36 protein-coding genes and 1 pseudogene (1 of these 37 running past the window's edge) are annotated in these 57,671 nt (G+C 70.8%); 15 read left to right on the top strand and 22 right to left on the bottom strand.

Annotated features, from left to right (window positions below; genetic code table 11):
* Together ACIRPX_RS21815 and ACIRPX_RS21810 are read right to left on the bottom strand one after the other, a co-directional pair.
* Nucleotides 1-105, bottom strand: partial view of a hypothetical protein gene (locus ACIRPX_RS21815; RefSeq protein WP_404196966.1) — the 5' portion only. 1,020 nt of this gene lie to the left of the window's left edge; only the first 105 of its 1,125 coding nucleotides appear in the window; the start codon lies at nt 103-105; the stop codon falls past the left edge of the window.
* A gap of 306 nt (nt 106-411) precedes the next feature.
* Complete coding sequence (locus ACIRPX_RS21810; protein ID WP_404196963.1) at nt 412-1,428, bottom strand: hypothetical protein; 1,017 nt, start codon at nt 1,426-1,428, stop codon at nt 412-414.
* A 163-nt stretch (nt 1,429-1,591) separates the two neighbouring features.
* Here ACIRPX_RS21810 and ACIRPX_RS21805 point away from each other — a divergent pair, with 163 nt between their 5' ends.
* Nucleotides 1,592-2,494, top strand: a complete 903-nt coding sequence (locus tag ACIRPX_RS21805; protein ID WP_404196961.1) for an NAD(P)-dependent oxidoreductase — start codon at nt 1,592-1,594, stop codon at nt 2,492-2,494.
* Between the two features lie 3 nt (nt 2,495-2,497).
* Nucleotides 2,498-2,881 carry an NTP pyrophosphohydrolase gene (locus ACIRPX_RS21800; RefSeq protein ID WP_404196959.1) on the top strand — a complete coding sequence of 128 codons (384 nt, stop codon included), beginning with the start codon at nt 2,498-2,500 and terminating at the stop codon, nt 2,879-2,881.
* A 73-nt stretch (nt 2,882-2,954) separates the two neighbouring features.
* On the opposite strand, the gene ACIRPX_RS21795 is transcribed toward ACIRPX_RS21800, so the two are convergent.
* The 9 genes from ACIRPX_RS21795 to ngcE form a co-directional block, all read right to left on the bottom strand.
* Entirely contained in the window at nt 2,955-4,454 is a 1,500-nt protein-coding gene (locus ACIRPX_RS21795; protein WP_404196956.1) for an amino acid permease, read from the bottom strand.
* 150 nt (nt 4,455-4,604) lie between these two features.
* Nucleotides 4,605-6,533 carry a 1-deoxy-D-xylulose-5-phosphate synthase gene (gene dxs, locus ACIRPX_RS21790; RefSeq protein WP_404197273.1) on the bottom strand — a complete coding sequence of 643 codons (1,929 nt, stop codon included), beginning with the start codon at nt 6,531-6,533 and terminating at the stop codon, nt 4,605-4,607.
* A 207-nt stretch (nt 6,534-6,740) separates the two neighbouring features.
* Nucleotides 6,741-8,042, bottom strand: a complete 1,302-nt coding sequence (locus tag ACIRPX_RS21785) for a sugar ABC transporter permease (RefSeq protein WP_404196953.1) — start codon at nt 8,040-8,042, stop codon at nt 6,741-6,743.
* A complete protein-coding gene (locus ACIRPX_RS21780) occupies nt 8,039-8,830 on the bottom strand; it encodes an ATP-binding cassette domain-containing protein (protein WP_404196951.1) in 792 nt (263 codons plus the stop codon). Before ACIRPX_RS21780 ends, ACIRPX_RS21785 begins: the two co-directional genes overlap by 4 nt.
* Nucleotides 8,831-9,013: 183 nt before the next feature.
* A complete protein-coding gene (locus ACIRPX_RS21775) occupies nt 9,014-10,111 on the bottom strand; it encodes a sugar ABC transporter substrate-binding protein (RefSeq protein ID WP_404197271.1) in 1,098 nt (365 codons plus the stop codon).
* Nucleotides 10,112-10,244: 133 nt separating this feature from the next.
* Nucleotides 10,245-11,444: an ROK family transcriptional regulator gene (locus ACIRPX_RS21770; protein WP_404196948.1), complete on the bottom strand. Its 1,200-nt coding sequence runs from the start codon at nt 11,442-11,444 to the stop codon at nt 10,245-10,247.
* A 209-nt stretch (nt 11,445-11,653) separates the two neighbouring features.
* Nucleotides 11,654-12,580: a carbohydrate ABC transporter permease gene (locus ACIRPX_RS21765; RefSeq protein ID WP_404196946.1), complete on the bottom strand. Its 927-nt coding sequence runs from the start codon at nt 12,578-12,580 to the stop codon at nt 11,654-11,656.
* Nucleotides 12,581-12,595: 15 nt separating this feature from the next.
* Nucleotides 12,596-13,531, bottom strand: coding sequence for a carbohydrate ABC transporter permease (locus ACIRPX_RS21760; protein ID WP_404196943.1), 936 nt, complete (start codon nt 13,529-13,531; stop codon nt 12,596-12,598).
* 65 nt (nt 13,532-13,596) lie between these two features.
* Nucleotides 13,597-15,057, bottom strand: coding sequence for an N-acetylglucosamine/diacetylchitobiose ABC transporter substrate-binding protein (gene ngcE, locus ACIRPX_RS21755; RefSeq protein WP_404196940.1), 1,461 nt, complete (start codon nt 15,055-15,057; stop codon nt 13,597-13,599).
* Between the two features lie 365 nt (nt 15,058-15,422).
* Between ngcE and ACIRPX_RS21750 the strand changes: the two genes are divergently transcribed.
* Complete coding sequence (locus ACIRPX_RS21750; RefSeq protein ID WP_404196938.1) at nt 15,423-19,226, top strand: GH92 family glycosyl hydrolase; 3,804 nt, start codon at nt 15,423-15,425, stop codon at nt 19,224-19,226.
* Between the two features lie 440 nt (nt 19,227-19,666).
* Here ACIRPX_RS21750 and ACIRPX_RS21745 read toward each other — a convergent pair whose 3' ends face one another.
* The 3 genes from ACIRPX_RS21745 to acnA form a co-directional block, all read right to left on the bottom strand.
* On the bottom strand, nt 19,667-22,942 hold the full coding sequence (locus tag ACIRPX_RS21745) for a GH92 family glycosyl hydrolase (protein WP_404196935.1): 3,276 nt from the start codon (nt 22,940-22,942) through the stop codon (nt 19,667-19,669).
* Between the two features lie 390 nt (nt 22,943-23,332).
* Nucleotides 23,333-24,886, bottom strand: a complete 1,554-nt coding sequence (locus ACIRPX_RS21740; protein ID WP_404196932.1) for an ATP-binding protein — start codon at nt 24,884-24,886, stop codon at nt 23,333-23,335.
* Nucleotides 24,887-25,087: 201 nt separating this feature from the next.
* A complete protein-coding gene (gene acnA / locus ACIRPX_RS21735; protein WP_404196929.1) occupies nt 25,088-27,802 on the bottom strand; it encodes an aconitate hydratase AcnA in 2,715 nt (904 codons plus the stop codon).
* 300 nt (nt 27,803-28,102) lie between these two features.
* On the opposite strand from acnA, the gene ACIRPX_RS21730 reads away from it, so the two are divergent.
* The 5 genes from ACIRPX_RS21730 (at nt 28,103) to ACIRPX_RS21710 (ending at nt 36,784) form a co-directional block, all read left to right on the top strand.
* Nucleotides 28,103-28,300 (top strand): DUF4236 domain-containing protein, encoded by a 198-nt coding sequence (locus tag ACIRPX_RS21730; protein ID WP_404196926.1) that lies wholly within the window; start codon nt 28,103-28,105, stop codon nt 28,298-28,300.
* A gap of 64 nt (nt 28,301-28,364) precedes the next feature.
* Nucleotides 28,365-29,894: a helix-turn-helix domain-containing protein gene (locus tag ACIRPX_RS21725; protein WP_404196923.1), complete on the top strand. Its 1,530-nt coding sequence runs from the start codon at nt 28,365-28,367 to the stop codon at nt 29,892-29,894.
* Between the two features lie 907 nt (nt 29,895-30,801).
* On the top strand, nt 30,802-31,650 hold the full coding sequence (locus ACIRPX_RS21720; protein ID WP_404196920.1) for a hypothetical protein: 849 nt from the start codon (nt 30,802-30,804) through the stop codon (nt 31,648-31,650).
* Nucleotides 31,651-31,745: 95 nt separating this feature from the next.
* The gene (locus tag ACIRPX_RS21715) at nt 31,746-32,828 is read left to right on the top strand and encodes a hypothetical protein (protein ID WP_404196918.1); all 1,083 of its coding nucleotides are present in this window, start codon (nt 31,746-31,748) and stop codon (nt 32,826-32,828) included.
* Entirely contained in the window at nt 32,825-36,784 is a 3,960-nt protein-coding gene (locus ACIRPX_RS21710; protein WP_404196915.1) for a CHAT domain-containing protein, read from the top strand. Before ACIRPX_RS21715 ends, ACIRPX_RS21710 begins: the two co-directional genes overlap by 4 nt.
* An 810-nt stretch (nt 36,785-37,594) precedes the next feature.
* Here ACIRPX_RS21710 and ACIRPX_RS21705 read toward each other — a convergent pair.
* Nucleotides 37,595-38,230, bottom strand: a complete 636-nt coding sequence (locus ACIRPX_RS21705) for a TerD family protein (protein ID WP_404196913.1) — start codon at nt 38,228-38,230, stop codon at nt 37,595-37,597.
* Between the two features lie 188 nt (nt 38,231-38,418).
* Between ACIRPX_RS21705 and ACIRPX_RS21700 the strand changes: the two genes are divergently transcribed.
* Nucleotides 38,419-38,901: a CBS domain-containing protein gene (locus tag ACIRPX_RS21700; protein WP_404196911.1), complete on the top strand. Its 483-nt coding sequence runs from the start codon at nt 38,419-38,421 to the stop codon at nt 38,899-38,901.
* A gap of 22 nt (nt 38,902-38,923) precedes the next feature.
* Here ACIRPX_RS21700 and ACIRPX_RS21695 read toward each other — a convergent pair whose 3' ends face one another.
* From ACIRPX_RS21695 to ACIRPX_RS21675, 5 genes are all read right to left on the bottom strand, one after another.
* A complete protein-coding gene (locus ACIRPX_RS21695) occupies nt 38,924-40,228 on the bottom strand; it encodes an SLC13 family permease (RefSeq protein WP_404196908.1) in 1,305 nt (434 codons plus the stop codon).
* A gap of 18 nt (nt 40,229-40,246) precedes the next feature.
* Nucleotides 40,247-41,467: a cation:proton antiporter gene (locus tag ACIRPX_RS21690; RefSeq protein WP_404197268.1), complete on the bottom strand. Its 1,221-nt coding sequence runs from the start codon at nt 41,465-41,467 to the stop codon at nt 40,247-40,249.
* A gap of 215 nt (nt 41,468-41,682) precedes the next feature.
* Complete coding sequence (locus tag ACIRPX_RS21685; RefSeq protein ID WP_404196905.1) at nt 41,683-46,563, bottom strand: DNA repair ATPase; 4,881 nt, start codon at nt 46,561-46,563, stop codon at nt 41,683-41,685.
* Between the two features lie 80 nt (nt 46,564-46,643).
* The gene (locus ACIRPX_RS21680) at nt 46,644-48,710 is read right to left on the bottom strand and encodes a flotillin family protein (RefSeq protein ID WP_404196902.1); all 2,067 of its coding nucleotides are present in this window, start codon (nt 48,708-48,710) and stop codon (nt 46,644-46,646) included.
* A gap of 87 nt (nt 48,711-48,797) precedes the next feature.
* Nucleotides 48,798-49,202 (bottom strand): hypothetical protein, encoded by a 405-nt coding sequence (locus tag ACIRPX_RS21675; RefSeq protein WP_404196899.1) that lies wholly within the window; start codon nt 49,200-49,202, stop codon nt 48,798-48,800.
* 252 nt (nt 49,203-49,454) lie between these two features.
* On the opposite strand from ACIRPX_RS21675, the gene ACIRPX_RS21670 reads away from it, so the two are divergent.
* The 4 genes from ACIRPX_RS21670 to ACIRPX_RS21655 all read left to right on the top strand — a co-directional run bounded on the left by ACIRPX_RS21670 (nt 49,455) and on the right by ACIRPX_RS21655 (nt 55,263).
* Nucleotides 49,455-50,513: a PucR family transcriptional regulator gene (locus ACIRPX_RS21670; RefSeq protein ID WP_404197265.1), complete on the top strand. Its 1,059-nt coding sequence runs from the start codon at nt 49,455-49,457 to the stop codon at nt 50,511-50,513.
* A gap of 167 nt (nt 50,514-50,680) precedes the next feature.
* Nucleotides 50,681-52,303 carry a 2,3-epoxybenzoyl-CoA dihydrolase gene (boxC, locus tag ACIRPX_RS21665; RefSeq protein WP_404196897.1) on the top strand — a complete coding sequence of 541 codons (1,623 nt, stop codon included), beginning with the start codon at nt 50,681-50,683 and terminating at the stop codon, nt 52,301-52,303.
* Nucleotides 52,304-52,307: 4 nt separating this feature from the next.
* A complete protein-coding gene (gene boxB, locus ACIRPX_RS21660; protein WP_404196894.1) occupies nt 52,308-53,729 on the top strand; it encodes a benzoyl-CoA 2,3-epoxidase subunit BoxB in 1,422 nt (473 codons plus the stop codon).
* A gap of 10 nt (nt 53,730-53,739) precedes the next feature.
* Nucleotides 53,740-55,263, top strand: coding sequence for a benzoate-CoA ligase family protein (locus tag ACIRPX_RS21655; RefSeq protein WP_404196891.1), 1,524 nt, complete (start codon nt 53,740-53,742; stop codon nt 55,261-55,263).
* Between the two features lie 157 nt (nt 55,264-55,420).
* Here the strand turns inward: ACIRPX_RS21655 and ACIRPX_RS21650 are convergent, their stop codons facing one another.
* Both ACIRPX_RS21650 and ACIRPX_RS21645 read right to left on the bottom strand, forming a co-directional pair.
* On the bottom strand, nt 55,421-56,293 hold the full coding sequence (locus ACIRPX_RS21650; RefSeq protein WP_404196888.1) for a PaaX family transcriptional regulator C-terminal domain-containing protein: 873 nt from the start codon (nt 56,291-56,293) through the stop codon (nt 55,421-55,423).
* 165 nt (nt 56,294-56,458) lie between these two features.
* Nucleotides 56,459-56,923 (bottom strand): DUF6299 family protein, encoded by a 465-nt coding sequence (locus ACIRPX_RS21645; RefSeq protein ID WP_404196885.1) that lies wholly within the window; start codon nt 56,921-56,923, stop codon nt 56,459-56,461.
* A 226-nt stretch (nt 56,924-57,149) separates the two neighbouring features.
* Between ACIRPX_RS21645 and ACIRPX_RS21640 the strand changes: the two genes are divergently transcribed.
* On the top strand, nt 57,150-57,344 hold the full coding sequence (locus ACIRPX_RS21640; RefSeq protein ID WP_404196882.1) for a DUF5999 family protein: 195 nt from the start codon (nt 57,150-57,152) through the stop codon (nt 57,342-57,344).
* Nucleotides 57,345-57,442: 98 nt separating this feature from the next.
* Nucleotides 57,443-57,671 (top strand): annotated as a pseudogene (locus tag ACIRPX_RS21635) (IS5/IS1182 family transposase); the annotation flags it as partial.

Here is a 57,671-nt window from a genome sequence, read left to right as displayed (position 1 = left end):
GCCGTCCACGGCCGCCTCCGCCGCGTGCCGCCCGTCCTGCCGGTGCGCGACGGCGCTGTCGGCAGCTCTTCGTCGGGCGGCGCCGCGCCCGGATCCGGTCCGCATGACGTGGCCCGCCCCTTCCTTCCCGCCCGGCGCGGCCGACGTGCCGATCCCCGAACATCTGTCGCAAGGGAGGCCGAGCGCGCCCATCATAGGTCGAACACCCCGCGAACACGGTGTGACCGGGACGTGGACGACCGCCCCCGCCTCAGGGGCCCGTCGTACCTCCCGCCGGGACCGCGGGGCCCGTCACACCGCCCGCCGGCGCCGCGGGGCCCGTCACACCGCCCGCCGGCGCCGCGGGACCCGTCACACCGCCCGCCGGCGCCGCGGGACCCGTCACACCGCCCGCCGACGCCGCGGGACCCGTCACACCGCCCGCCATGCCTCCAGGGCCAGACCCGCCTCGTCCTTGCGTCGCGTGACCAGCAGCTGCCCGGTCGAAGCGGACAACGTTGCCGCCACCACCCGCCCCTCCTCGTCCGCCGCCAGCGACACCTCCGCGTCCGACGGCAGTTGGGGCCCCGACTCCGTCCACCACGCTCCCGCCGACTCCTGCTCCGTGGGGTACGCGGCGAAGGCCACCCGGCCGCTCGAGGAGCGCTGGGCGAGCAACGTGCAGTCGTGGCCGTCGAGTTCGCAGCGGATCGCCCGGACCGGTCCCGGGCCGGCGGACGGCAGGAGCACGACCGGCTTGCCGCCGGGACGCCAGGCGCACAGGTCGCCCGAGTCGTCGGTGTGGAAGAGGGTGGTGCTCTGCGGGGAGGTGGCGAGGGCGCACAGGGTGCCCGGCCGGGCCGCCGCCTCCATCGCCTCCTCCAGGGCCGGCTGCGCACCCGGCTCCTCCTGCCGCCAGTGCAGGAGGCCGCCGGGGACGGCCGCGTACAGCTCGACGCGTCCGGACTCACCCGTCACGGCCGCCAACTCCCCTTGCACCTGACGCCCCTTGAGGTCGCGCCAGGGGTCCCAGCCGCCCTTCTCCTTCTGCGCGCGCATGCTCACCCCGCCGCCCCTGTTGCGGACGAAGACATGCGCGCGCCCCTCGGCGTCGACCGCGACGGCCGGGGTGCCGGTCTCCTCGCCCTTGCCGTTGGGATGCCCGATCGGGTTCCAGTCGAGGGCCGCGAGCCGGGGCCGGAAGTGGGTGGAGTGGACGAGACCGGACTCGCCGTGGACGGTGGGCCGCCAGGAGACCAGATGGGCGTAGGCGTCCTGGCCCCGGCCGACGGCGTGGGAGGGGAGCAGCTGCTGGTCGCCGCCGATCCTGCGGGCCGGCGCCCAGGGGCCGCCGGGTCCGCGCTCCGCGCGGCACAGGACGGCGCCGTCCGTCGGCAGGTAGACACTGAGCCGGCCGTCGCGGCCGCGTATGAGCCAGTCGCCGTTCACCGGTTCACCTTAAGCGGGCCGGTACACGCACCGTGTCCCGGCCCCCGGGCGACGCGCGGGTTCCGGACGGGTCCCGTGCGCACGGCGGGGCACTCGGCGGGCAGGCTGTTCCCAGCAACCCCCACACGCGTGCAGAACCCGTACGAGTAAGGAAGCCGACCTCATGACCGACCAGCTCACCGTGAGCGTCCTGGGCACGGGCATCATGGGTGCCGCGATGGCCCGCAACATCGCCCGCGCCGGACACACCGTCCGCGTCTGGAACCGCACCTCCGCCAAGGCCGAGCCGCTCGCCGCCGACGGGGCCCAGGTGTGCGGCTCCCCCGCCGAGGCGGTCCAGGGCGCCGACGTGGTCCTGACCATCCTCTACGACGGCCCGGCCGCCCTCGCGGTCCTGCGCGAGGCCGCCCCCGCCCTGCGCCCCGGCATGGTCTGGATGCAGTCGACCACCGCCGGCACCGAGGCGATCGGCGACCTCGCGGCCTTCGCCCGGCAGCACGGACTCGTCTTCTACGACGCTCCCGTGCTCGGCACCCGCCAGCCCGCCGAGGCCGGCCGGCTGACCGTGCTGGCCGCCGGCCCCGTCGAGGGCCGCGGCACCGTGGAGCCGGTGTTCGAGGCGGTCGGCGCGCGCACCGTGTGGACCGGCGAGGACGGCGCGGCGGGCAGCGCGAGCCGGCTGAAGCTGGTGGCCAACAGCTGGGTGCTCGCCGCCACCGCGGCGACCGGCGAGGTCCTGGCGCTGGCGCGGGCCCTCGGCGTCGCCCCGGAGAGCTTCTTCGACCTCATCGCCGGCGGACCGCTCGACATGGGCTATCTCAAGGCCAAGGCGGAGCTGGTGCTGGAGGACCGGCTCACCCCGGCAAGTTTCGCGGTGGACACCGCGGCCAAGGACGCCCGGCTGATCGTCGAGGCGGGGCGGCGGGGCGGGGTCCGGCTGGACGTGGCCGCCGCTGCCGCGGAGCGCTTCGAGCGGGCCGCCGCGCAGGGCCACGCCGACCAGGACATGGCCGCCGCGTACTTCGCCAGCTTCGAGGAGAACGAGAACGGGAAGCAGGGCGGCTGACCGATGGAGGCCGATGCCGAAGGCGGCTCACCCCTGCTCCTGGTCGTCGACGCCGCGAACGTCGTCGGCTCGGTCCCCGACGGCTGGTGGCGCGACCGGCGCGGGGCCGCGGAACGCCTGCGCGACCGGCTGGCGGCCGACGGTCTCCCGGGCCGCACCGGTCCCGTGGAGATCGTCCTGGTGGTGGAGGGGGCGGCCCGCGGCGTGGAGTCCGTGCCCGGCGTACGGGTGGAGTCGGCGCCGGGCAGCGGGGACGACCACATGGTCGACCTGGTGGCGGGCGCGGCCGGGCGGCCCGTCCTGGTGGTGACGGCGGACCGGGAGCTGCGCCGGCGCGTGCGGGACCTGGGCGCGGAGGTCACGGGACCGCGGGCCGTCCGGCCCTAGGACCGCACACGGCTGCGGCCCCTGCCGTCGTCCGCGGGCGGACGGCAGGGGCCGCGGGTGTGCGGGCCGCGGGTCACCGCCCGGCCGCCGAGGTCTCCTGCCGGGACCGGGCGAGCCGGCTGTGGGAGCGGCTGTAGAAGAAGTACACGACGAGGCCGATGACCATCCAGATGGCGAACCGGAGCCAGGTCTCGGCGGGCAGGTTCAGCATCAGCCACAGCGAGGCCAGCACCGACAGGATCGGCAGGACCGGCACCCACGGGGTACGGAAGGAGCGCTCCAGGTCGGGGCGGCTCCGGCGCAGGATGATCACGCTGATCGCGACGATCACGAAGGCGAAGAGCGTGCCGATGTTCACCAGTTCGGCGAGCTCGCTGAGGCTGGTGAAGCCCGCGACGATCGCGATGACGACGCCGAGCAGGATCGTCGGCCGGTACGGCGTGCGGAACCTGGGGTGCGTGTGCGAGAAGAACCGCGGCAGCAGCCCGTCCCGGCTCATCGCGAAGAACACCCGGGACTGCCCCAGCAGCAGGATCATGCACACCGTGGTCAGGCCGACGGCGGCGCCGAAGCTGATCAGGCCCGCGAACCAGGGATGCCCGGTGGCCTTGAACGCGTCGGCGAGCGGCGCGTCCACGGAGAGCTTGCTGTACTTCTGCATGCCGGTCACCACGATCGACACGGCGACGTAGAGCGCGGTGCAGATGATCAGGGAGCCCAGGATGCCGCGCGGTACGTCCCGTTGCGGGTGGCGGGTCTCCTCGGCGGCGGTGGCCACGACGTCGAAGCCGATGAAGGCGAAGAAGACGACGGACGCGGCGGTGAAGATGCCCATGACGCCGAAGTTGGACGGCGCCCAGCCGAACATCAGCTGGATCAGCGGCGCCTTGAGGTTGCCGCCCGCCTCCACGGCCTGCTCCGGCGGGACGAAGGGGTGGTAGTTGTCGCCCTTGATGAAGAAGGCGCCCGCGATGATCACGACGAGGACGACGGCCACCTTGACGGCGACGACGACGGAGGTGACGCGCGCGGAGAGCTTCATGCCGAGCACGAGGACGGCGGTCAGCACCAGGACCAGCGCGGCGGCGAGGATGTCGAAGCCGAAGCCGGACGCGCCGTCCCGGCCGCTCAGGGCCTCGGGCAGATGCCAGCCGGCGTTGTCGAGCAGCGAGTGGATGTAGCCGGACCAGCCGACGGCCACCACCGCCGTGCCCAGCGCCAGTTCCAGCACCAGGTCCCAGCCGATGATCCAGGCGGGGAACTCACCGAGGGAGGCGTAGGAGAAGGTGTAGGCGGAGCCCGCCACCGGGACCGTGGAGGCGAACTCGGCGTAGCACAGGGCGGCGAGCCCGCACACGACGCCGGCGACGACGAAGGACAGGGACACCGCGGGGCCCGCGGTGTTCTTCGCGGCCGTGCCGGTCAGGACGAAGATGCCGGTGCCGATGATGACACCGACGCCGAACACCGTCAGATCGAGGGCCGACAGTGACTTCCTGAGCGCGTGTTCCGGTTCCTCGGTGTCCCGGATGGACTGTTCGATGTTCTTCGTCCTGAAGAGCGTGCTGCTCACGTACCTACCTCCCACGTTTGTCGTCCTCGACATGATCGAGAGGGCCGGGCGTACGTGTGCCCCGGCAAAGGCAGGTTCACGCAAACGGGCCGGTTCCGCCACCTGTAGGAGTGGGGGAACCGGCCCGCGGCGACGCGCTTCGTCCAGCCTCTAGTCGCGGGCGGGCTCCACCGAGTCCACCCCGGCCGCCGTGCGGTCGAAGCGGCCGTCCAGCCTGGAGACGAGGCCGGTGACCTGGCGGGCGATGTCGGGGGCGGTGAGCCCGATCTCCGCCATCACCTCGGCGCGGGCGGCGTGGTCGAGGAAGCGCGGCGGGATGCCGAAGTCGCGCAGCGGCACGTCGACGCCCGCGTCCCGCAGGGCCTGGGCGATCGCGGACCCGACACCGCCGACCCGGGAGTTGTCCTCGACGGTGACGACGACGCGGTGCCGCTCCGCCAGCGGCGCCATCGCCTCGTCGACCGGCTTGACCCAGCGCGGGTCGACGACGGTGGTGGAGATGCCGTGCTTGTCGAGCAGCGCGGCGATCTCCAGGCACATCGGGGCCAGCGCGCCGACGGAGACGAGCAGCACGTCGGGCTGGCCGGTCCCCGGCTCGCGCAGGACGTCCATGCCGCCCACGCGTCCCACGGCGGGCACGGCCGGGCCGACGGCGCCCTTGGAGAAGCGCACCACGGTCGGCGCGTCCTCGACCTTCACGGCCTCGCGCAGCTGGGCGCGCACCTGGTCGGCGTCGCGCGGAGCGGCGAGGCGCAGCCCCGGCACGACCTGAAGGATCGACATGTCCCACATGCCGTTGTGGGAGGCTCCGTCGGTGCCGGTGACGCCCGCCCGGTCCAGTACGAAGGTCACGCCGCACTTGTGCAGCGCGACGTCCATCAGGACCTGGTCGAAGGCGCGGTTGAGGAAGGTGGCGTAGACGGCGAAGACGGGGTGCAGCCCGCCGTGGGCCAGGCCCGCGGCCGACACGGCGCCGTGCTGCTCGGCGATGCCGACGTCGTAGATCCGCTCCGGGAAGGTGTCCGCGAACTTCTTCAGGCCGACCGGCTGGAGCATCGCGGCGGTGATCGCGACGATGTCGCGCCGCTCATGGCCGAGCTTGACCATCTCGTCGCCGAAGACGGAGGTCCAGTCGGCGCCCGAGGCCTTGATGGGCAGGCCGGTGTCGGGGTGGATGGGGCCGATGCCGTGGAAGCGGTCGGCCTCGTCCTGCAGGGCGGGCTGGTAGCCGCGGCCCTTCTCGGTGAGGCAGTGCACGATCACGGGCCCGCCGAACCGCTTGGCGCGTGCCAGCGCCGACTCCAGGGCCTCGATGTCGTGGCCGTCGATCGGGCCGACGTACTTGAGCCCGAGGTCCTCGAACATGCCCTGCGGCGCGATGAAGTCCTTGAGGCCCTTCTTGGCCCCGTGCAGGGTCTCGTAGAGGGGCTTGCCGACCACCGGGGTGCGCTCCAGGAGGTCCTTCCCGCGGGCCAGGAAGCGCTCGTAGCCGTCCGTCGTGCGCAGGGTCGCGAGGTGGTTGGCCAGGCCGCCGATGGTCGGCGCGTACGACCGCTCGTTGTCGTTGACGACGATGACCAGGGGCCGGTCCTTGGCGTCGGCGATGTTGTTGAGCGCCTCCCAGGCCATGCCGCCCGTCAGGGCACCGTCACCGATCACGGCGACCACGTGGTCGTCGCGCTCCAGGATCTGGTTGGCCTTGGCGAGCCCGTCGGCCCAGCCCAGCACCGTGGAGGCGTGGCTGTTCTCGATCACGTCGTGCTCGGACTCGGCCTGGGAGGGGTAGCCGGACAGGCCGCCCTTCTTCTTCAGCCGGGAGAAGTCCTGGCGGCCGGTGAGCAGCTTGTGCACGTAGGACTGGTGGCCCGTGTCCCACAGCACCCGGTCCATGGGGGACTCGAAGACCCGGTGCAGGGCGATGGTCAGCTCCACCACACCGAGGTTCGGGCCGAGGTGGCCGCCGGTCTTGGAGACCGCGTCGACGAGGAAGCCGCGGATCTCCTCCGCCAGCTGGTCCAGCTCCTCCAGGCTGAGCCGGTCGAGATCGCGCGGTCCCCTGATGCGGGTCAGCAGCGGCACCCGTGCCTCCTTGCAGTAGAGCTGATCGAGCTGTTGCCGGGACTTGACGAGTCTAATGTTCCGCCTTTGCGCGCGGCGCCCGGGCGGTGCGTGATGCGTCACGCGGTCGGCCGTACCCAGGATCGGCGGTGCCTATGACAAGACGGTGCCCCGGACATGGCTGTGCCCGGTACCGCCGTTGGTACCGGGCACAGGATCGGGTGGGCCCTAGGCGCGGCCCGCCGTCCTCTGGGTCTTGCGGGTGACCGCGTCGATGACGACGGTCGCCAGCAGAACGCCGCCGGTGATCATGTACTGGACCGGGGAGGCGATGCCCTCCAGCGCCAGGCCGTACTGGATCGAGACGATGACCAGCACACCGAGCAGCGCGTTCCAGGTGCGGCCCCGGCCGCCGAACAGGGACGTACCGCCGATGACGGCCGCCGCGATGGCGTTCATCAGCAGGTCGCCGGCGCCGGCGCCCTGGTTGGCGGAGGCGATCTTCGAGGCGATGAACAGACCGCCGATCGCGGCGAAGGTGCCGGAGATCGCGAAGACCGAGATCCGGATCAGCTCCACGTTGATACCGGCACGCCGGGAGGCCTCGACGCTGCCGCCGAGCGCGAACACCTTGCGGCCGTACGACGTGCGGCGCAGCACGAAGTCCGTGAACAGCAGGACGCCGATGAAGATCACGACGGCCAGCGGCAGGCCCTTGTACTGGTTGTAGACGATGGCGACGGCGAACGAGAGGACCGCCAGCAGCGCCGTGCGCAGGATGGTTTCGCTCAGCGGCCGCGACGGCACACCGGCGGCCTCGCGGCGGCGGTTGCCGAGGAAGGCGCTGACGAAGTACAGCGCGGTCACGGCGATGGCGAGGCTGTACGCGGCCGCCACGTCGGTGAAGTAGTACGTGGTCAGCTTCGCGACCATGCCGTTGCTCTTCAGGTTGATCGTGCCGTTGGAGCCCAGGATCTGGAGCATGAAGCCGTTCCAGAAGAGCAGGCCGGCCAGGGTGACCGCGAAGGCGGGCACACCGATCTTCGCGAAGAAGAAGCCGTGGATCGCGCCGGCGGCGGTGCCGGTGAGGATGGCCAGGAAGAAGGCCAGCCACTCGTTCATGCCGTGGTTGATGTTCAGCACGGCGAAGGCGGCACCCGCGACACCGGAGACCGAGCCGACCGACAGGTCGATCTCACCGAGCAGCAGCACGAAGACGATGCCGACGGCGATCATGCCCGTACCGACCATCGCGATGGAGATGTCGGAGAGGTTGTTCGCGGTGAGGAAGTTGGAGTTCAGGCTCTGGAAGATGATCCAGATGATCGCCAGGCCGATGACGACCGGGATGGACCCCAGGTCGCCGGCCTTCATCTTGCGCTTGAACTCGGTGATGTAGCCCGCGAAACCCTGTTCGCGCACCAGCAGCCGGGGGTCGACGGCGACGTCGGAGCCGCGCGCCGCGTCGGGGTTCTCCACGACGTGGTCGTCAGGGGTTCCCGGGGCCGCGGAGGTCTTGTCGATGCTCACTTCTTGATCTCCCCAGTGGTGCGCGCCGCACGACGGGTCACGGCGTTGTCCGTGGCACCGGTGATGGCGGAGATGATCTCTTCCTGCGAGGTCGACTTCACCTCGAAGACGCCGTTGTTGCGACCCAGACGCAGCACCGCCACCTTGTCGGCGACGGCCTTCACGTCAGCCATGTTGTGGCTGATCAGGATCACGGCGTGGTTGCGCTCGCGCAGCCGCTCGACCAGGTCGAGGACCTGGGCGGTCTGCTCGACGCCCAGAGCGGCGGTGGGCTCGTCGAGGATGACCAGCTTGGGCTCGCCGAGCATGGAGCGGGCGATGGCCACGGTCTGGCGCTGACCGCCGGAGAGCGAGGCGATCGGGATGCGGACGCTGGGGATGCGGATCGACAGCTGGTCCAGCAGCTCGCGCGAGCGGCGCTCCATCTCGACCTCGTCCAGCACGCCGTACTTGTGGACCTCACGGCCCAGGTACAGGTTGCCGACGACGTCGATGTTGTCGCACAGCGCGAGGTCCTGGTACACCGTCGCGATGCCCAGGTGCTGGGCGTCGTGGGGCCGGTTGATGTTGACCGACTTGCCTTCCCACTCGATGACGCCCTCATCGATGGGATGCACGCCGGCGATCGTCTTGACCAGCGTGGACTTTCCGGCTCCGTTGTCGCCGACCAGGGCGACCACCTCACCGGCGTGGACCTCAAGCTCTACGTCGGTGAGCGCCTGAACGGCACCGAACCGCTTGGAGACCCCGCGCAACGCCAGCACGGGCGTAGCGGACACGTGAACCATCTCCTTCGCCGCCTGACCCGGCGGGAGGTTGTGCAGAAAGTTTGGGGGCTGATCCGTCCGGCGCCCCGCGACGAGCTTGCGGGGCTGTTTGATGCGCGGGGCGCCGGAGGAGCCTTCGGGGCGGGCGTCCCGTAGGGGAATTCAAGAGCGAATTCCCCTACCTGGGAAGGGACGCGCCGCTGCTTACTTCAGACCGATCTTGTCGCAGGCGGCCTTGTACTGCGGCGTGCAGATGTCCGCGACCGTGTAGACGCCGTCCTTGATGACGGTGTCCTGGATGTTGTCCTTGGTCAGCGACTGGACCGCGACCAGGACCGACGGGATCTGCTGGGTGGTGGGGCTGTCGACCTTGTCCTTGGCGACGGAGTCGAGCGACTTGCCCTGGGCGAGGTCCACGGCCATCTCGGCGGCGGCGTCGGCCTCCGGCGCGTAGGGCTTGTAGACGCTCATGTACTGGGTGCCGGCGACGATGCGCTGGACACCCGCGAGCTCCGCGTCCTGGCCGGTGACCGGGATGTTGGAGATGCCGGCGGCCTTGAGGGCGGTGATGATACCGCCGGCCATGCCGTCGTTGGCGGAGTAGACGCCGATGAGGTTCTTCTTGCCGATCGCCGAGATCGCGCCCTCCATGTTGGCGTTGGCGTTCTCCGGCTTCCAGTCCTTGGTGTCGTAGGACTTGCCGATGTTCACCTTGCCCTGGAGCACCGAGAGGGCGCCCTTCTTGAACTGGGCGGCGTTCGGGTCGGTGGAGGACCCGTTCATCATGACGATCTTGCCGGACTTGGCCTTCGAGCCGAGGGCCTTGAGGAGGGCCTCGCCCTGGGTCTTGCCGACGGTCTCGTTGTCGAACGAGGTGTACGCGTCGATGGGACCCTGCGCGAGACGGTCGTAGGCGACGACCGGGATGCCCGCGTCCTTGGCCTTCTGCACCGAGTTCTTGATCGCCGCGGAGTCCACCGCGTCCACGATGAGGACGTCCACCTTGTTGGTGATCATCGTGTCGACCTGCTGGTTCTGCGTGCTGGCGTCCTGCTTGGCGTTGGCGTAGACCAGCGTCGCCTTGTTGTTCGTGAGCTCCTTGACCTTCTTCTCGATCAGGGGCTTGTCGAACTTCTCGTAACGGGCCGTCTGGTTCTCCGGCAGGAGCAGACCGACCTTGATGTTGTCGCCCTTCTTGGCGGACGACGAGGAGGAACCACCGCCGGACTCCTTCGCGCTTCCACAAGCGGCGAGGGAAACGGCCATCGCACCCGCGGCAACGGCAAACGCGGCACGACGCATACGCGTGTTCACTTCAGAAACCTCCCTGACGAGGCCGCGACACTGCGGCCGAGGTGGCTGGAAGTCAACTCGGCCACGCGTGCGACGTCAAGAAGTAAATCCTTAACGAGATGGCAACGGTGCCATCCGTTCTCTAAGTGAAGGCAGGGGTGACTGCGGACAGCGAGCCGTCCAAAAGGGTCGAATCGCCCATCTCGCTGAGCGCGAGAGCGAGCGCGCCGAGCACCTCCGCACGGCCCCCAAGTGCCCCCGGGAGAACGGACAGTTGGCGCGCCGCACTGGGAATGGCGTAGCGGCCGACGGACTCCCTGATCGGCCCGAGCACCAGCTCACCGGCCTCGGCGAGATCACCGCCGAGGACCACGCGGCTCGGGTTCAGCAGGTTGCAGAGATTGGCGACTCCACTGCCGATGTGTCGGCCGACGTCGGCGATCACCCGACGGCAGCCCGGGTCTCCGTCCCTGGCCAGCCGGACGACGCCTTCCATGGTGAGGTCGGTGCCGTGGCTCGACTGGAGCAACGGAAGCACGTAGCGCGCTGCGGCAAAGGTCTCCAGGCATCCGCGGTTCCCGCAGCGGCAGACCGGACCGGACTCGTCGAGTGTAATATGTCCGATTTCACCTGCGGTGCCGCCGGGACCCCGGTAGATCTTCCCGTTGATCACCAGACCGGCGCCGACACCGCTGGCGACCTTGATGTACGCCAGGTCCTTGACCCCCCGGCCACTGCCCCAGACCAGCTCTCCGAGAGCGCCGAGGTTGGCGTCGTTGTCCACGTGCACCGGCACGCCGAGCCGCCCCCGCAGCTCCTCGGCGGGCCTGGTGCCGGTCCAGCCCGGCAGGATCGCGGTGGAGCCCAGGGTGCCGGACTCGACGTCGATCGGGCCGGGTACGCCGAGACCCACCCCGGCGATCTTGGAGCGGTCGACGCCCGTTGCCGCGATCAGGCGGTTGACCAGTTCCTCCGCCCGGTCGAAGCCCTGCGCCGACGAGGCGTCCACGTCCAGCGGCTCGGACTCCTCGGCCAGCACCTGGTGGGCGAGGTTGCCGACCGCGACCCGCAGATGCGTATGCCCGAAGTCGACCCCGATGACGATGCCTGCGTCCCCGCTCAGCGAGACGCTGCGGGCCCTGCGGCCGCCCGCCGAGGTGGGTGTGACCTCGACCGTTCCGCCGTCCTTGAGCTCGCGGACGATGTTGGAGACCGTCGCCGCCGACAGTCCCGTGGTCCTCGCGATCTCCGCCTGCGTGAGCGACCCGGCGAGCCGCACGGCCCGTACGACCCTCTCCAGGTTGGCTCGGTGCAGCGACGACTGCGACCCCGGAGTCTCCACGACGACCTCCTGCGCGCGGGACCGCTTCGATGAGGCCCCGACTATGTCCAACTAGTGAACTCTAAGCTGAGCCGTTCGGGTCGCCTCCCGTCAAGAGGTTGAACCGCATCCGGGTTCTTGTACACAACACGGCGCGCCGCCCCGGAGGTCCGGGACGGCGCGCACGCGGTCGACTGCGGAGGGCTACCGGGGCAACCGCCGCCCTGCCGTCACTTCAGGGTCGCCGAGGTCAGCCCTGCCTGCACCTGGCGCTGGAAGGACAGGTAGACCACCAGCATGGGGATCATGGCGATGGTCACGCCCGCGAAGAGGACGGGCAGGTCGGAGGCGTACCCCTGTTGCTGCTGCAACTGGATGAGGCCCTGCGTGAGGACGTACCGCTCCGGATCGCTGCCGCTCTGCGGCTGCATGAGGACCGTCGGCAGGATGAACTGGTTCCACTGGCCGAGCGTGTTGAAGATCCCGACGCTGATCAGGCCCGGCTTGGCCATCGGCAGCATCACCTGGAAGAAGATCCGGGTGTGTGAGGCGCCGTCCAGGACCGCCGCCTCGAAGATCGCCGTGGGGAGGGTGCGGAAGAAGGCGTGCATGAAGAACACCGTGAACGGCATCGAATAGGCGATGTAGACCAGGATCAGGCCCTGGTAGGTGTTCAGCATGTCCAGCCGTTTGACCATGAAGAACAGCGGGACGAGCGCCAGGAAGACCGGGAACATCGCACCGGCGACGAAGAAGTAGTACAGCAGCCGGTTGCCCCAGAACCGGTAACGGGCCAGCACGTAGGCGGCCATCGAACCGAACAGCATGGTCAGCGGCACGGAGAAGACCAGCACGATGACCGTGTTGAGGAAGTAGTCGCCGATGCCCTTGTTCCAGGCCCGGCGGAAGACGTCGAAGGACCAGTTGTGCGGCCAGCCGAACGCCGAACCACCGATCTGGACGTCCGTCTTGAAGGAGCTGAACACCAGCCACAGCAACGGCAGCACGATCAGCAGGGCCCAGAGGGCGAGGAAGCCGTGGGAGAACGCGTTCAGGACGACGCCCTCGCCGGCCTGGTCGCCGCGGCGGCGGGCGGGGGCCCTGGTGACCGCCCCCTCGGCGGGTGCGGCCGCTGTTTCCTTGATGGGTGCGCTCATCGTCGTATCTCCCGCTCAGAATTCGACGCGGTCGCGGCGAGTGGCGCGCAGCATGACCACGGACAGGACCAGGGTGAGCAGCAGCATGACGACGCCCATGGCGCAGGCGTATCCGCTCTTGCCGTAGTACTGGAAGTTGCGCATCAGCACCGTCGACATCACGTCGCTGTGGTGGTCGGGGCCGCCGCCGTAGGCGCCCATGTTCGCGGTCATGGAGGACACCAGGACGAACATGTCCATCGCGACGATGCCCAGGTACACCCAGGCGGTCTGCACGGTGTCCCACAGCAGCGGCAGGGTGATGCGGAAGAAGGACTGGTTGCGGCCCGCACCGTCGATGAGGGCGGCCTCGTAGATGTCCTTCGGGATGGACTGCATGGCGGCCGAGAACAGCACCAGGTAGAAGCCGACGCCGTGCCAGACCACCGCCGCCATCAGCGCCCACAGCACGATGTTGGGCTCGTTGAGCCATTCCACGGGATTGGTCGCGTCGACCAGGTGGATTTTGATCAGGAAACCGTTGAGCAGGCCGCCACCGTCACTGCGGTACACCGCGTTGAACAGCACGGCGACGATCGCCAGCGACAGCACCTGGGGGAAGAAGTAGACGACTTTGTAGAACGCCGATCCGGATACGCCCTGCACTCCGCCCGCCCTGCTGCGGCCGCCGGCGTTCACCATGAACGCGAAGAACAGCGCGAGCAGGATCGTGATCACCGGAATGAAGATCAGAAACAGGATGTTGTGCCAGATGGCCTGCATGAAGACGTCGTCCTGGAACAGCGCCTTGTAGTTGTCCAGACCGACGAACTTGAAGGTCTGCGACTGACCCTTCCAGTCGGTGAGCGAATAGCCGAACGTCTGGATGTACGGCCAGATCACGAAGATCAGGTAGAGCGCCACGGGAACGAAGAGAAATCCCGCGACGAACCTGTACTGCCCTTTGCGCATTGGCGTCCCTGCCCCTGATGTCCTTTCCCGGGCCGGAGCTCGCCGGCCCGGGAAACGGCGTTGAGTCAGTCCCGGTGGTTCTTCTTGGAAGCCGGGTCCTTGGCCTGCTTGTCGACCGCGGCCTGGCACCGCTTCAGCCATTCCTTCGGCTGAATACGCTTGGACATCAACTCGTTGGACGCGGCCTCGATGGCGGTGCCCATCTCGCTGTACCACTCGGTGTACAGGTAGCGGAAGGTGTTGCCGCCGGCCGCCTTGGACGCCTCGACGGTGGACTGGGTGCCCGGGCGCAGCTTGACGCTCGGGTCGACGCCGTCCTTGAGGATGGTGAGGGAGTTGGCCTCCTTGGCGAACAGCGTCGACCACTCCTTGGAGAGCATGCGCCGCATGAACTCCTTGGCCCCGGGCAGGTTCTTGGCCTTCGCGGGGATGATGAAGGGCTCGCCCGAGCCGGCCCGGATCGCCTCGAAGGGCAGCTTGCTGCCGGGCAGCAGGGGCATCGGCATGAACTTCATGTCGAAGTCCGACGGCGTCTGCTTGAGCTGCTCGTTCTCCAGCCAGGAACCACAGGTGATGAAGGCGGCCTTGTACTGGTTCCAGCGGGTCTGGGACTCGGTGTGGGTCAGGCCGTTCGTCCCGGGCATCAACAGGCCCTTCTCGACGACCTCGTAGATCGCCTCGACACCCGCCTGCGCCGCGTCGGAGCCGACGAAGGCCTTGGGGTCGAGGTTGTCGATCGCCTTCATGGCGTCCAGGCCGCCCGTCTTGGCGATCAGGTCCATGATGGCGACGTTGATGTAGTACGGGTACTTGCCCTGGTGGGCGAGGCCGCCGATGCCCTGCTTCTTGGCGTCCTGGCAGACGGCGATGAAGTCGTCCCAGGTCTTCGGCTCCTCCCAGCCCTTCTCCTTGAAGAGCTTGCCGGAGTACCACAGGCCCCACACCGTGTAGATGTAGTTGAGGGCGACGATCTTGCCCTCCTGCATGCCCGCGTCCAGGGTGCCCGGGATGATCATGTCCCGGACCTTCTTGCTCGGGTCGTCCACCGAGGGGGCGTCCAGGACCGGGGCGAGATCCAGCAGCTGGCCGTTCTTGTACAGGACGTCGACCTTGATCTGCTGGGCGCCGGAGTCGTCCACGATGTCCGGCGGGTTGCCCGCGTTGAAGCGGGGCTGGAGCTTGCCGGTGATCTCCTGGGTACCGGTGTGGGTCGAGGTGATGCCGAGCTGCTTCTTGAAGCTCGCCTCCCACGCCTTGGCGTAGTCGTCGCCGTATCCCCCCTTGAAGATGACGACGTCGAGCTTGCCGTTCTTCTCGACACCGAAGGGGTTCGTCTTGGACGTCTTGCCCTGGTTGTTGTCGCTCGAGTTGTCGCTGCCGCCACCACTGGCACAGGCCGACAAGAAGCTCATCGTGGGAACGGAGATCAGGCCGAGCGCGGCGGACCTCTTGATCAGATCGCGGCGGCCGACACCGGATGCGCCGGTGGTCGCCGCGCCGTTGTTCTCGGCGGAAGTGGATCCCATGCTCAAGTCCTCGCCTTCTCCAGGACTCAGGCGGTGAACCGGATCCTTCCCGGCACCGCGGTCAGGTCAAGCAGGGTCGTGCAGGAAGTGCGCGTCGTACAGTACGGATCGGGTGAATCGCCGACAGGTATAGTCCACTTCCCGCCAACGGAGCAAGATCGAATGCAAGGTTGGCCGATGGTCTTATCCGAGTTGAGACCTCGCGGAAATATGAGTCCCCTGTGGCCCCCTTGCCGGAAAAGTCCATGACATAGACCACGAATGCCACACGCAACGCCCTTGACATCACTGACCACTTGGCCCACTACTGGTCTCTGCGCGGCTAAGTTGACAACGTTGTCCACAGCCCAGGGAGGGTCTGGCGTATGGGGCACAGAACTCGGCACAGATGGGGACCGGCGGTCGTCGTGACGGCCGCCTTCGCTTTGGCGGTGGGCACACAGGGGGCGGCGACCGCGCTGCCCGCGAAGGCACCTTCGGCCGACAGGGAGTTCGCCTCCTCGTTCGAGACGGGCGATCCGGCACCGGACTGGCTCAACACGGTCGACACCGGGGCGGACGGAAGCAAGCTCGCCTCCGGCGTGGACGGAGGATACAGCAGCGGCATCCCCGGAAACGTCAACGACCACGTCACCGAGGTCCGGGCCAGCGGCGAGAACACCGGCGGCGGGGAGGTGAAGGAGAACCTCGTCGACGGCGAGTCCGGCACCAAGTGGCTGACCTTCGACCCGACCGGCTGGGTCGAGTTCGACCTGGACAAGCCGCTGAAGATCACGAACTACGCGCTCACCTCGGCCAACGACTTCGACGGGCGCGACCCGAAGGACTGGACCCTGCGGGGCTCCACCGACGGCAAGGACTGGAAGACCCTCGACTCCCGCTCCGGGCAGTCCTTCTCCGAGCGGTTCCAGACCAAGTCCTACGACCTGGCCGAGCCGGCCGAGTACCAGCACTTCCGGCTCGACATCACGAAGAACAACGGCGCCTCCGACATCCTCCAGCTCGCCGACCTCCAGCTGTCCACGGGGGACGGCGGCGGCCCGGTCCCGCAGGACATGCTGTCGCTGGTCGACCACGGCCCGAGCGGCTCCCCGACCGCGAAGGCGGCCGCGGGCTTCACCGGAAAGAAGGCCCTGCGTTACGCCGGACGGCACACCGCCGACGGCCGGGCGTACTCGTACAACAAGGTCTTCGACGTGAACGTGGCCGTCGGCCGCGACACCCAGCTCTCGTACCGCGTCTTCCCGCAGATGGCGGACAAGGACCGGGACTACGACGCCACCAACGTCTCCGTCGACCTGGCCTTCACCGACGGCACCTACCTCAGCGACCTGGGCGCCACCGACCAGCACGGCTTCGGGATGTCGCCGCAGGCGCAGGGCGCCGCCAAGATCCTCTACGTCAACCAGTGGAACAACGTGGTCTCGCGGATCGGCTCGGTCGCGGCCGGCAAGACCGTCGACCGCATCCTGGTGGCGTACGACTCCGCCAAGGGTCCGGCGAGGTTCCGCGGCTGGCTGGACGACATCGCCCTCAAGCGCGCGAAGCCCGAGAGGCCGAAGGCGCATCTGTCCGACTACGCGCTGACCACCCGCGGCACCAACTCCAGCGGCAGCTTCTCGCGCGGCAACAACTTCCCCGCGACGGCCATGCCGCACGGCTTCAACTTCTGGACGCCGGTCACCAACGCGTCCTCGCTGAGCTGGCTGTACGACTACGCGCGGGCGAACAACGACGACAACCTGCCGACGATCCAGGCGTTCAGCGCGAGCCACGAGCCGAGCCCGTGGATGGGTGACCGGCAGACCTTCCAGCTGATGCCGTCCGCCGCCTCCGGGACCCCGGACACCGGCCGTCAGGCCCGCGAGCTGGCCTTCCGGCACGAGAACGAGACCGCGCGGCCGTACTACTACGGCGTGCGGTTCGAGAACGGCCTGAAGGCCGAGATGGCGCCGACCGACCACGCCGCCTCGCTGCGCTTCACCTACCCGGGCGACGACGCGAGCGTGGTCTTCGACAACGTCACCGAGCAGGCCGGGCTCACGCTCGACAAGGAGCACGGCGTCGTCACCGGCTACTCGGACGTGAAGTCCGGACTGTCGACGGGCGCCACCCGGCTCTTCGTCTACGGCGTCTTCGACAAGCCCGTGACGGACGGCTCCTCCAGCGGAGTCAAGGGCTACCTGCGCTTCGACACCGGCTCCGACCACACGGTCACGCTGCGCCTGGCCACCTCGCTGATCAGCGTCGACCAGGCCAAGGACAACCTGCGCCAGGAGATCCCGGAGGGCAGGTCCTTCGACGCGGTCAAGAGCCACGCCCGGCACACCTGGGACAAGCTGCTCGGCAAGGTCGAGGTCCAGGGCGCGACCCCGGACCAGCTGACCACGCTGTACTCCAGCATGTACCGGCTGTACCTGTACCCCAACTCCGGCTTCGAGAAGGTCGGTTCGACGTACCAGTACGCCTCGCCGTTCTCCGCGATGCCCGGTCCCGACACCCCGACGCACACCGGTGCGAAGATCGTCGACGGCAAGGTGTACGTCAACAACGGCTTCTGGGACACCTATCGGACGACCTGGCCGGCGTACTCCTTCCTGACGCCGTCCACGGCGGGCGAGATGGTCGACGGGTTCGTGCAGCAGTACAAGGACGGCGGCTGGATCTCACGCTGGTCCTCCCCCGGCTACGCGGACCTGATGACCGGCACCTCCTCGGACGTGGCCTTCGCGGACGCGTACGTCAAGGGCGTGAAGTTCGACGCGAAGGCGGCGTACGACGCGGCCGTGAAGAACGCGACGGTCGTCCCGCCGTCCTCCGGCGTGGGCCGCAAGGGCATGGCCACCTCGCCCTTCCTCGGCTACACCACCACCTCCACCGGCGAGGGCTTCTCGTGGGCGATGGAGGGCTACGTCAACGACTACGGCATCGCCAAGATGGGCCAGGCCCTCTACAAGAAGACGGGTGAGAAGCGCTACAAGGAGGAGTCCGCGTACTTCCTCAACCGCGCCCAGGACTACGTGAAGCTGTTCGATTCCAGGGCCGGCTTCTTCCAGGGCAAGGACGCCAAGGGCGACTGGCGCGTGGACTCCGCCACCTACGACCCGCGCGTGTGGGGTTACGACTACACGGAGACCAACGGCTGGGGCTACGCCTTCACCGCCCCGCAGGACAGCCGGGGCCTGGCCAACCTCTACGGCGGCCGGAGGGCCCTCGGCGACAAGCTCGACGAGTACTTCGCGACCCCCGAGACCGCGTCCCCGGAGTTCGTCGGCTCCTACGGCGGCGTCATCCACGAGATGACGGAGGCGCGGGACGTCCGGATGGGCATGTACGGGCACTCCAACCAGGTCGCCCACCACGTGATCTACATGTACGACGCGGCCGGCGAGCCCTCGAAGGCGCAGGCGGACGTGCGCGAGGTGCTGTCCCGCCTCTACACCGGCAGCGAGATCGGGCAGGGCTACCACGGCGACGAGGACAACGGCGAGCAGTCGGCCTGGTACCTCTTCTCCTCGCTCGGCTTCTACCCGCTGGTGATGGGCAGCGGCGAGTACGCCATCGGCTCCCCGCTGTTCAAGAAGGCGACGGTGCACCTGGAGAACGGCCACGACCTGGTCGTCCGGGCGCCGAGGAACAGCGCGAAGAACGTGTACGTGCAGGGGCTGAAGGTCAACGGCCGTACCTGGTCGAAGACTTCACTGCCCGGCGAGCTGCTGCGAAAGGGCGGGGTGCTCGACTTCGCCATGGGGTCGAAGCCCTCCTCGTGGGGCACCGGCAAGGACGCGGCGCCCGTGTCGATCACCCAGGACGACAAGGTGCCGACGCCGCGGGCGGACGTGCTGAAGGGCGACGGGGCGCTGTTCGACAACACCTCGGCGACCGACGCGACCGTCACCTCCGTGGACCTGCCGGTCTCCGGGCCGGTCAAGGGCCTGCAGTACACGGTGACGTCGTCCGGCGACCACACCAGGGCACCGACCGGCTGGACGCTCCAGGGCTCCGACGACGGGACCACGTGGAAGACGCTGGACAAGCGGTCCGGGGAGTCCTTCCGATGGGACAGGCAGACCCGGGCCTTCACCGTCGGCGCTCCGGGCACGTACGGGAAGTACCGCCTGGTCCTCGACGGCGAGGCGGTGATCTCGGAGGTCGAACTGCTCGCCTGAGGAGTTGAGGCGGGTTTTGGGCCGGGGGCCGCGCCGATGTCGGCGCGGCCCCCGTGCCGTGTGGCGGACCGCCGCCTCCCCATGGGCGGCGGACCGGGCCCGGGGGCGAGCGGCCGGGCCACGGGAGTGCGCCGGCCGTCGGGCCGGCCGGTCTCGCGCGGCCCGGCGGGGACGGACCTCCTCCGCGAGGTCCTGGGAGCGCGGACCGCCGCGGGCGGTGAAGGTGCCCGCGGCGGCGTGGGTGAGGCCGTGATCGTCGTACGGACGGGTGTGGGTGGCCACGGGCGCGTGCCGCCGCGGCGGCCTGGGCTCCCGCCGGGCGGCCGGCGCTGGTACCACCGGCCGCCCGGCGCGGGCACCGGACCTCCCCTCGCAGGACCGGCGCGGACCTCCCCTCCGGGGTCCGCGCCGGTCCGCGCGGCACGGTGCCGCCCGGCGTGTCAGCCGGTCGCGAGGGTGAACACGTGCAGATCCGCGTTCTGCGGCAGCTTCACCTTCACGATGGTCTTCCCCGCCGGCGCCGCGAACGGCTTGGTGGCGAAGACGTACGTGGCCACCGGGTCCTTGTCCGCGCCCGCGACGTTGCGGTACGCGGTCCTCGCGACGACCTCGTTCCCGTACTGCACGCTCCCGCCGCCTCCGCCGACGGTCCAGTCGGTGAAGGAGAGGTCGATCGCGTCGGAGCTGCCGTCGGCGTAGGTGACGGTGGCCCGGGCCGCCTGGTTGCCGTTGACGGCGCTGCCGACGAACGACAACGTGGCGGCCGGTTCGGCGAGTGCGATGCTCTGCCCGGCGGCCGAGGCGTTGTCCGGGCGGGCGGACGGCGAGTTCGGCCAGGTGAAGGCCAGTCCGTCGACCGTGCCGTGGCCGCCGGGCGTGACACCGGCCGCGGCGAGGGCCTGGCGGGAGTAGCTCCAGCCGCCGCCGTCGAAGTCGGCCTCGTCGTGCTCGCCCTCGTCGTCCGAGACCCCGGTGTTGTCGTAGGCGGCCAGGAGCGTGCCGGGAGCGGCCACCGTCAGGGCCACCGGCTGCTGGTAGGAGGTGCCGCCCGAGGTCACCGTGACCTTGGCGTCGTAGAAGCCCTGCCGGACGTCCCCGGCGGCGGACAGGGTGATCTCCTGCGAGCCGCCGACGACGGTTCCTGCGGCCGGGGTCGCGGTGACCCCGTCGGGCACCTCGACCTCGAACCGCACCTCGGGCCCGCTGCCGCCGGTCATCGACAGGGCGCGGATGCCGACCTTCGCGCTCTCGCCCGGCGCGATCGTCGCCGCGGTCGGACCGACACCGATCTGGTACGGCTGCTCACCCCGCCGGAAGGACGGCGGCGCGTCGGACGGGTCGCTCCCCCACTCCTTGTCCGGGGTGGCGGAGAGCGTGTAGTCGAGCCTGCCGCCGTCGCGCACGAGCGCGGACGAGAGCCAGGGGCGTTCGGTGGTGCGGCCGTTGACCCTGAGGGACTGGATGTACGGTGCGTCCGCGGCGGCGCCGTCGGCGCGGATGGAGATGCTGTTGCCGTGCGGCCTGCTGATCTCGATGCGCGGGAACAGCGGTGAGGCGAGGGTGAGTTCGGCGCGCGAGGGCACCTGCGGATACATGCCGAGCGCGGAGAAGACGTACCAGGACGACATCGCGCCGAGGTCGTCGTTGCCCGGGATGCCCTCCGGCTGTGTCGACCAGAGCTGCCTCATCGCCGCCCGGACGGTCTCCTGCGTCCGGTAGGGGGCGCCCGCGTAGTCGTACAGGTAGGGCACGTTGATGGACGGTTCGTTGTCCAGCTCGGACTTGTCCCCGCCGCCGCCGGTGAAGACCCAGCCGCCGTCGCTGCCGTGGAAGAAGGCGTCGAGCCGCGCGAGCGCCTTGTCCTTGCCGCCCATCGCGGCGAACAGGCCGGCCGGGTCGTGCTGCACCATCCAGGTGTACTGGGCCGCGGTGCCCTCGACGAAGCCGTTGCCGGTCGACGGGGTGAACCCGGTGACCCAGCTGCCGTCGGCCTTGCGGTTGGCGATGTAGCCGCCGCTCGGGTCTGCCGCGATGTTGAAGTTGTTCTGCCACCACTGGGCGCGCTCGGCGAAGGCGGCGGCCGTGTGCTCACGTCCCGCCGCGGCGGCCAGCTGGGAGAGGGAGAAGTCGGCGCCCGACATCTCCAGCGTCTCGGCGGCGCCGCCCCAGGCGTTCGACACGGACGGCATGTAGTGCAGCTTCAGGTACGTGTCGAGGGAGGGGCGCTGGCCGACGGAGAGCACCGGCTTCCCGGAGGACGACAGGTCCTGCTCGGTGGGGACGGTCGCCGCCTTGACGAGCGAGTCCAGCGCGCCGCGCAGGTCGAAGTCGGTGCCGCCGAAGGCGCGGATGCCGGCCAGGGCGGTGGGCGAGGGATCGCCGTTCATGACGTGCGTGCCGCTCGCGCCGTGCAGCCAGCGGTCCCAGACGCCGCCGTTCTGCCGGGCGAGCTCGTACAGCGACTGCGCGACGTCGGAGCCCGTGCGCGGGCTGAGCAGCGTCAGCAGCTGCACCTGGTCGCGGTAGACGTCCCAGCCGGAGAACGTGCCGTACTGCGCCCGGTGGCCGCGCGCGACCCTGTGCACCTTGCCGTCGCTGCCGCTGTACCGGCCGTCGACGTCACTGATGACGTTGGGGTGCATCATGGCGTGGTACAGCGCCGTGTAGAAGGTGGTGCGCTCGGCGTCCGTGCCGCCGCCGACCCGGATGGCGCCCAGGCGTTCGCGCCAGGCGCGGTGGGCGGCGTCCCGCACCGCGGCGAAGGAGCGGTGCGGCGGGTTCTCGGCCGCGAGGTTGGCGGCGGCGCCGGCCCGGCTGACGTAGGAGATGCCGACCTTGACGTTCACCGGGCCCGAGCCGGGCTCGAACTCGACGTAGCCGCCGGCGCCCTTGCCGGCGACGGGCCGCCCGCCGGAGGAGAAGCCGCCGGTGCCGCCGGACGCCTCCCGCGACCCGGGACTGAGCCGGTCGTCCTGCCAGGTGCCGGTCGCCTTGAAGGCGTGGTCGAAGCGGGCGGTGAAGTAGAGGGTGTAGTAGGGGCGTTGGCCTTCGGGGTCCAGATAGCCGCAGAAGTCGCCGGAGGTGACGGAGCCGGACACGGTGCGGGTCGCCGGGTCGATGCGCACCGACGAATCGGTCGAGCCCAGCTCCGAGTTGGCGGTGCGGATGAGCAGGGAGGCGGGCTTGTCCGACGGGAAGGTGAAGCGGCCCGAGCCCGTCCGGGGCGTCGCCGTGAGGTCGGCGGTGACCCCGGACGCGAGACCCACCTTGTAGTGGCCGGGCTCCGCCGTCTCGTCGGAGTGGCTGAAGCCGGACGCGTACACGGCGTCCTTGGTGTCGCTCGCGGGCGAGGAGGTCACCTCGCCCGCGTACGGGAAGAACGGGATGTCCCCGCTGCCGCCCGCGCAGCCGGTGCCGGACATGTGGGTGAGGCTGAAGCCCCGGACGCGGGTGGCGTCGTACTGGTAACCACCGGGCGCGGCGGTTCTGGTCGCGTCGCCTCTGGTGTTCTCCGGGCTCCAGGAGAGCATGCCGAACGGCGTGACGGCGCCCGGGAAGACGTTGCCGCCGTTCCGGGTGCCGATGAGCGGATCGACGTACGTGGCCGGGTCCTTGACCAGATCCGGTGCTGCTGCGGTCGTCGCCGCCAGGGCGGGGGTGGCGCCGCCGGCCGCGAGGAGCGCGGCCAGCAGCAGGGACGTAGGACGGAAACGCATGGGGCGGCCCCTCCTCCTCGGGACGGGTCGCGCACCACAGGTCGCACAAGCCGCAGGGACAGTAGCGTGCGCCACGCCTACCACGGAAGAGGGCCTCCGGACGCGCGGCTCGCGGGGCGGCCGCCCGGACGGGCTCGGCGGGCCAACTGGCTTGACATCGTTGTCTGTTGGAGGGGTAAAGTTGATGGCGGATCATCAGACAACGTTGTCGCATCGCAGCGTCGCCCAAGCCGGCACCATCCGGAACAGGTACTCCCCCGGCCTGACCGGCTCGCGGACCCGGTGGCCCGTCATTTCCCACCGGGTCCGCCCTGAGCGGAACCGCGCGCCGGGTCCGGCGCGCACCGCCGGCGCTCGCCCGCGAGCACGGGCAACCGGGCTGGACGGCGCTCAAACGGCTCGTCGAGAGCCGCACCAGGGAATCGAGGCCCCGGGCGTCGTTGCCGCCGTGCCCGCATGCGGCAGGTGCGGCCTGTCGTGCGCCGACGGCAGTTCGACGGTGAACTCGGTGCGCCCCGGCGCACTGCGGACGCCGATCCGCCCTCCGTGCGCTGCGACGATCGCGGCGGCGATCGCCAGCCCGAGCCCGGAGCCGCCCTCACTGCCCGCCTCCCGGGCCCGGGAGGCGTCGGCCCGGGTGAACCGCTCGAACACGCTCGGCAGCAGCTCCCCGGGAATCCCGGGCCCGTCGTCCCGCACCCGGACCACGACCCGTCCCCCGGCGGCCTCCACCGCCGCCACCGCGGTCGTGCCGGCAGGCGTGTGCGCGCGGGCGTTCGCCAAGAGGTTGGCCACCACCTGGCGAAGCCGCGCCTCGTCGCCCACGACCAGCGCCGGCGCCTCGTCCAGCGGCAGCGCGAGCCGCCACTCATGGCCGTCGCCCGCCGCCCGCGCGTCCCACACCGCCTCCGCCACCACCGCCGCGAGGTCGACCTCGGCGGACTCCAGGGGGCGTCCCGCGTCCAGCCGGGCCAGTAGCAGCAGGTCCTCCACCAGGGCCGTCAGACGGGCCGACTCCGTCGCCATGCGGCGCCAGGCGAGGACCGGTTCGACGCGGCCCGTGCCGTTGTTCATCAGCTCCGCGTAGCCGGCGATCGAGGCGAGCGGGGTGCGCAGCTCGTGGCTCGCGTCGGAGAGGAAGCGGCGCATGCGTTCCTCGCTGCGGCGCATGCGCTCCTCGCCGCGGCGTCGTTCGGCGAGGGAGGTCTCGATGTGGTCGATCATCAGGTTGAGCGCGGCGCCGACGCGGCCGGTCTCGGTGGCGGGGTCGGTGTCCCGGGCGGCGACACGGGTGAGGCCGGCGGCCGCGCCGCGGTCCAGCGGGGCCCGGGAGACCTCCGCGGCGGTGGCCGCGACCCGGTCCAGGGGGCGCAGCTGGCGCCGTACGACCACCGCGCAGACGCCGGCCGCGGCCGCCAGGCCCGCCGCGGCCAGCACCGCCTCGGCCTCGGCCAGCCGGCCGGTCAGGCGCCGTACGCCGTCCATCGGCAGCCCGGCGAGGACGCGGGTCCCGTCCGAGTCGAGCGCGGTGACCCGGTAGGTGCCCAGGCCCGGGACGGTGACCGTGTGCCGCGTCCCGTCCGCCGTCGTGCCGTGCAGGGCCGTGCGCTGGGCCGTGGTCAGCCGCCGCGGCGGGGTGTCCTCGCGGACGACCGCCGCGGCGGTGACCGTGCCGTCGTCGGCGACCCGGCCGGCGAGGAGACCCGCCGGGTGCCCGCTCCCGCTCAGGAAGGACAGGTCCGTCCCGCTGTCCGGCCGGCGCCCGGCGCCCTCCAGGCCGTGCTCCGCGGCGGCGGTGACCCGGTCGTCCAGGTCGCCGACGAGGAAGGCGCGCTGGACGACCGTGCCGGCGAACGCCAGCGCGGCGCACAGGACGACGAGCACGGCGCCGGTGCCCAGCACCAGGCGGGTGCGCAGGGGGCGTCGGTGCGGGCGGGCGGTCATCCGCCGTGACCTGCCGGTCCGTTCGAGCGCCCGGGTGACGCGGAGATGCCTGACATGTCTCGATCCTGTCCCGGTCCGCTGGGGGAAGGCTGTGTTCCACCTGAGGGTGGGTGATGACCTGGGGCGTCCCGGCACGGAGACGGCGAAGGCCGCGTCCCCGGCGAACCGGGAACGCGGCCTTCGACTGCCGTGCGGCGCGGCCTACTTGCGGATCAGGTTGCGCAGCACGTACTGCATGATGCCGCCGTTGCGGTAGTAGTCGGCCTCGCCGGGGGTGTCGATCCGGACGACCGCGTCGAACTCCACGCCGGTGTCGGTGGTGACCTTGACCGTGCGCGGCGTGGTGCCGTCGTTGAGCTCCTCGACGCCGGTGAAGGAGAAGGTCTCCTCGCCGGTCAGCCCGAGGGACTCGGCGGAGCGGCCCTCCGGGAACTGCAGCGGCAGGACGCCCATGCCGATGAGGTTGGAGCGGTGGATGCGCTCGTAGGACTCGGCGATGACGGCCTTGACGCCCAGGAGCGCGGTGCCCTTGGCCGCCCAGTCGCGGGACGAACCGGAGCCGTACTCCTTGCCGGCCAGGACGACCAGCGGGATGCCCTGCTCGATGTAGTGGCGCGAGGCGTCGTAGATGAAGGAGACGGGCGCGCCCTCGACGGTGAAGTCGCGGGTGTAGCCGCCCTCGGTGCCCGGCGCGATCTGGTTGCGCAGGCGGATGTTGGCGAAGGTGCCGCGGATCATGACCTCGTGGTTGCCGCGGCGCGAGCCGTAGCTGTTGAAGTCGCGGCGCTCGACGCCGTGCTCCGTGAGGTAGGTGCCGGCCGGGGTGTCGGCCTTGATGGCGCCGGCCGGGGAGATGTGGTCGGTGGTGACCGAGTCGCCCAGCTTGGCCAGGACGCGGGCGCCGGAGATGTCGGAGACCGGCTCCGGCTCCGTGCCCATGCCCTCGAAGTACGGGGGCTTGCGGACGTAGGTCGACTCGGCGTCCCACTCGAAGGTGTTGCCGGTCGGGATCGGCAGCGCCTGCCACTGGGCGTCGCCCGCGAAGACGTCCTGGTAGGACTTGTTGAACATGTCCTCGCCGATGGCGTTCGCCACGACGTCGTTGACCTCGGCCTCTGAGGGCCAGATGTCCTTCAGGTGGACCGGGTTGCCGTCGGTGTCGGTGCCGAGGGCCTCACGGGTGATGTCCACCTTCATGGAGCCCGCGATGGCGTACGCCACGACCAGCGGCGGGGAGGCCAGGTAGTTCATCTTGACGTCGGGGTTGATCCGGCCCTCGAAGTTGCGGTTGCCGGAGAGGACCGACGTCACCGCGAGGTCGTGGTCGTTGACGGCCTTGGAGACCTCCTCCGGCAGCGGGCCGGAGTTGCCGATGCAGGTGGTGCAGCCGTAGCCGACCAGGTTGAAGCCGACCTTGTCCAGGTAGGGCGTCAGGCCCGCCTTGTCGAAGTAGTCGGTGACGACCTTGGAGCCCGGGGCGAGGGTGGTCTTGACCCACGGCTTGCGGGTCAGGCCCTTCTCCACGGCCTTCTTCGCGACGAGCGCGGCGGCGACCATCACGTACGGGTTCGAGGTGTTGGTGCAGGAGGTGATGGCCGCGACGGTGACCGCGCCGTGGTCGATCGTGTAGGTCGAGCCGTCGGGGGCGGTGACCTGGACCGGGTTGCTGGGCACGCCGTTCGCGGTGGCCGGGGCGTCGGACGCCGGGAAGGACTCCTCGCCCGCCTCGTCGGCGGTGGCGACGTAGTTGCGCACGTCGCTCTTGAACTGCTCGGCGGCGTCGGCGAGGACGATGCGGTCCTGCGGGCGCTTCGGGCCGGCGATGGAGGGCACGACCGTCGACAGGTCGAGCTCCAGCTTCTCGGAGAAGTCCGGCTCGGCCTTCGGGTCCAGCCAGAGGCCCTGCTCCTTGGCGTACGCCTCGACGAGCGCGACCTGCTGGTCGCTGCGGCCGGTCAGGCGCAGGTAGTTCAGGGTCTCGTCGTCGATCGGGAAGATCGCGGCGGTGGAGCCGAACTCGGGCGACATGTTGCCGATGGTGGCGCGGTTGGCGAGGCTGGTGGCCGCGACGCCCTCGCCGTAGAACTCGACGAACTTGCCGACGACGCCGTGCTTGCGCAGCATCTCGGTGATGGTGAGCACCAGGTCGGTGGCGGTGGTGCCGGCCTTGAGCTCACCCGTGAGCTTGAAGCCGACGACGCGCGGGATGAGCATCGAGACCGGCTGGCCGAGCATCGCGGCCTCGGCCTCGATGCCGCCGACGCCCCAGCCCAGGACGCCCAGGCCGTTGACCATCGTGGTGTGCGAGTCGGTGCCGACCAGGGTGTCGGGGTAGGCCTTGCCGTCGCGGACCATGACGACGCGGGCCAGCTTCTCGATGTTGACCTGGTGGACGATGCCGGTGCCGGGCGGGACGACCTTGAACTCGTCGAAGGCGGTCTGGCCCCAGCGCAGGAACTGGTAGCGCTCCTTGTTGCGGCCGTACTCCAGCTCCACGTTCTGCTGGAAGGCGTCGTGGGTGCCGAACTTGTCGGCGATGACGGAGTGGTCGATGACCAGCTCGGCCGGGGCGAGCGGGTTGATCTTCTCCGCGTCGCCGCCGAGCTCCTTGACGGCCTCACGCATGGTGGCGAGGTCCACGACGCAGGGCACGCCGGTGAAGTCCTGCATGATCACGCGGGCCGGCGTGAACTGGATCTCCTGGCTGGGCTGGGCCTGCGAGTCCCAGCCGCCGAGGGCACGGATGTGGTCGGCGGTGATGTTCGCGCCGTCCTCGGTGCGGAGCAGGTTCTCCAGCAGGACCTTGAGGCTGTACGGAAGGCGAGCCGAGCCTTCCACCTTGTCCAGCCGGAAGATCTCGTACGACTCGTCGCCCACCTGCAGCGTGCTGCGGGCGTCGAAGCTGTTCGCCGACACGACAGTCTCCTTCATTGATGTGCGCGTACTCACCACGATCCTGCCGCCACGGCAACTGGGCCGATCCGCTAAGGTAAGGCTAAGTTAGGTAACCCTTACCAAGCTGGCGACTGCGGTGCTCCTGGGCAGATATCTCGATGTCGAGATAACTCTAGTACATGCCCGTCGGCTGGTCATGTCCGGACCGGCCCCGGCATGCCGCGATCCGGTGGCACGCCGCCCCTCCCCGCACCCATCAGTACGCGCACACGGGGTATCCGACCTGAGCGGCCATCAGTTCCGACAGCGAAGGAGGCGGTCATGCCGCTCACGTTCCGCAAGAGCTTCCGGATCCTGCCCGGGGTACGGCTGAACATCAACCGGCGCTCCTGGTCCCTCACCACCGGCGGCGGCCACGGCCCGCGGCACACCCGCAGCAGCACCGGACGTCGTACGACATCGATGGATTTGCCCGGACCTTTCGGATGGAGGCGCACCCGTACCGCGAAGCGGCGTTGACGGGCCGTCACCCGAACGGACCCCCCAACGGGCCCCATCTCATATCTGAGATAACCTCAGCCTCATGGCAGACGACTACCTCGTACGCATCGGCAGGCTCATCCGTGACGCCCGGCAACACCGCGGCTGGACGCAGGCCCAACTGGCGGAGGCACTCGGCACCAGCCAGAGCGCCGTCAACCGCATCGAGCGCGGCAACCAGAACATCAGCCTTGAGATGATCGCTCGCATCGGTGAGGCCCTGGACAGCGAAATCGTCTCGCTCGGCTACGCGGGCCCGATGCATCTGCGCGTGGTCGGCGGCCGCCGGCTCTCCGGCGCCATCGACGTCAAGACGAGCAAGAACGCGTGCGTCGCGCTGCTGTGCGCGTCCCTGCTCAACAAGGGGCGCACGGTGCTGCGCCGGGTGGCGCGGATCGAGGAGGTGTACCGCCTGCTGGAGGTGCTCAACTCCATCGGCGTGCGCACGCGCTGGGTCAACGACGGCGTGGACCTGGAGATCGTGCCGCCCGCGGAGCTGAACATGGCGGCGATCGACGGCGACGCCGCCGTGCGCACCCGGTCCATCATCATGTTCTTCGGCCCGCTCCTGCACCGCATGGACCGCTTCAAGCTGCCGTACGCGGGCGGCTGCGACCTGGGCACGCGGACCATCGAGCCGCACATGATCGCGCTGCGCCGGTTCGGGCTGGACATCACCGCCACCGAGGGGCAGTACCACGCCCAGGTCGACCAGGCGATCCGGCCCGACCGGCCGATCGTGCTGACCGAGCGCGGCGACACCGTCACCGAGAACGCGCTGCTCGCCGCGGCCCGTTCCGACGGTGTCACCGTCATCCGCAACGCCTCGTCCAACTACATGGTCCAGGACCTGTGCTTCTTCCTGGAGACGCTCGGCGTCCGGGTCGAGGGCATCGGCACCACGACGCTCACCGTGCACGGCGTGCCGGACATCGACGTCGACGTGGACTACTCCCCCTCCGAGGACCCGGTCGAGGCGATGAGCCTGCTCGCCGCCGCCGTGGTGACGGAGTCGGAGCTGACGGTGCGCCGGGTGCCCATCGAGTTCCTGGAGATCGAGCTGGCGGTCCTGGAGGAGATGGGGCTCGACCACGACCGCTCGCCGGAGTACTACGCGGACAACGGCCGGACCCGGCTGATCGACCTGACGGTCCGCCCCTCCAAGCTCGAGGCGCCGATCGACAAGATCCACCCCATGCCCTTCCCGGGCCTGAACATCGACAACGTCCCGTTCTTCGCGGCCATCGCCGCCGTCGCACAGGGCCAGACGCTGATCCACGACTGGGTCTACGACAACCGGGCCATCTACCTGACGGACCTCAACCGCCTCGGCGGCCGCCTCCAGCTCCTCGACCCGCACCGGGTCCTGGTGGAGGGCCCGACCCGCTGGCGCGCCGCCGAGATGATGTGCCCGCCGGCGCTGCGGCCCGCCGTGGTCGTCCTGCTGGCGATGATGGCGGCCGACGGCACGTCCGTGCTGCGCAACGTGTACGTCATCAACCGCGGCTACGAGGAACTCGCCGAGCGCCTGAACTCCGTGGGGGCGCAGATCGAGATCTTCCGCGACATCTGACCGGCCCGGTGTCGTGTCCCTTGGAGGCAAGGGGCACGACACCTCAACACGCTGGCTGACCTGCGGATACTCACCTTCACGACCCTCCATTGATCACTGTTGTTTTTCAGCACCTTGTGCAACACACGTGCAAGACGATCTTGAATGGTTGACGGCACGTCAGAGATGTCTGAGTATCCGTCATCCTTCACGGAGAGTTGTCGTCGAAGTGGCCTCGCAACGTCCGAGGAGCGGCGGTGACGGTGGGGTCCCACGTCCCCGTTGGGGACCCACAAGTGCGGTTCGTGTCGATGCAGTCGCCGCGCACGAAGTATCGGCCCGTGTTCGATCCGCACCTGTACGCGTTGGTCGCGGCGATCCGTGCGGCTCGGCCGGACGTCGGTGCAGCCGTCCCGGCGCGATAGGGCGAGTAGACATTCATCCAGCGTCGCGCTGTCCCGTCTCGAGCGCTTTGCCACTACGGGCCTTGCTGGCGAACATCGTGGCTCCTGGCGGCGCTGACGCGTGGTGGTGCCCGCAGCGACACAGCGGCGCCCCCGCATGGACGAGAGTGAAGGATTTTTTTGGGGGCTCCGACCAGCTCGGCCCCTGCGTCAGCTGGTTGTCGAGGACTCACAACAGCGGAAGGCACACACCGTGACACTCCTGCCCGCGCTACAGCCGGGCCAGCACGCTCCACCAGTCCGCCTCGGCGAAAGATCGAATTCAGAAAGATCATCCGATGAATCGCGACTGGGACACGACAAACATGGGAGTGCCTCCAGTATTCCGCGCATACGACGTAAAGAGTGCACTGAGCGCAGTAGCCTGATAGGCGATCTCCCAACCACCTGGCGAGGCACACTCGTTGGTTGCGCAGACGTAATTTCGCCGCGTCCTGGAAACGGCGGAGCACGAGAGGCGAAGCATGACGTCCATCCCTGAGCTGTACACGCGTGAAATGCACACGAAGTACGAGTACCTCGCCTGCTGGCTGCCTTCGACCCGTCTGGCCGTCGGCGACGTGGGCCTCGTCGCGCGACACAGATTCAGGAAGTTGACCACCCTCTCCGAGCTTGGCATCCCGTTCACCAGGGAAGCGGACAGCCCGATCTCCGACCTCAATTACTCCTCCACGGACTACGTCGCGGTGACCTCCGATGCCCGGCCGGGTGCCTCCACGTCCGACGCGGTAAGCCACCTGTCCATAAGCTTCGCCCGTAGCGGTGCCACTCTCTTTCAGGCCTCGGGTTGCGTGCTGGAAACCATCGGCAATCTCCCCGCGCTCGAGGCCGCACTGCGCACGGCGCACGAGGACGGGACCTGGCGTCTGAAGTACGTCGTCGTCACTGAAGTGGTGCGTACCGGACCTACCGCCGTTCTCGTTGCCGAGCATCGCGGCGCTCAACTGGACCTCCAGGTCAGCACCGGCGGCCTGACCGGCTTGTTGCCGGTCGCCGATGCCACGGCGAAGTGCCAGGTCACCAACAGGCTCGGGATCGCGGCGGACGTACTGGCTCCGACGGGCGCCACACCATTGTTCAACGCCGTACAGCTACGCAAAAGGCTGCTGGGCCAGTACGAGTTGGTCTTCCGTTCCGACGATGACGATGACGGTGTCAGCGGTGACGACGACTCACAGGGCGCTGACTGTGAAACCGGCGACCCGGATGAGCAGAACGAGACGGAGATGGCCCGCGTCACCTGGGCCGACCTCGCACGGGACGACACCGACGGACCCACCAACGAACGCGCCCTTGACCTGCGACGCCACTGACTACCGCGCCGCCGGCGGCGACGCCACCGACGGCCCCCGGCGCCACCGACCAGCGCCACGACGACTCCGACATCTGAGAGCGGGCCGGTGCCCACATGATCCACACCACCAAGGGAGAGAGCGCCGGCGCGGCCCTGCCCGCCGCACCGCGGACGCCCGCCCTGCGCAGATGTATCGAGGTCGCCCAGGCGCTGGCCTACGACGAAGGAGGCCCGGTGGAACTCATCCACCTGTTCACCTCGGCGGCGTACGACAGCACGTCGGCCACTCGCTCCTGGCTGGTGGTGAGGGCCACGGGCGCGCACCACTTCATCACCGACGAGGCGTATCGAGCGGTGGCCGATGCCGCCGCCGCACGCGATGCGCGGACACGGAACCTTCCCTTCGCCCCGGCCGCCGCCGGCGCGCTCTCCCGGCTGGCGTACTGGACGACGAGGACCGGTGACGAGACCGCCGACACCGCGCATCTGCTGCTGGCCTGCCTGGAGGCAGGTGCCGACGACAAGGAGATGCGGAAGTTCGTACGCTCGATAGGGCTGACGGAACGGGTGGTCGTGTCGCACGCCATGATGGTGCGCCAGGGGATCGCCGCCGACGACCGGCAGGCAGGCCATCGCGGACCGATCCTTTCGCGAAGGCGAAGCGACCGGCCGGTGCCGTACCACTTCGAGGCCCCGCACCGCGCGGTCGGGCCCCTGAAGGGGCGGAACATCAGCATGCGTTCACAGATGAGCAGTGCGACCCATGTCGCCTCACCTGTCCAGTCTCACCTCCTCCGGTTGCACGTACGGGTCTTGGGCGGGGAGCAACTCAGCATCTTCGTTGTCCTGTTCACGCTGATCTGGGCCTCGCTGACGGTGACCTCCTGGTCGGCGCTCTGGCTGATCGGTCTGCTGGCGCGACGGCACAACACCTCGGCGGCTGTCCGAATGGGGATCGACGTCGCACTCGTCATCGTCTCGGTACTCCTGGGCATTCCCTGGCCACTGGTCGGGCTGGCACTGGTGTACCGCGCCCTCGACCTGCTGGAGGGCCGTCTGGCACTGCTCGAGATCCGGGGGGACGTCGGCGACCCGTCCGTGACGGAGAGCGGTGTGCGGTCCGACCTCAGGGCGGACCGCAGCGCCGCGCACTTCTACCGCACGCTGAAGATGACCAGGAGGCTGCGGCCCGAATGAACACCTCGGTCTTCGACCCGTTCAGCGCCGACGCCGTTCAGAAGCTGCCCGGCTGGCTGGCTCAGCGCAATCAGAGCCCCGACGACGAGGTCGTCATCGAATCCGCCTTCCCGCTGTCCACCTTGTTCCAGCGCGGAGTGGGCATCGGCAACCGGCTGCGTATCCTTCCCGACCTCGCAGCCTCCTGGCTCGTCCTGCGCCATGGCCGGTCGGACCGGTCACGCATCGGGCTGCACGAATGTGACCGGATCACGGTCCAGGACCGGATCCTTGGGTGGCGGCTCCTCGTCGTCCGGTCGGTCGTGGCGGCGTCGGTGGTGGCAGCATGCCTGTCGCTGTCCACGCCCGGGTGGGCCGCGCTCTTGTTCCCGGTCACCGCCTGGGCTCTGACGGGCTGGGGCAGGTGGCAAGCCGCCGCACTGCTCTTCTCGGTCCTTGGCTGGGCTGCCTGGCAGCAGCCCACCGTCCTGGTCGCGGCGGTACCCACCGCTGCCCTCGTCGCCCTGATCCGCCTGATGCTGTCGATGCGGGAGGTGGATCTGCTCTCCAGAGCGTCCTCAGGCAGCCCGGTCAGCTTCCTCGGCCGACGTTTCCTCCTGTGTGCCCTGTGGGATTCCGCGGCGGCCTCCGTCGCCCTGGCCGTCGACAAGGCGACGCACGACGATCGGGCCCGGACCGCTTGCTTCATCGGCGAGACGCCGGACAGCGTGCCTGGCCGTCTGCGGCCGGTCGTCGTGCAGTGCCAGGCTCTCGCCAAGCTGGCCGGTCTGGAATTCCGTTCCGCGATGGTGATGTCCGAAGAGGCCCGGACCCTCGCAGCCGGTTCCCCGCCCGAGCTCCGCGGCTGGTGCGCACTGCAAGCAGGGGATGTGCTGCTCGCGGCGGGCCAGCCCGCGGCAGCTGAGGTGCGCTGGCGGGAGGCCGTGGAACTCCTGGAGAGCGCGCCGCGATCGCGCTACTGGGCCGCCGAGGCCGAACTGCGGATGATCGAAGTCCTCACGGCCGACCCGGCGGACACCGCGCGGTGCGTCGACGGCCTGCGGATCCTGTGCCGCACCCGTCACAGGGCGATGCGCGCGGGGAACCTGACGCTGCTCTCGAAGACGGAGTTGTACCTGCTGCGGCTGATGCACGGGGCGGGTAACGCCGTTGGCGTGGTCGAGCATTTGGCAGCCCAGTACGAACGCAGGCAGGGCAAGTCGGACTTGGCCGCGTCGGTCGGCGAACACGCCCTCGAAGTACTACTGTTGGCGACCCTCTACGTCGACATCATCGAGAACCCCGACGACTACCCGGACACGATGCGCGTCGACGAGGACGGACAGCACGAACGCTATGTGTATGCAGCAAAGTTGATGGACAACGTGCTGCGGCAGCTCAGCAGGTCGAAGATGCCTCTTCTCCAAGCGCAGGCCTATGCGGTGTTGGCGCACATCCAGCGCGCTGTCGGCATGCGCGAGGAGGCACTGGGCAACGTACTCGAAAGCCTTCACGCCATCCAGCACGTCCGCTACCAGCTGCCCTCGACGCGATGGCGCGCGCGCTGGATCGCCACGCACGCACACGTCTACGCCCTCGCACTGGACCTCGCCGAGTCCGACCCGGCGCTCGTCGCCGAGCTGCTGGAAATCGTCCGCTCCCAGTCCGTACCCGTCGAGTCGGATCAGCCCGGCGTCTGGCTGCGTGACGTGCTCGACGCGCTGATTTCCAGCACCGGCGTGCCGTCCGGAGCCCGCGGGGCGCCGCACGGCGAGCAGAGCGCCACCCCCCGTCACTCCGACCCGCTGCTGACCGACCGCACGATCCTCGTCGAACACGCCTCCTGGGTCGGCGGCGACGAGTCGAACGCCGTCGACCTCGACGGCGAGCTGGACCTGATGTTCCCCGGCGGCTGGTACTGGAGCTACGCGCGCGCCGGGGAGTGGATCTACCACGCAGTGCGAGCGCCCTCCGGCGCCTGGTACTCCGAGCGACGACCACACGCACAACTGAGCCAACACTTTGAGGACTTGGCTCTCCACCTGCCCGTCAAGGTGCCCGGCGCCAGGTCGATCCGACGAAGAATCCCCGGCAGCGCGCTCGCCGCCGTCGGCGCCGACGACCCGGTCAGGGGATACCTGACCGCCGGACAGGTGTGGACTCGAATCTTCGACGGGCTCGGCGCGGCCATGATCCCCACCGTCCTGAGGGAAGCCCTCACCGCCTCCACCCCCACACCCCTCCCCCTGGCACTCGCTCCGACCGGCGCCCTCGCGCTCGTACCGATCTGCGCCCTGCCCGTCACCCCAGGACGAGACATCATGGACTCCGCGCGGCTGTCCTATCTCCCCTCGATAGCCTTGCTCGCCCAGCGGCGCCGACTCACTGTCCAGGAGGGCCGCGACCCGCAACACCGCGTCGACGCCGAACCATCGCGCGTCCTCTCCGTCCTCGCTCCCCACTCGTCCCCCGACCCCAGGACGCACGACCTCGAACACGCCATGGCCGGAATCCCCCAGCACAGCGAAGTGGCCCCCCGCCCCCTCACCAAAAACGGATTCGCTGACCTCATCAAACGCCACGGCATCGACGACACCGTGCTCTACCTCGCCGGTCATGTCGAAAGCCCGGACAAGGAAGACCCGGGCGGCACAGGCTTCAAATTCGACGACGGGCCACTCGCCCTGCACGACTTCTACCGCACCGACGAATCCGGCGCGCCCCTCTACTCCGTGCCCGACCGAGTCATGCTCGCCGCCTGCGCGAGCCTCGGCCTCTACGGACGTCCGGAGAGCGGTTACACCCCGTCCCTCCTCGACGTCCCCGAATGGCTCGGCCTGGGAGCGGCGGTCATCCACGGCGGTGCCAGGCACGTCTACTGCACCCTCTTCCAGATCCCCGACACCGAACTCACCACACGCATCGACCTCGCACTCGTCGACGCCCTGCGCCACCACACCGAACCGGCCTCCGCACTGCGTGCCGTCCAGCGCGCGGAACTGCGGCGTTGGCGCAACGGCAGCGGTTCGCTCCCGCTCGCCTTCCTCGCCTACGCGTACGTCGGACTCGGCGCCGCGCCCGGCCAGGAACTCCCCGGCGCGCCGAACGCCGTCAAGCGGCCCAAGTACGTCTCCACCGCACGACGCCCTCAGACGCCCCGGCACGAGCCGCCGTCGGCGCAGAGACAGCCCCGGGACGCCATGGGGACGCCGCAGCAGCCGACTGTCGCACATACCGAGCCGGCGGTCCGCCCCCGGCCGCAGACCTGCAAGACCTACGAGCCGTTCGCAATGATGTCCTGGCACACCCACGACGCGGCCGAACTGTCCGACCGGCTCCATCCCCGCTTCGGCCAGGATGGCCGACTGCTCCTCACCTCGTACGACGGTGAGGCGTCCGAACCCGTCCCCGTCCGCTCGGCGGTGTGGACCAGAGAAAACGTCGACCTCAGTGATCTGAGTATGAGCTCTACAACCGAATGGCGTCTGCACGGCCTGAGCCTCCATCTCACAGACGCGCGCCTGGTGCTGGTCGCCGACAAGCCGGACACCGGAAGCCGGACGCTCGCCGGCCATATCCGGCACCCCTGGATCAGCTCCGTGGCCTTCAGACCCAAACAGAGCTTTCGCAACGACTGCGAACTGGTCATCCAGTGCCAACAGGACACCGAGCACGGGACCGTCACCTCCTACCGGCTCGCACTGCTCCTCGACCGGGCAACCGACAGCGCCGAACTCGCCCAACACCTCGTCCGCCGCCTGGCCAGACACCACCTCGACCGTGGCGTGCTGCCCAACTCCGCCCGACCACCCTTCGAGACTCTGTGTGACGCCCCGCGTCTGCCGGCCCCGGATAAGGGAGACCACGCGGCATACGACCTCCCCGCGTTCAAGAACTACCCGGAAGGCGTCGAGTACCTCCTCAACCAGCCCGTCGAGGGCACCTGGATCGGCCCTGGCCTAACGCCCGCGGACTGAGCTCATGCCGTACCGATGCCCGTCTGCCGTTCGTCGCCCGGCACCCGGCACCCGGCACCCGGCACGATGAGGGGGCCACGTGCCTTCGGATTCAGGAGCGCCGAGCCCGAAGAGCTGATCTCGCTCCGAATCGGCAAAGACGCTCGCGCATGCACGGACGCATCCGACCTTTCGATGCCCTTGGCCCGGTCGGTACTGCGTGCACTCACAGCCAATGATGACGTCCCGCCAAGTGCACGATCGGGGACACGCCCCAGCCAATCATCGCCAGGATCGAGCCGGACGTGAGATCTGTATGAACTGGACAGGCCCGACGACGACGGGTCGTGTCCCCCTTCGTGACACGTGGCGGGACGCCACCGCGCAGGGTCATCGGGATGACGGCCATAGAACCTCCGCACGCACCTCCCCGCGACCACGCCCGACCGTCAGAAGTCAACGGTCGCGCAGGACGTAGGCCGACCGCTGGCCGCCCGGGGCCCGGGCCGCGCGACCTCCACCAGCCTCAAGCCGTTCCAGAAGCGCACGTTGCCGTTCGTTGGAGTCGCCGCGGGCAGTGGGAATCCCTGGGACATTTTTCTGAGACTTCCATCTGCATCAACAGACACGAGCGTGAAACAGCCGAATGGTTCTTTGTTCAGGGCAGCTGCCCGCGACCACCCATCGCGGCAGGTCACGGCCTTCGCTGGTCTCTTCCGCGACATCTGAGCCCACGCGGCCGCCGTGCCCTCCCCTCCCGCACGCGTGCGGCCCGGGTAGGGCGCGGCGGCCTGTCGGGGACGTCTCCGGGGCCCGGGCCGGAAGGGCGGCTCAGGCCGCCCCGGCCGGGCTCGCCCCCGGGGCCGGGCCTGACGGGCGCCGCCGGACCGCGCCCATCTCCAGGGTGAAGGCCGCCGGTTCGCTGTCGAAGCCGCGGATCATCTCGTGGAGCTTCCAGGCGCCGGAGCGCTCGTCCCTGACGAACTCCGCGACGGTGGTCACGGTGGAGCCGGCGACGCCCGCGAAATCGTCCGCCAGCAGTTCCGTGTAGCGCTCGACGACCAGCACCCCGGCGTTCGAGATGTCACCGAAGGTCCGCCGCCCTCCGTCCTGGTGGATGACCACGCCCACCACGACCCGTCCGTAGGAGGGCGCCAGCCGGTCGAGTTCCAGCACCATCACCTCGACGAAGCCGAAGCCCTGACCGGTCTGGCTGTGCCGGGCCATGTTGATGGTGCCGTCGGGTGAGCGGCTGTCGTAGTGGACGACGTACACCGGCCGACCGTGCGGGTCGTCGGCGGAGTAGGTCGCGGCGACGATGTCGAGGTGCCGAGGCGCTTCCCCCAAGGGGCTGGGATCCCATTTGAGCCGTACCTCGACCTTGCCGAGCCCCTTGTCGACACTGCTCACCGTACGTCGCCTCCCCGCTTCGAACCGGCCAGGAACCCACCTGGCCCCACCCGTCAAGTATCGCCCGTGACCAGCCGATTGATACTTTCTTGACGCCTTCCTTGCCGACCGGGGCGGGGAGTGAGGGCGTGGCCCCTCCGGGACGCCGTACAGGTTGCGTATGTTTCTGGGCGACGGCCTGGCGCGCGGTACGGGACGCGTACGACGCTGGGCTCAGGGACGTTTCGGGAAGACGGGAGCCGACCGTGCGTGCACGTGATCTGGCGGTGGAGTACGAGTCGGTGAGCGTCGACAGCGACGCCATGGACGCCGCGCGGCTGATGGCCGAGCACAAGCTGCCGGGGCTGCTCGTCCTGGACGAGCGCGGGGAGCCCAAGGCCATCCTGCCCGCGTCGCAGATGATCAAGGTGCTGGTCCCGGCCTACGTCGTCGAGGACCCCGCGCTCGCCGCGGTGGTCGACGAGCGGCACGCCGACCGGCTCTGCCAGGCCCTGGCCGGGCGCCGTGTCGGCGACTGCCTGTCCAGCACCGCCGCCGCGCCGCCGATCGCCGACCCGGACGACACCGCCCTGGAGGTCGCGGCGCTGATGGCCCGGGTGCGCACCCCGCTGGTCGCGGTGGCCACCAAGGACAAGGCGGGTACGCATCTGCTCGGGGTGATCACCGCCTCGCACCTGTTGCACGAGCTGCTGGGCAAGGCGGGCACGATGAGCGCGCCGAGTACCTGAGCGGGCCGTCACCGGCACGGACTCAGGCCAGGACGAAGTAGCGCAGCCACAGGTACAGGGCGCTGATCAGCACGGTGACGAACGTGACGACGAGGCCGTACTTGGTGAACTGCCAGAAGGAGACGGGCTGCCGGTTGCGTTCGGCGATGCCGAGGACGACGACGTTGGCGCTGGCGCCGATCGCGGTGGCGTTGCCGCCCAGGTCGGCGCCGAGTGCCAGGGCCCACCACAGGACGTGGTGGCCGTCGGCCGCACCGCCCATGTCCTTGACCAGGTCGGCGGTGATGGGGGCCATGGTGGCCACGTAGGGGATGTTGTCGACGATGCCGGACAGCACCGCCGAGCCGCCCAGCAGGATCAGGGTGGCACCCAGTTCATGGCCGCCGGTGGCGTCCGCCAGGCCGCGGGACAGTTCGCCGATCACGCCGGTCTCGATCAGTCCTCCGACCATGACGAACAGGCCGGCGAAGAAGGCGAGCGTGGGCCACTCCACCTCGCTCAGCACCTGCCGGACCTCCACCTTCGAGACGGCGACCAGCAGCCCGGCGCCGAGCAGGGCGACGACGCTGGGCTCGTAGTGCAGCACGGGGTGCAGGACGAAGCCGGCGACGACGAGCGCGAGGACGGCCAGGCCCTGCCACAGCAGCCGCGGATCGCGGATGGCCTCGCGTTCCGTCAGGGTCATGACCTGCGCGGCCCGCTCCTCGTCGTAGACGAACGCCTTGCGGAACATCACGCGGCACAGCACCAGGAGGACCGCCGTCAGCACGGCGGCCACCGGGGCGAGGTGGACCAGGAAGTCGTTGAAGGTCAGTCCGGCCCGGCTGGCGATGATGATGTTGGGCGGGTCTCCCACCAGGGTCGCGGTGCCGCCGACGTTGGACGCCAACACCTCGGCGATCAGGAACGGCGCGGAGGCCAGGCCGAGGCGCTCGCACACCAGCAGGGTGACCGGGGCGATCAGCAGCACGGTGGTGACGTTGTCGAGGAGCGCGGAGGCCACCGCGGTGATGAGGACCAGCATCACCATCACCCGGAAGGGTCTGCCCCGGGCCCGTCTGACCGACCAGATCGCCAGGTACTCGAACAGGCCGGTCTGACGCAGCACACCGACGATCGCCATCATCCCGAGCAGCAGGAAGATCACGTTCCAGTCGACGCCGGTGTGCTCGGAGTAGAAGGCCGCCTTGTCGTCGGTGGCGCTGATCGCGAGCATCAGGCCGGCGCCGCCGAGGGCCGCGGCCGTGCGGTGGACCCGCTCGCTGATGATCAGTGCGTACGCACCCACGAACACGGCCACGGCCGCCCAGCTGTGCCAATCGCTCATACGGCCGTCTCTCTCCGCTCAGGTCGTCGCGTCCGCGTGGTCGTGCTCGTCGTCGGGGATGCCGACCAGATCCTCGACGTCGAACATGCGGGCGATGGGTACGTCGGTGCTGGAGTGCGCCACGATCGAGAAGGCGATGCACACCGCGATCAGGGTGTACGCCTCCTCGGCCCGCGGAATGCCCGACTGCAGCACCAGCAGCCCGTACACCACCGAGGCGAAGCCCTTCGGCCCGAACCACGCCGCGGTCAGCTTCTCGCGTCGCGCGAACCGGGTGCCGGTCAGCGAGATCAGCAGGGACACCGGGCGGATCAGCACGATCGCGAGCACCACCGCCACGTATCCCTGCCACGACAGGCCGGCGAACAACCGCGGCGTCAGCAGCGCCCCGAACACCAGCAGGGCGGCGAACTTCGCCAGCTCCGCCAGCGCCTCGCCCAGCGGCTCGAACGCCTCCTTCGACTCCGGCGCCACGGCGGCGAGCACGGCGCCCGCCGAGAACGCGGCCAGGTAGGGGTTGGCGTGGGTGAGGTGGCACAGGCCGTAGAGGATGACTCCGGTGGCCAGCGGCAGCAGCGGCTGCAGTTTCGGTTCGGCCCCCAGCAGCGGGACCCGTACGAGCCCGTTGACCAGCAGCGGGAGCAGCACGCCGAAGGCGAGACCGAGGGACAGCTCCAGGGCGATCCGCCCGATCGACGTCTCGTCCGCGTGGCCGGCGGCGGGGCCCGCGGCGGCGATCAGCAGCAGCACGACCGGCAGGGCCAGGCCGTCGTTGATGCCGCTCTCGACGTTGAGCAGCTGACGCAGTTTGGCCGGGACCTCCTGGCGGCCCACGATCGCCGAGGCGAACACCGGGTCGGTCGGCGCCAGCACCGCGCCGACCAGGAACGAGGTCGTCCAGTCCAGGCCCACCAGGTAGTGCGTCACCAGCGCCATGAACAAGAAGGCCAGTGGCATGCCCAGCCCGAGCGCACGGGCCGGGTTGCGCCAGTTCGCCCGCAGCTTGGCGAAGGACACGTGCTGGCCGTCGGTGAACAGGACCGCGAACAGCGCCAGGTCGGCGGTGACGGACACGATCTCGCTGTCCGGCGTGATGTGGATCAGCCCGAGGAGGCCGTCGCTGACCAGCGCCCCGCCCAGCAGGAACAGGAGTGAGGTCGACAGCACGGTGCGGGCGGCGAGCCCGGACAGCAGCACCGCGATCAGCAGGGCCACCCCGAACACGGCAACCAGTACCACCGTCAACGCCCCCGATCGGAAGAGAGAACACACCTCTGTTCGCCGACCAGGCTTCCCGGCACACCGGTGGAAACCCTACCTGTCCCTGATGGGCCCGTGACAGAACGCCCCCGCGCACCGCCGGGGCCGCCCGCTGCCGGGCCCCGGCAGGCGACGCCGCTCGCGGGACGGAGCTCCCGGTGGGCGGCCTCGGTCCACCGGCCGCCGCGGGGACGTCACGGCCGCTCCTGACGCCCGGCCGCGTGCCGGGCGGCGGGGGCGGTGAGCGGACCGCGCGGGTCGGCGGCCCGGGTGATCGCCGTCTCCACGGCCGCGATCCGGTCGGCGAGCAGGCCGAGGGTGGCGACCGCGCGCGTGAGGGGGTCGTCCTGGGGCCCGCCGACGGCCTGGGTGCGGACGTAGGCGGCTTTCAGCTCGGCCCAGCGCGCGGCCCGGTCACCGGTCAGGGTGCCGCGCAGCTCGGCCAGTTTCAGCAGGTTGGCCTCGGCGCCGGTGGTGAGGGTCTGGGCCTCGGCGGTGTAGTGGTCGTCGAGGACGGCGGCGAGTTCGGCGTCGTTCATCACGGGCTGGATGCGCTGGGCGATCTTGTTCATGTTGCGGTAGGAGCCCTGGAGCCGGAAGGGCGGTTCGGTGCGGGTCGGGTCCGAGGTGGCCGCCGAGGAGATGTACGCAGCGTTCACCGCGAGGACCGTCGCGCGGGCGGTGAGCAGGTGGCGCAGCACGGCCAGGATCCGCTCCAGCTCGGCGGCGGCGTAGGGGTGGGCGAGGCGGTCCGCGCGGGCCGTGGCGTCGCCCTCCGCCAGGCGCACCAGCAGCTGCAGGTCGTCGCGGCCGCGGCCGGCGAGCGGCGCGAGGACCGGGTTGGCGGTGAGCGCGTTCTCGACGAAGCTGAGGGCGAACGCGTGCTCCTTGCCGGTCAGGACGTCGCCGAGGTTCCACACGTCGGCGCGGTTGGCGAGCATGTCGGGGATCCGGAAACGGCTGCCGGACTCGGTGTAGGGGTTGCCGGCCATGCAGACGGCGAAGCGCTTGCCCCGAAGGTCGTAGGTGCGCGGTTCGCCGTCCCGTACGCCCTCGATGCGGCGGGTGGCGTCGCACAGCGGGATGAACCTCTGCAGCAGTTCGGGCGAGGTGTGCTGGATGTCGTCCAGGTAGAGGAGGGTGTTGTTGCCGGCCTCCAGGGCGAAGTTGATCCTCTCGACCTCCTGGCGGGCGGTGGCGTTCGGGGCCTCGGCCGGGTCGAGCGAGGTGACCGCGTGCCCGAGCGCGGGGCCGTTGACCTTGACCAGGATCAGGCCGAGGCGGTCGGCGACGTACTCCATGAGCGTCGTCTTGCCGTATCCCGGCGGGGAGACGAGCAGCAGCAGACCGCCGGTGTCGGTGCGCCTGTCCTCGCCCGTGGTGCCGAGCTGTTTGGCCAGGCTGTCGCCGATCAGCGGCAGGTAGACCTCGTCGACGAGCCGGTTGCGGACGAACGTCGCCATCACGTGCGGCCGGTACTCGTCCAGGCGGAGCCGCGTGCGCTCGGCCGCCACGAGGGCGGTGCGACGGCGCTGGTGGGCGCGGTGTGCGGGCACCTCGTGGGTACGGAACGCCCGGGTGCGGGCGAGGAGTTCGTCGACGCGGACGGTGAGGGTGCGGCGGCTGATGCGCGGGTGGGTGCCGAGCAGTCCGCCGACGGTCTCGCCGAGCGGTGCGTCGCACTCGTAGCGGAGCAGGCCGGGGCAGAGCTCCGCCGCGACCGCCTCGGCCAGGTCGCCGGGGCCGACGTCCGTGCCGGTGGCGGTGGCGTACGAGGTGAGCCACGCCTCGACGAGCTGCCGGCGGGCGGCCGGGTCGTCCAGGGCGGCCAGGTCGTCGTCATAGGCGGAGGTGCCCACCGTGCGGCGGAACTTGTCGAGCAGCGTGCGGGCGCCGGTGCTGAGGACGAAGCCCGCCGGGCCGGTGGTCAGCTCCTCGAAGAGGTAGCCGGCGGCGCCGGCCGCGCTCTCGCCGCCGATCGCCTGTGCCAGCTCCCGCTCCAGGTCGGCGATGGCCGGGGCTAGGCCGAAGGTCTCCCGGGCACGGGCGAGGGAGACGGCCCGGCGTGTCCAGGCGTCGCGTTCGCCGGCGGTGGCGGCCTGGGCCCAGAACAGGTGGGCGGCGGCGCGGGCGGCCGGCTCGTGGCGGAGCGGGCCCGCCCCCTCGTGCAGGCGCAGCAGTGCCGTGAGGATCAGTACGGCGTCGTGGTCGTGGACGCCGCGTTCGTACCCCTCGTCGTGGGCCGCCTCCGCCGCCCGCCGGACCAGGGCCGGCAGATCGGCCTCCGCCAGCGCCGCCGGGCCGTGCTCGTCCAGCAGCCGGGCCGCCAGGTGCTCGGCGCGGTAGACCTCGGGCGACTCCGAGGGCAGGGGGCGGTCCCCGTACGGCCGGCCGGCCGTGAAGTCCGGGTCGGTCACCGGTGAGCGGTAGTCGGTGCCGGTCAGGGCGAAGGCGAGGCCCTCGCCGCAGGGGACCATGGTGAGGTCCAGGGGCTGGGTGTTCACGGCGAAGCGGTGGGCGCCGAGACGGATCGTACGGCCGTCGTCGCTGTAGAGGTCCCGGCGGTCGCGCAGCGCGCGCAGGGCTTCCTGGCGGGCGGCCTTGAGACCGCCGTCGAGTTCCTCCGCCCGTACCTGGTCGCCGAGTTCGCGCAGTTCACCGGCGATGCGGCGGACCTTGGCGGGCATGGGGTCGGAGGTGAAGTACGCGGCGACGGCGTCCGCGTCGGAGAGGGCCGCGGCGCGGCGGGCCACCGTCCGCAGGACGCGGGCGGCGGAGTCGGCGAGGCGTTCGGCGCGGCGGGCGCGGGCGTCGGCGAGGGTCTGCTTGCGGACGGCGAACGCCTCGTGGAGCTCCTCGCGCTGGTCGGCGAGCTCGCCCAGGAGGTCGTCGATCTCGGCGAACTCCGAGAAGCGTGCCTCCAGGTTCTCCACCTGGACGAGCATGCGGGCCAGCTGCTCCTCGCAGGCCTCGGGGGTGTCCGCGGCGGCGAGTGCGCCGGTGACCGACTGCTGGAGCAGGGCGAACTCGGCGGCGAACTCGGCGCGTCCCTCCCGGTCGAGGAGTTCACGGCGGCGGCCGTCGAGGGTGGCGCGGGCCCGGTTGACGCCGCCGAGGACCTCCGCGATGCGCTCCAGGACGGCGGTGCGGACCGTGGCGTCGCCGATGTCGAGCCCGGCGACGACCTCGGTCACCGTGCGCAGCCCGTCGGCGAGTTCGCCGAGGCGGGCGGCGACGGGTGCGGCCTCGGCGACGGTGGCGATCGTCTCGGCCTCGGTGGCGAGCCGCTCGGCGTCGGCCCGGTGCTCGGTGAAGGCGTCCTCGCGGGCGAGGTGGGTGACGGCCCGCCGGCCGAAGGCGGCGAGGTCGGCCGCGGCGTCCGCGGCGAGCTCGTCGATGCGGCCGGTGTCCGCGTACCGCATGTCCTTGAGGGTGAGCAGATGCCCCTGGGCATGCCGGAGTTCGGTCAGGCCGGTGACCCAGGCGGCGGCCCCGCGCGGGGTCTCGCCGCGCAGGCGCCGCACGACGGCCGCGATGCGCGCCGCGGCCTCGGTGAGGGCGTCCGCGGCCCGGCGGGTGAGGACCTGGACGGTCTCGAACTCGGCCAGCACCTGGTCGGCGGTGGCGCGCACCTGCCCGAGCGGCTCGCGCAGATCGCCGAGTTCGCTCTCGCCCAGCCAGTGGTGCGCGTCGGCCGCTCGGACGCACGCGTCGACCAGTGCCGCGTACACCTCGCTCGTCGGCGTCGTCTCCGCCGCCGCCCGGCTGACGGCCAGGCAGTCGGAGATGCCGCGCACCAGGTCGGCGTTGCCGACGCGGGCCAGCGGGCCGGCGCCGACGGGGCGGGTGGCGGCATACGTGTCGGAGACGAAGGGCGAGTCCCACAGCTGGAGCGGGTGCACGCGCTGTGCCTCGTCACCGTCGGCCCGCAGCACCATCAGCCTGCCGTCGTCGAACAGGGCCCAGCCGAGGCAGGTCAGCGGGGTGGCGACCGCCTTGCGGATCATGTTGTACGGCAGCAGCAGGCTGCGTCCTTCCGCCCGCGCGTGGAAGGCGTACAGCACGTCCTCGCCGTTCGGGGAGCGCACCTCGCGCTCGAACTCCAGGCCGTCCACGTCGAGGTCGTACGTCTTGTGGGTGCCCGCGGCCAGGCAGTAGCCGCCGGGGAAGACGACGCCCTGGTCCTCCGGCAGGCGGCGGCAGGCCCGGCCGATGCCGTCGAGGCGGACGACGGTCCTGGTCAGCGTGTTGAACACCAGGTGGCGGTCGGTGTCCTCCCGATAGGGGCGGATCCGCAGCAGGATCAGCACGCCCACGCGCGCGAACGCGATGTCCGCGTCGGCGAGGGACTGCAGCGGCTCGTCGACCGGCTCGGAGTAGATCCCCTCGGCGGTCTCGGTGTCGTTCTCGGTCTTGACGGTCAGCGTCCCGCCGACCGTCCCGACGAAGACCTCGTCCTGCACGCGGACGTGCGGGTGGCGGCCCAGGACGTGGTGCTCCCGGGTCGTGACGGTCCACTCGACGTCGTGGGAGGGCGGGAAGACGTCGTCGCGTTCGCCGCGCGCGTCGAGGAAGGCCGCCTGCCCGTCGCCGGTCACCCTCCAGCGCAGGACACGGATGTCGCCGGCCTTCTCCCCCGTCTGGAAGACGGCGAGCAGGGTGGCGTCCACGAGGCGGAGCTGGAGCAGGTGGGCCTGGCGGTAGTAGCGGTGGAGGGCGGCGAACTCGCGGACGAACGCGGGGTCGTCCAGCAGGCCGGGCACGGCGTCGTCGGGCAGCCGGTTCACCTCGCGGTCGTGGAGCGCGAGGACGTCGCCGACCGTCGTCCCGCCCTTCGGGCCGGGCACCGCGGTGGACCCGAAGAGCAGGACGTCACCGAGAGAGACGATGTCGCGGGGCACGCAGGTGTGCTCGGTGCGCAACCGCCCGGTGCCGGCCAGCGCGAGCCGGGTCGAGCCGAACTCCTCGGCGCGGCGGGCGTTCAGCTCCTCGGCGCGGCGGGCGAGTTCGGCGGCCTGCGCGGTGAGGCGGTCGCGCAGGACCTCGTAGGTACCGGTGTCCTGGCCGGTGGTCATGGATCCCTCTCAACGGGTCGAAGGAGATACGTGGTCCGGAGCCGCCGTCCCCTGTGCGGCGGCTCCGGACCACGGGCGGGTCAGAGCTTGGCGCTGCCGTTGAGGGCCGCCAGCGAGGCGTCGGCGACACCCAGCTCGCCGGCCTTGTCCAGCAGTTGCTGGAGTTGTCCGGCGTTCGCGCCGCCGCCGTTCATGAGCTTCATCAGCAGGGCGGACACGGTCAGGTTCTGCACGTCGGCCGTCGAGACCGGGCCGAGGACGCGGCCGAGGTCGTCCGTGAAGCTCGACGTACCGTCCAGCCAGGGCTTCGCGAGCGCCTGTGCCGTCTCGGAGTGCTGGACGAAGCCGTCGACTCCCTTGCCGAGCGCGATCGAGGAGAGCAGCCGGTCGAAGAAGACCGAGTCGCCGCCCACGATGTCGATGTCGGCGTGCTCCAGACCGGTGGCGAGCACCGTGGCCTGGGCCTCGGCGACCTGCTTCTGCACGTCGAGCCCGGCGAGCCGGACCTCCTTCTCCGCCTGCAGCCGCAGCCGGTACTCCTCGTGCCCGCGGGACGCGTCGTCGAGCGCGGCCATCGCCGCCGCCTTCTCGGTGAGGCCGGCCGCCTCCGCCTTCAGCTTCTCGCCGATGCCCTCGGCCTCGGCGAGCGCCTTGGCCCGGCCGCCCTCCGCCTCGGCGCGCATGCACGCCTCGGTGCCCTCCGCCTGGGCCCGCAGACGCGCCGCGGTCGCCTCGGCCTCCGCGCGGCCCGCCTTCTCGGTGACCTCGGCCTCCTTGTCGCGGACCTGGACGGCGGCCAGGCCCTCGGCGGCGGATTCGGCCTGGACGCCCTCGGCGAGCCGCAGCTTGGCCCGGGCGTCGAGGTCGGAGGTCTTCAACCGGGCCTCGGCCAGGGTGAGTTCCTCGGCCGCCTGGTGGACGGCCGCCTGCTCGGCGGCCTCCGCGGCCTTGATGTCCTTGACCAGCTTCTCCTGCGCCTCGGCCTCGGCGGCGATGATCACGGCCTGCCGCTGCCGCTCCGCGTCCTCCACGGCGCGCAGCGTCTTGATGGACTCCTCCTGCTCGGCGACCGTACGGTCCACGGCCACCCGCTCCCGGACGACCTCGGCGATCTCCCGCTTCTCCGCCTCGACCTCCTTGTCGGCGGCGATCCGCGTCAGCTGGGTCTCCCGCTCGCGCGCGATGGCCTCCAGCATCCGGTCCTTCTCGACGCGCTCGTTCTCGACGGCGATGACCCGCTCGCGGTTCTTCGCGGCGACGGCGATCTCGCGGGCCTGGTTCTCGCGCTGGACGCCGAGCTTCTCCTCGGTGGCCAGGAACGCGCCCTGCGCCCGCAGCCGCTCCTCCTCCACGACCCGCGCCGTCTCGGCCTCCTCGCGCGCCCGCACGGTGTCGATCTCGCGCCGCTGCTTGATCTCGGCGTCCGCCTGCCGGCGCTCCAGCTCCAGGATGGCCTCGCGGGCGTCGACGTTCTGCCGCGTGATCTCCTTCTCCTCGGTGCGCTGGGCCTCGTTGGTGCGCACGTGCTCGACCACGGTCAGCTCGGTGATCTTGCGGATGCCCTGGGCGTCGAGCACGTTGGCCGGGTCGAGCTGGGCCAGCGGCGTCTGCTCCAGGTAGTCGATCGCCGCGTCCTCCAGGTGGTAGCCGCTGAGGTCGACACCGATCAGCTCGATGATCTTGTAGCGCAGTTCCTCGCGCTTGGTGTACAGGTCGGTGAAGTCCAGCTGCTTGCCGACGGTCTTCAGCGCCTCGGAGAACTTCGCGTGGAAGAGCTCCTGCAGCGTCTTCTGGTCGCTCGCCCGCGCGGTGCCGACGGCCTGGGCGACCTTGATGACGTCCTCGACGGTCTTGTTGACCTTCACGAAGAACGAGATCCGGATGTCGGCACGGATGTTGTCCCGGCAGATCAGCCCGTCCCGGCCGGCCCGGGTGATCTCGATGGTCTTCACCGAGATGTCCATCACCTCGGCCTTGTGCAGCACCGGCAGCACGACCTGTCCGGTGAAGGTCACGTCGACCTTGCGCAGCTTGGAGACGATCAGGGCCTTGCCCTGCTCCACCTTGCGGAACAGCCGGGAGACGAAGAGCACGGCGAGCAGGCAGACGGCGACGAGCACGCCGATGCCCACGATCATGGGATTCATGGCATACGTCCTTGAGGCGTATAGGAGTTCGAGCGAGAGGTTGCGACAGGAGATGGGCCGTGCCCGGGGCGGGTGCGGCGGCGCGGCTCAGGCGGCGTGACCCGGCGGCGGGGGCACGGCCGCCGCGGGTTCGTCCGGGAAGAGCCGGTGCAGGGGCCGCACGATCAGGCAGGCGGCGGCCCAGGCCAGGAGCAGCGCTCCGGCGGCGGCGGCCAGGCGCAGCGGCCCGGCGACGGCTCCCGGGGGCCGGAACACGGTGAGCAGCACGGCGGCCGAGACGCTCAGGCCCCAGGCCAGCACCGTCAGCAGCGAGAGGGCGACCGCCACGGGCACCCCGCCCAGGCGCCACGCCCGCAGGTCCACGTCCGCGTCGAAGCTGTCGACGCCGGTGATCCGCACCAGGGCCAGGAGCCAGAAGCAGACGACCACGACGAGCGCCGCGGTCGGCAGGATGGTGGGCAGGCCGGTGGCGGCCACCAGAAACGTCCGCATCCCGCTGCCCCCCCCCTTCCGCCCGCGGCCCGCGCCGGTCGTGTACTCCGGCGGTGCACGGCTCCCCTCCGGATCCCGATGCCGACACCTGCCGGTGTCCGGCATCGGAACCATCCGCCGTGCTCCCCGCGAGCCATGGTCGACGATCGCGCCCGGCCCGCGCATTGCCGGTTTCCGGCAGTGTTCACTAGGGTCTGCATGCCGGTGACCGCCAGGAACCGTCAGCGGCACGTCAAGATTGCGGGGGACGATGTGGCGAACCGGGAGATTCCCGAGGAGTATCTCGACGGCTACGACCGCATCCTGGCCGAGGTCTCGGCCACCGGCCGGCGCCTGACCCGGGACGAGATCGCCTCGCGCCGCGCGCTGGGCGAGCAGGCGGCGGAAGCCGGTCACCGACTGCGCGCCCTGGTCAGCGCCCACCTCACCGCCGCCCGCACGGCCTGGCCCGACGCGGGAGGCACGGCCGACAGCGCGCTCGCCGCCGTCCAGCAGGTCATCGACGCGTTCGCCGAGGGTTTCGAGCGCGCCGAACTCCTCGCCGTACGCCAGGAGGAGGCCGCCCGCCGGGAGTTCATCGACGACCTCCTCTACGGCCGCAGCGACCTGGGCCGTCTCGCCGAACGCGCCGAGCGCTTCGGCCTGCGCCTGTCCCACGCCCACGCGGTGGCCGTCGCGCAGGGCCGGACCGCCTACGGCGAGGCCGATCCGGTGCCGCGGCAGGTGGAGCGGGCCGTCATCGCGCGGTTCGGCGACCGCAGCGTCCTGCTCACCACCAAGGACGGCCGGCTGCTGTGCATCGCCCCCGGCCACCAGGACGAGGTGCTCGCCCACTTCGCCAAACAGGCGTACGCCGCCACCGACGGCGGCCGCGTCGCCATCGGCCGGCCCCAGCCCGGCCCCGGCGGCGTCGTCCATTCCTACGAGGAGGCGCTCAACGCGCTCGAACTGGCCGAGCGCCTCGACCTCGACGACCCGGTCCTGCGCGCCGCCGACCTGCTCGTCTACCCCGTCCTCACCCGCGACCGGCAGGCCATGGCCGACCTCGTCGTCGACACCCTGGGCCCGCTGGCCGCGGCCCGCGGCGGGGCCGTGCCGCTGCTCGACACCCTCACCGCGTACTTCGACTCCGGCTGCGTGGCCGCCGAGGCAGCCCGCCGCCTCTCGCTGAGCGTGCGCGCGCTGACCTACCGCCTGGACCGCATCCACAAGCTCACCGGCGCCAATCCCGCCGACCCGGCCCACCGCTACATGCTCCAGACCGCGGTCATCGGCGCCCGGCTGCTGGACTGGCCGGCCACGGAGCTCTGACACGGACGCGGTCCCGCGGCGGCGGTCCGGGACCGGAGCGGCCGCAGGGCGGCAGCCGGCGCGGCTCGTTCCGGCCGCTTTTTGTTCTACAGAACCTTGACGCCCTGCCGCTCTTCTGTAGACGATCGAGGCATCGGTACCCGCACCGGCGCGAGGAGGCGCTCGGCATGGTGGAGGTGTCCTTCGACCGGAGCCCTCAGACGTACCGGCACTGGAGGCTGCGTACGGACGGGCCGGTCGCCTGGCTGGAGCTGGACGTCGACGAACAGGGCGGACTGGTCCCCGGCTACGAGCTCAAGCTCAACTCCTACGACCTCGGTGTGGACATCGAGCTCCACGACGCGCTCCAGCGGCTGCGCTTCGAGCACCCCGAGGTACGGGCCGTGGTGCTGACCAGCGCCAAGGAGAACGTCTTCTGCGCGGGCGCGAACATCCGGATGCTCGCGAACTCCCCGCACGCGTGGAAGGTCAACTTCTGCAAGTTCACCAACGAGACCCGCAACGCCATGGAGGACGCCTCCGCGCACTCCGGTCTCACCTTCATCGCCGCGGTCAACGGCTCCTGCGCGGGCGGGGGTTACGAGCTCGCGCTGGCCTGCGACCGCATCCTGCTGATCGACGACAACGCCTCGGCGGTCGCCCTGCCCGAGGTGCCGCTGCTGGGCGTGCTGCCCGGCACCGGCGGGCTGACCCGGCTGACGGACAAGCGTCGGGTGCGCAAGGACCTGGCCGACGTCTTCGCCACCCGCAGCGACGGCGTCAAGGGCCGGACGGCCGTCGACTGGCGGCTGGTCGACGAGGTGGTGCCGCGGCGGGAGTTCCGGGCCGTCGTGGAGCGGCGGGCGCGGGAGGCGGCGGCGCGCCGTCCCCGCCCCGGGGACGTCCAGGGCATCCGGCTCGGGCCGCTGGAGCGGGAGACCACCGGGGACGGGATCCGCTACCGGTACGTGCGGGCCGCGTTCGACCGTCCGGGCGGACTCGTCCGGATCACCGTCCGCGGGCCGGGCGAGGAGGACGGCTGGCTGCTCGCCCTCACCCGTGAACTCGACGACCTGATCCTGCGGCTGCGCACGAACGAGCCCGAGCTGGGCACCTGGGTGCTGCGCACCGAGGGCGACCCGGAACGCGTACTCGCCCACGAGCGGCGGCTGCTGGACGCGAAGGACGACTGGCTGGCGAACGAGGTCCTGCACTACTACAAGCGCACCCTGAAGCGGCTCGACGTCACCAGCCGCAGCCTCGTCGCGCTGATCGAGCCGGGCAGCTGCTTCGCGGGGCTGCTGCTGGAGCTCGCGCTCGCCTGCGACGTGCAGTACATGCTGGACGGGCCGCCGGTCGAGGATCCGGACAGCCCGCGGCGGGCCCGGCTCGCCCTCGCGGAGGCGAACTTCGGCCTCCTCCCGATGGGCAACGGGCTGTCGCGCCTCCAGTCCCGCTTCTACGGCCGGCAGGACCATCTCGACCGGCTGCACCAGGAGGCGGGGCGCCGGCTGGGCGCCGCCGAGGCCCGTGAACTCGGACTCGTCACCGACGCGCCCGACGACCTCGACTGGGAGGACGAGATCCGCCTCGTCCTGGAGAACCGGGCCGCGCTGAGCCCGGACGCGCTGACCGGGATGGAGGCCAACCACCGGTTCGTCGGCCCGGAGACCATGGAGTCCAAGATCTTCGGCCGCCTCAGCGCCTGGCAGAACTGGATCTTCGTACGCCCGGGCGCCTCGGGACCGGACGGCGCGTTGCGCCGCTACGGCACCGGGCGGCGGGCGGTCTACGACCGGAAGCGAGTGTGACCCGATGCCCACGGCCATCGACTACGACTCCAAGATCCCCAACAATGTCGGTCTCTCCGACGACCGCCGGCTGCAGCGGGCGCTGGAGGGCTGGCAGCCCAAGTTCTTCGGCTGGTGGGGCGAGATGGGCCCGTCCCTGGAGAACCACGGCGTCTATCTGCGTACGGCGGTGTCGGTGGGCCGCGACGGCTGGGCGCACTTCGGCCATGTGAACGTGCCCGACTACCGCTGGGGCATCTTCCTCGCCGAGCCCACCCCGGACCGCCGGGTCGCCTTCGGCGAGCACCGGGGCGAGCCGGTCTGGCAGCAGGTGCCCGGCGAGTACCGCGCCGAACTGCAGCGGCTGATCGTCGTCCAGGGGGACACCGAGCCCGCCTCCGTCGAGCAGCAGCGCCTGCTCGGGCTGAGCGCGCCGAGCCTGTACGACCTGCGCAACCTCTTCCAGGTCAACGTGGAGGAGGGGCGCCACCTGTGGGCGATGGTGTACCTGCTGCACGCCTACTTCGGCCGGGAGGGACGCGAGGAGGCCGAGGCGCTGCTGTACCGCAACTCCGGCAGCCCCGACGCGCCGCGCATCCTCGGCGCGTTCAACGAGGAGACCGCCGACTGGCTGGCCTTCTTCATGTTCACGTACTTCACCGACCGGGACGGCAAGTACCAGCTGGGCTCGCTCAGGGAGAGCGCCTTCGACCCGCTGTCGCGGACCTGCGTCTTCATGCTGAAGGAGGAGGCGCACCACATGATGGTCGGCACCACCGGTGTCGACCGGGTGGTCACCCGCAGTGCCCAGCTCGTGCGCGAGCACGACACGCTGGACATCGCGGCCTGCGGCGGCATCCCGCTGGACATCGTCCAGAAGTACATCAACTTCCACTACACGGTCTCCCTGGACCTGTTCGGCAGCGAGACCTCCACCAACGCGGCCAACTACTACACCGCAGGGCTCAAGGGCCGCTGGCAGGAGGAGCGGCGGGACGACGACCACCGGCTCACCGAGGACGGCGCACGGCTGGACAGGCCCGCCCCGGACGGGAGCTGGGGCGTGGACGAGGTGCCCGCGCTGCTCGCGCTCAACCTCGACCTGCGCGACGCGTACATCGCCGACTGCCGGACCGGCGTCCGGCGCTGGAACCGCATCCTGGACGAGCACGGCGTCGACTTCCGGCTGAGGCTGCCGCATCCCGGCTTCAACCGCCACGTCGGCCTCGCCTCCGGCCATCACGTCACACCCGACGGCACGATCGTCGACGAGGAGACCTGGGAGGCGAGCCGCGGGCACTGGCTGCCGACGGCCGAGGACCTGGCGTTCGTACGGTCGTTGATGCGGCCGGTGTACGAGCGCGGGAAGATCGCGAGCTGGGTGGCGCCACCGGTGAACGGCATCAACGGCAAGCCGTTCGACTACGAGTACGTCCGACTGGTGTGAGGCGGCCCCGATGCCCGAGCTGTTCAACGCGGCGCAGTGGCTGGTCGACCGGCAGGTGGCGGACGGCAACGGCGGTCGCACGGCCGTCGTGACGCCCACCCGCTCCCTGACCTACGCGGAGCTGTCCGGCGAGGTGCGCCGGGTGGCGGCCGGGCTGCGGGCCCTCGGGGTACGGCCCGAGGAGCGCGTCCTGTTCTGCATGGCGGACGACGTCGAGCTGTTCACCGGCATCCTCGCCGCCTTCCGCATCGGTGCGGTGGCGGTGCCCGCCTCGACCATGCTCACCGGGGCGGAACTGGGCAGGCTGGTCGCGGACTGCCGTACCCGGGTGGTGCTGGGATCGGCCGGGTTCGCGCCCCTGGTGCGGGCCGCGGCGCAGCACGCTCCGGAGGTCGAGCACGTCGTCCTGGGCGACGCGTGGCAGCGGCTGCGGGCCGCCGGCGCGGACGAGGAGCCGTACCCCACCTGGCCGGACTCCCCCGCCCTGTGGCTCTACACGTCCGGCACGACGGGCACCCCCAAGGCGGCCATGCACCGGCACGACGGCATCAGGCTCGTCGCGGAGAACTACGGGCGGCAGGTGCTCGGCATCGGCCCCGGGGACCGGTGCCTGTCGGTGGCGAAGCTGTTCTTCGCCTACGGCCTCGGCAACTCGATGTTCTTCCCGCTGTCGGCCGGCGCCACCGCGCTGCTGGAGCCCGGCCGGCCCTCGCCCGCGCTGTTCGCCGAACGGGCGGCGGCCGACCGGGCCACGGTCCTGTACGGGGTGCCCGGCTTCCTCGGGGCGCTGCTCGCGAGCCCCGACGTCCCCGACGACGCCTTCAGGACCGTACGCGTGGGCGTCTCGGCGGGTGAGGCGCTGCCGGCGCGGATCCACCACGGGATGCGGGAGCGGTTCGGCGTCGAGGTGCTCGACGGGATCGGGTCCACCGAGCTGCTGCACATCTTCATCTCCAACCGGCAGGGGCAGGTCCACCCCGGCTCCTCCGGCGAACCTGTTCCGGGGTACGCCGTGGAGCTGCGGGACGCCGAGGGCCGGGTGGTGGCCGGTGAGGGCGTGCCCGGCGAGCTCTACGTGCGCGGGGCGTCGGCCGCCACCGGCTACTGGTGCCGGGCCGCGACCACCCGTCAGGTCTTCCTCGGCGACCGGGTGCGCACCGGCGACACCTACGTACGCAACGGCGACGGCACGTACACCTGCATGGGCCGCACCAACGACCTGCTCAAGGCGGGCGGCATCTGGGTCTCGCCCGCCGAGGTCGAGGAGCGGCTGCTGGCCCATCCGGACGTGGCGGAGGCCGCCGTGGTGGGCGCGCGGGACGCGGACGGGCTGGACCGGCCGGTGGCCTGCGTGGTGCCGCGGGCCGGGCGCGAGGTCGACGGGGAGGCGCTGGTCGCCTGGTGCCGGGAGGGCCTCGCGGCGTTCAAGCGGCCGCGCGCGGTCGTCGGCCTGGACGAGCTGCCGCGTACGCCGACGGGGAAGATCCGGCGCAACGTGCTGCGGGAGATGGTCCGTTCCCGGCAGGCGCCGTGATGCGGCGGTGAGAGGGTCTCGCCAGGCCGAAGCGGGCGTGGTGGCCGGGGAGTTCGCGCGGGTCGGCCCGGCGAGGACGGACGGGACGTCCGGGCACGTCCTCCACGGCGGCCGACGGCGGCCGCGGGGCGCCGTGGCGAGTGCTGTCAGACACCCCCTAGGGGCGGCGGGCGGGAGTGGGGAGTTCGTGCGCCAGTTCCTCCCAGCGCCGCTGGGCGGCCGCGCTCCAGTCCGCGTGCCGGCCGTGGAAGAGGTCCACCGCCCGTGCTCCGCTCCAGCCCGCGGGCAGGAGCCTCGAGGGCAGGCGCGGGTCCAGGAAGGGGAAGCGGCGCCACTCGTGGACGAGCCGGGTGAGGTCGTGGAGGACGGCGTCGCCGTCCGCGGGGTGCAGCCCCGTGAACTCGTCGATGAAGGACTCGTAGCGGTCCTCCACCTCGCTCAGGTCCCAGGCGCGGGCGACCATGGCCGGCTCGCTGCCCACGGCGCCGTAGGCCGCGGTGAAGGACATCGCGCCGTCGGCCAGGCCGAGTTCCTTCAGCACGGCGAGCGCCTCCGCCTCCCGGTCGGCGCGGGGCGTGATCCACACGCCGGGCTCCGGGGAGCCGAATCCGGCCCAGCTCAGCCCCGTGCGGACGCGGTGGCGCAGGTCGCGCTTGGACTCCGGCACCGAGACCAGGACCACCAGCCAGGTGCCGTCCCAGGCACCTTCCTCGCGCCCGAAGCCGTAGATGCGCTGCGCGCCCTCGGTCAGCAGCCGGCGTCCCGGCGGGGTCAGCGCCCAGCGCACCCGGCGGCCCACCCGCTCCGAGGCGAGCCAGCCCTCCGCCGCCGTACGGGCCAGGGACTGGCGGGCCGACTTCTCCTCGACGCCGAACAGCGCGAGCGCCTCCACCAGCGCCGAGGTCCACACGGGCCGGCCGCGCGGCAGGACGTACTCGCCGAGCATGGTCATCAGCAGCGAACGGGCGCTGGTGTCACCGACCTCGCGGCGCCTGCTGACCACCGGCCGCGCGGACGCGTCCTTCGCCATGCCCGTCACTCCCCTCGCCGCCGGTCTCCCGCTGCCGTACTTGCACAATATCGTGTCGTTGCGCGAGGGATAAGTAGAGCGTTTCGCCCGGGCGGCCCCTTCCGGACATGCCGCCGCGCCGCCGGCCTCGACGTCCGGCGGGGCGGCGGCGGGGCGGGGCGGCGCTCAGGCCTTGGTCAGGGTGACCTCGTGCCGCTCCACGGCGTGGAAGCGGGGCAGCGGCAGGATGCCGTGGAAGGTCAGCTCCGTGACGGTGGCCTCGACGCTGACCTTGCCGGGCGCGACCTCCATGGACGGCACGCTGCTGTTCTCCCAGCGGTGTGTCTCCCCGTCGCAGACGGCGGCCGTGCCGCCGATGCCCTGGATCACGGTCGTGGTGCCCCCGGCGGAGGTCGTGGAGCTTTTGCGCACGTTGGAGCTGACGAAGGCCGCTCCGTCGCCGCCCACGCAGCGGTACGTGCCGGAGAGCGTGACGGTGCCGTCCTCGGCGATACGGCCCGTCGGGTCGACGGTCACCGTCTCCTGCACGTCCGTGGACCGCTGCGGGGCCGCGGTCGCCGGGGCGGCCGGAGCGGCGAGCAGGAACAGGGCGGCACCGGCGGCGAGGGCCAGGGCGGGACGCTTGGTCATGGGGAACCTCCTGTAGGTGGGGTTTCCACAGGTACCCGGCGGCGACGCCGACGGCCGTGACCGTCACCCCTTCGGTGGCGAGTCCGCACCGACCGTCGTGGAACCGTCCGGGGGTTGTCCGCGTGTTGTCACGCTTCGCGGCCGGCCGTTCCGGCGGGCGCACGGGAGGAGCATGGTCGTCGCACAGGGACCCGACGGACGGTCCCGACCGACGTGGAGGTGCGCCATGCGTTCCCACCAGTCCTCGTGCCCTTCCTTCGACGGCAACGCCGCGCACGTCGTCGCCGCCCACCCCGAGCAGGGCTGGAGCCTGCTGTGCGACGGCGCGATCGTCTTCGACGACACCGGCGAGCTGACCTCCGACGGCCGGGCCGTCGCGCCGCACCGGGTGCCCGTCGAGCGGCTCGCCGTCGCGGCCTGAGCGGACCACTGCGGGTCGACATCCCCTAGAAGGCTCATGAAGATCTTGGGGTTCTGGCCCCGCCGCGTGAGCGGCGGGGCCAGACTCGTTTTGTGGTGATGGGGGAATGGGCCGGGGAGACGGTCGGGCCGGATGTGTGGGAGACGTGCCGGGAGTTGATCCCGGCCGGGAGTGTGTTCGCGTTTCTGGCGGAGCACCGTGGTGCGCTGTTTCCGGCGGAGATGTTCGCGGACATGTACCCGTCGGCGAACGGGCGGCCGAGCATGCCGCCGCAGATCCTGGCCGCGGCGGTCACGCTGCAGTCCCTGCACGGACTGTCGGACTTCG

This window comes from Streptomyces sp. NPDC101225 (genome assembly GCF_044767585.1).
Taxonomy (GTDB): domain Bacteria; phylum Actinomycetota; class Actinomycetes; order Streptomycetales; family Streptomycetaceae; genus Streptomyces.
The sequence above is the reverse complement of the archived record's forward strand: the minus strand, read 5'-3'. Positions and strand labels throughout refer to the sequence as shown.

Coding starts and splice junctions, on each gene's coding strand:
- ACIRPX_RS21805 (WP_404196961.1), top strand. CDS start 1,592: ATGACCGACCAGCTCACCGTGAGCGTCCTGGGCACGGGCATCATGGGT.
- ACIRPX_RS21800 (WP_404196959.1), top strand. CDS start 2,498: ATGGAGGCCGATGCCGAAGGCGGCTCACCCCTGCTCCTGGTCGTCGAC.
- ACIRPX_RS21780 (WP_404196951.1), bottom strand. CDS start 8,830: ATGGTTCACGTGTCCGCTACGCCCGTGCTGGCGTTGCGCGGGGTCTCC.
- ACIRPX_RS21775 (WP_404197271.1), bottom strand. CDS start 10,111: ATGCGTCGTGCCGCGTTTGCCGTTGCCGCGGGTGCGATGGCCGTTTCC.
- ACIRPX_RS21765 (WP_404196946.1), bottom strand. CDS start 12,580: ATGAGCGCACCCATCAAGGAAACAGCGGCCGCACCCGCCGAGGGGGCG.
- ACIRPX_RS21760 (WP_404196943.1), bottom strand. CDS start 13,531: ATGCGCAAAGGGCAGTACAGGTTCGTCGCGGGATTTCTCTTCGTTCCC.
- ngcE (WP_404196940.1), bottom strand. CDS start 15,057: ATGGGATCCACTTCCGCCGAGAACAACGGCGCGGCGACCACCGGCGCA.
- ACIRPX_RS21750 (WP_404196938.1), top strand. CDS start 15,423: ATGGGGCACAGAACTCGGCACAGATGGGGACCGGCGGTCGTCGTGACG.
- ACIRPX_RS21745 (WP_404196935.1), bottom strand. CDS start 22,942: ATGCGTTTCCGTCCTACGTCCCTGCTGCTGGCCGCGCTCCTCGCGGCC.
- ACIRPX_RS21740 (WP_404196932.1), bottom strand. CDS start 24,886: ATGACCGCCCGCCCGCACCGACGCCCCCTGCGCACCCGCCTGGTGCTG.
- ACIRPX_RS21730 (WP_404196926.1), top strand. CDS start 28,103: ATGCCGCTCACGTTCCGCAAGAGCTTCCGGATCCTGCCCGGGGTACGG.
- ACIRPX_RS21725 (WP_404196923.1), top strand. CDS start 28,365: ATGGCAGACGACTACCTCGTACGCATCGGCAGGCTCATCCGTGACGCC.
- ACIRPX_RS21720 (WP_404196920.1), top strand. CDS start 30,802: ATGACGTCCATCCCTGAGCTGTACACGCGTGAAATGCACACGAAGTAC.
- ACIRPX_RS21715 (WP_404196918.1), top strand. CDS start 31,746: ATGATCCACACCACCAAGGGAGAGAGCGCCGGCGCGGCCCTGCCCGCC.
- ACIRPX_RS21710 (WP_404196915.1), top strand. CDS start 32,825: ATGAACACCTCGGTCTTCGACCCGTTCAGCGCCGACGCCGTTCAGAAG.
- ACIRPX_RS21695 (WP_404196908.1), bottom strand. CDS start 40,228: ATGAGCGATTGGCACAGCTGGGCGGCCGTGGCCGTGTTCGTGGGTGCG.
- ACIRPX_RS21685 (WP_404196905.1), bottom strand. CDS start 46,563: ATGACCACCGGCCAGGACACCGGTACCTACGAGGTCCTGCGCGACCGC.
- ACIRPX_RS21680 (WP_404196902.1), bottom strand. CDS start 48,710: ATGAATCCCATGATCGTGGGCATCGGCGTGCTCGTCGCCGTCTGCCTG.
- ACIRPX_RS21675 (WP_404196899.1), bottom strand. CDS start 49,202: ATGCGGACGTTTCTGGTGGCCGCCACCGGCCTGCCCACCATCCTGCCG.
- boxC (WP_404196897.1), top strand. CDS start 50,681: ATGGTGGAGGTGTCCTTCGACCGGAGCCCTCAGACGTACCGGCACTGG.
- boxB (WP_404196894.1), top strand. CDS start 52,308: ATGCCCACGGCCATCGACTACGACTCCAAGATCCCCAACAATGTCGGT.
- ACIRPX_RS21655 (WP_404196891.1), top strand. CDS start 53,740: ATGCCCGAGCTGTTCAACGCGGCGCAGTGGCTGGTCGACCGGCAGGTG.
- ACIRPX_RS21650 (WP_404196888.1), bottom strand. CDS start 56,293: ATGGCGAAGGACGCGTCCGCGCGGCCGGTGGTCAGCAGGCGCCGCGAG.
- ACIRPX_RS21645 (WP_404196885.1), bottom strand. CDS start 56,923: ATGACCAAGCGTCCCGCCCTGGCCCTCGCCGCCGGTGCCGCCCTGTTC.
- ACIRPX_RS21640 (WP_404196882.1), top strand. CDS start 57,150: ATGCGTTCCCACCAGTCCTCGTGCCCTTCCTTCGACGGCAACGCCGCG.